Genomic DNA, 53721 nt, shown 5'->3' on the forward strand with positions numbered 1-53721 from the left:
CGCCGCCTCGATCGGCAGGCCTTCCGGCGTGCAGCCGTTGTAGAGGCCGCCGAGGCCGCGATAGGTGGGCAGGCCGGAGTCGGCGGAAAGCCCGGCCCCGCTGATGACCAGGATGCGCTCGGCGCGCCGCAGCGCGCCAGCGATCCGTTCGATACCGTCTTCCATTCAGTCTCCTTCGGACGGAAGCATTCCCTGACCGCCCTCGCCAACCAATCGATGCCCGGCTCAGTGAAGCCCAGGAAGCGCCGGAGGGAAAAGACCTTCGGTCGCCTTCCCTGGCGACCGCCCCCCTCAGTGGTTCACGGTGTGGGCGAGCATCACCGACAGCTGGCACAGCGGCCGGCCGCTTTCCGCCTGCCAGCGGTTGAAGGCGGCCTGTACCGCAGCCAGGTCCTTCTGGCTGGTCGGCGCCTTGTCGACGATGCCCTGGGCCTTGAGCGCGGCGACCACGTCCTCGGTGGGGATGAAGGTGTCCTTGCCGGCCATGCGCAGCAGGCGCGGCGCCGACAGCCCGCCGAGCTGGTTGCCGTGCCTGGCCAGGTACTTCCACAGGCCGACGATATCGGCGACCGGCCAGTCGGCGATCAGCGCACCGAAGCTGCCCCGCTCCTGCGCCACCTCCAGCACGAAGCGGGCATTGAGCGGCACGCTCCTGAGCTTGGCCAGGTGGCGGATCAGCCGCTCGTCGTGCATCAGCCGCTCCAGATGCTCGGCGCCCATCAGCACTACCTTGTGCGGATCGAAGCCGAAGAAGGCCGCCTCGAAGGCCGGCCACTTGGCGTCCACCAGGCTGTGCTTGAGGCCGGCGCGAAACACCCGCAGGGCGATCAGCGACAGGTAGCGATCATCGGGCAGCGCGCGCAGCTCGTCGGCGCTCTTCGGTTGCGGCAACTGCGCCTCCAGCGCCGCCGGCGAGCCGAAGCGGTTGAGACAGTATCCGTGCAGCCATTGGTAGTCGCGCATCCTGTGGGTCCGGTCCGTGAAAAGCGGCCACACAGGTTGCCCGCAGGCGGTGCCGCTCCGCAAGTGCGCAGTGACGCGGAGCGGCGGCGGTTCAGCCGCGCAGGCGCCGGGCGGCGTCCAGCAGCAGCCGTTCGGTGGCGCTCCAGCCGAGGCAGCCGTCGGTGATCGAGACGCCGTAGCGCAGCGCGCCGGACAACGGCTGGCAGCCGTCGAACAGATGGCTCTCCAGCATCACCCCGCGCAGGCTCGCATCGCCGGCCAGGCGTTGCTCGAGCACGCTGTCCAGCACGGCTGGCTGGCGCAGCGGGTCCTTGCCGCTGTTGGCGTGGCTGCAGTCGACCATGATCCGCGCCGTGATGCCCTGGCGCTCCAGCGCCTGGCGGGCGCCGGCGACGCTGGCCGCATCGTGGTTCGGCCCGTTATGGCCGCCGCGCAGCACCAGATGGGTGTCCGGGTTGCCGCGGGTCTGCAGCAGGGCCGGATGGCCCAGCTCGTCGATGCCGAAATGCCGGTGGGCATGGGCGGCCGAGCGCATGGCGTCGCAGGCAATGCCCAGGCTGCCGTCGGTGCCGTTCTTGAAGCCCACCGGCAGGTCCAGGCCGCTGACCATTTCGCGGTGGATCTGCGACTCGCTGGTGCGCGCGCCGATGGCCGCCCAGCCGAGCAGGTCGTCGAAGTAGCTGGCCGCCAGCGGCTGCAGCAGCTCGTTGGCCAGCGGCAGACCCAGCTCGAGAATGTCCAGCATCAGCCGGCGCGACAGGCGCAGGCCTTCGGCCATGTCGCCGCTGCCGTCCAGGTGCGGATCGTAGACCAGGCCTTTCCAGCCGACGGTGGTGCGCGGCTTCTCGACGTAGGCGCGCATCACCAGCAGCAACTGGTCGCCGACCTGCGGCGCCAGCTCGGCCAGGCGCGCGGCGTAGTCCCGTGCGGATTCGGGGTCATGCAGCGAACAGGGGCCTACCACCACCAAAAGGCGCGGGTCGTGACCGTCGAGCACGGCGCGGATGGCGGCGCGGTCGGCCTGGACGCGTGCGGCGAGCGCAGGACTCAGCGGCAGGCGCTGGCGCAGCACGGCGGGACTGGGCAACGGCTGGGCGCTGCGGCGGGCGGGAACGGACTCGGCGGTGGCGAGGGGGCTGGTGGCGAGCTGGGCGGAAACGGATGCATTCATGATCTGGCGGTCCTTGGCCGGCGCGGGCGATCCCGCGGCGGCACTAGTCGATTGTTCGTTCGGTCGTTCGTTCGAGAGCGGTCGGGACGGCGGCGAAGCGGCTAAATCGCCAGTCATGGCGGTAATGACGGCAAGTGCTGCGATAGCTGGTCATCGGCGATTCCTCGTTGTGCGGGCCTTTGGCGGCCGGAAAAACAAAACCCCCGGTCGGGTTGCCGACCGGGGGTTTGCGAAAACTTCTGGTGGCGACCCTGCTTGCCGGGGCGCCTGCGGGGTATCAGGCGCGCCTGTGGCTAAACCAATACCCGAAGTAATAACCGGCAGCCGCGACTTGCCGCGCACGACCCGGCGCAGTGCGCGCGGCACCGGCGTGGACGAGGGACGGAAGATCGAGGCTGAGCGGCATGCTGTTCTCCAAGAGATGTCCGAACCTTACTCCAGCGGCCCGGTGGTTTTCAACCGGGCCGTCCGGATGAGGCTCATAGACTCATCACGTCGACGAAGCGCGGCGTGGCCTCGTCGTCGATGCGCAGGCCGGCGAAGTCGAACAGCTTGCGGTCGGCCAGCTGCGAGGGGTGCACGTTCTGCAGGGCACGGAACATGATCTCGGTGCGCCCCGGCGACTGGCGCTCCCAGTCGCGCAGCATCTCCTTGACCACCTGGCGCTGCAGGTTCTCCTGGGAGCCGCAGAGGTTGCAGGGGATGATCGGGAATTCCTTCAGCCTGGCGTAGGCCTCGATGTCCGTCTCGCTGCAGTAGGCCAGCGGGCGGATCACCACGTTGCGGCCGTCGTCGGAGAGCAGCTTGGGCGGCATGGCCTTCAGGGTGCCGCCGTAGAACAGGTTGAGGAAGAAGGTCTCGACGATGTCGTCGCGATGATGGCCGAGCGCCATTTTGGTCGCACCGATCTGGTCGGCGAAGGTGTAGAGGGTGCCGCGGCGCAGGCGCGAGCACAGCGAGCAGGTGGTCTTGCCCTCGGGGATCTTCTCCTTGACCACCGAGTAGGTGTCCTTCTCGATGATGTGGTACTCGACGCCGATGGACTTCAGGTAGGCCGGCAGCACGTCCTCGGGAAAGCCCGGCTGCTTCTGGTCCATGTTCACCGCGACGATCTCGAACCTGATCGGCGCCACCTTCTGCAGGTAGAGCAGCACGTCGAGCATGGTGTAGCTGTCCTTGCCGCCGGACAGGCAGACCATCACCTTGTCGCCCTCCTCGATCATGTTGAAGTCGGTGACCGCCTCGCCGGCCAGGCGGCGCAGGCGCTTCTGCAGCTTGTTCTGATTGACCGAAAGGGTGCCCATGGTGCTGTGAATCCGGAAGGTACGAAAGGCCGGGCATTTTACGCGCAAATGATGCACAACGGGCTGCCAGCCCCCGACTTGGCGCGAGCTGCCGTCGCCGGGCTGTAATAATGTAGCGTTATCACCCTTTCCCCAAAGAGAGCAAATCACTCTAAAGCCACGATCTGCGCGGTTTCCAGACGGCTTCTATACTCCGGTTGCAAGGTCGCGAGGCCGCATCGGAGCCTGTCGCAGACGCGGGGGCACTCTGGAGCGGCCGTTAAAAATAAAGAGGAGAACTGGCATGATCAACCATGTCTGGGGGCTGTTCACCCACCCCGATCAGGAGTGGCAGGAAATCCGTGGCGAAGAGGAAAGCATCAGGCACATGTATCTCACCCATGTCCTGTTCCTGGCGGCGATTCCCGCCGTCTCGGCCTTCATCGGCACGACCGAGGTCGGCTGGAGCGTGGCCGGCGGCGAGCCGGTCAGACTGACGGTAGCGAGCGCTCTGCAGATGAGCGTCATGACCTACCTGGCGATGCTCGCCGGGGTGGCGGTGATGGGCGGTTTCATCCACTGGATGGCGCGCACCTACGATGCCAATCCGAGCCTGACGCAATGCATCGTGTTCGCCGCCTACAACGCGACGCCGATGTTCGTCGGCGGGCTCGCGGCGCTCTACCCCAACCTCTGGCTGGCCATGGTCGTCGGCACTGTGGCGGTCTGCTACACGACCTACCTGCTCTACGTCGGCCTGCCGACCTTCATGAACATCCCCCGCGAGGAAGGCTTCCTGTTCTCCAGCTCGGTGCTCGCCGTCGGCCTGGTGGTGCTGGTGGCGATGATCGGCATCTCGGTGATCCTCTGGGGCTTCGGCATGGGGCCGACCTATACCAGCTGAACGCAGCCGCCTTCATCCGCAACCGCGAGGCCGCCCCTAGGGGCGGCCTCGGTGTCTCTGCGCCGGAAAAGGCCGCGCCGAGGCGCCCCGCCGCGAGCGTCCGCTGGGAGGGTTCCGGGGAACGGGACCGACGGACAGGCGCGAGACAGCCCTGACCGCCGTGCGGCTTTCGGCATAATGGCGCGAACAGGAGGTATCGCCCCATGCCCGAATTGATTCTTGCCCGTGTCGACGCCTGCTTCTGCCAGGCCGAGGTCTTCTTCGAACGCCGCCTCGCGCGCCCGCAGGTCAGCCTGCAGCTGCGCGGCCAGAAGGCGGGCGTGGCCTATCCGCGGGAAAACCTGCTGCGCTTCAATGCCCGGCTGTACGAGGAGAACCGCGAGGACTTCCTGCGCCAGACGGTGGCCCACGAAGTGGCGCACCTGGTGGCCTTTCAGCTGTTCGGAATGGGGATCAGGCCCCATGGGGAGGAGTGGCAGCGGATCATGCAGGAGGTCTACGGCCTGCCGGCCAAGCGCTGCCACGACTATGCCGTGCAGCGCCGCCGGGCGACCCACTACCTGTACCGCTGCCAGTGCCCGGACGGCGAGTTTCCCTTCACCGCGCAGCGCCATTCACTGGTGCTGCGCGGTCGCCGGTATCTCTGCCGCCGCTGCCGGGCGGTGCTGGAGTTCAGCGGCGAGCGGCGTCTTCAGTGACCAGGACCGGCTCGGCGGCGGCCTCGACGGCAGCCTCCTTGCCCTGGCTGGCCAGCTCGCGCTGCATCTGCTCGCTGTCCAGCTGGCCGACCCACTTGGCCACCACCACGCTGGCCACGCCGTTGCCGATCAGGTTGGTCAGCGCGCGGGCCTCGGACATGAAGCGGTCGATGCCGAGGATCAGTGCCAGACCGGCCACCGGCACATGGCCGACCGCCGACAGGGTGGCCGCCAGCACGATGAAGCCGCTGCCGGTGACGCCCGCTGCGCCCTTGGAGGCGACCAGCAGCACTGCCAGCAGGGTCAGCTGCTGGGTCATGTCCATCGGCGTATCGGTGGCCTGGGCGATGAACACCGCGGCCATGGTCAGGTAGATCGAGGTGCCGTCGAGGTTGAAGGAATAGCCGGTCGGAATCACCAGGCCAACCACCGACTTGTGGCAGCCGAGCTTCTCCATCTTCTTCAGCATGCGCGGCAGCACCGACTCGGAGGACGAGGTGCCGAGCACGATCAGCAGCTCCTCGCGGATGTAGCGGATGAAGCGCAGGATGTTGAAGCCGTTGGCGCGGGCGATGCCACCGAGCACCACCAGGATGAAGAACACGCAGGTGATGTAGAAGCACAGCATCAGCTGGCCCAGCTGCACCAGCGAACCGACGCCGTACTTGCCGATGGTGAAGGCCATGGCGCCGAAGGCACCGATGGGCGCGACCTTCATGATCATGTTGATAATGCCGAACATCACGTGGGCGATGCGATCGATGAACTCCAGCACCGGACGGCCGAAGTCGCCCATGCGCTGCAGGGCGAAGGCGAAGATCACCGAGAAGAACAGCACCTGCAGGATGTCGCCGTTGGCGAAGGCGCCGACCACGGTGCTGGGGATCACGTTGAGCAGGAAGCCGATGGTGCTCTGCTCGCCGCCGGCCTTGGCATAGGCCGCGATGCTGCTGGCGTCCAGGCTCGAGACATCGACATGCATGCCGACGCCCGGCTGCACGATGTTGATCACCACCAGGCCGATGACCAGGGCCACGGTGGAAACGATCTCGAAGTACAGCAGCGCGATGCCGCCGGTCTTGCCGACCGCCTTCATGTCCTGCATGCCGGCGATGCCGCTGACCACGGTGCAGAAGATGATGGGAGCGATGGCCATCTTGATCAGCTTGACGAAGCCGTCACCCAGCGGCTTCATCGCCTCCCCGGTTTCCGGATAGAAATGCCCCAGCGCGATGCCGACGGCGATGGCCACCAGCACCTGAACGTACAGACTCTTGTAGAAAGGTTGTTGTTGATTGGACATTGCAAGGTCCTCACAAGCGACGCCTGAACTCCTTCCTGGATACGGACGCCACCAGACTGGGTACCTCCCTCCTCCGGGGAGATTCTTGTATCCCCGCAGGCGGGGCTGTCCAATCTGTAAGGCAAGGCATATGCCATTCCGCCAAAATAAAAAAATTCCTTTTAAATCAAAAAACTACAGAACAAAAACCCGGCCACGCAGCCCTGATCGGGCGGATAACCGCCGGCCAGGAGGCGAGATTCCGCCAGCGGCCAGCTAGGATTAGCAGCCATCGCCAGGACCAACGAAAGGGAGACATTCGCATGCATCACTACCTGCCCGGCCTGCTTCTGCTGGCCTTCAGCACCGCCAGTCTGGCGGAGATCCAGACCCGCGAGCTGACCTACCGAAGCGCCGACGGCACCCCGCTGGTGGGCTATTACGCCTACGACGACGCCCTCGAAGGCCCGCGCCCCGGCGTCATGGTCGTGCACGAATGGTGGGGGCTGAACGACTACGCCAAGCGCCGCGCCCGCGACCTCGCCGGCCTCGGCTACAGCGCCCTGGCCATCGACATGTACGGCCAGGGCAAGAACACCACCCACCCCGCCGACGCCCAGTCCTTCATGCAGGCCGCCACGGCCAACGCCGAGAACGCCAAGGGGCGCTTCCTCGCCGGCCTGGAACTGCTCAAGGCCCAGCCACAGACCGACGGCCGGAAGATCGCCGCGATCGGCTACTGCTTCGGCGGCCGGGTGGTGCTGGACATGGCCCGCCAGGGCGTGCCGCTGGCCGGAGTGGTCAGCTTCCACGGCAGCCTCGCCACCACCACGCCGGCCACCCCCGGCAGCGTCAAGGCCCGCGTGCTGGTCGCCCACGGCGAGGCCGACAGCTTCGTCAGCGACCAGGACATCGCCAACTTCAAGCACGAGATGGAGCAGGCCGGCGCCGACTACCAGTTCAACCGCTACCCCGGCGCCAGGCACAGCTTCACCAACCCCGACGCCGCTGCCCACGCAAGCCACGGCCTCGACGTCGCCTACCAGAAGGAAGCCGACGAGCGCTCCTGGGCCGACATGCAGGCCTTCCTCAAACAAGTGTTCCAATGACATGGGAAGAACGATGGCGCCCACGCTCCCGCGTGGGCGCCCGAAAAGCGCCGCCTTCCCCCTATCCGCCCGAGGCCGCCCACGGCAGAATGCCGCGATGACCTTCTCCAGCCCCCTGCCCCCCTGCCTGAGCGAGCCGAGCGAGCGCTGGCCGCTGCCCCTGGCGCTGCCCAATGCCACGCTCAACAGCGCCCGCTTCGACCCGGCCCTGCTGCAAGCGACCGACTTCGCGGCCTGCGGTATCGCGCCGGTTCGCGGCGTGGCCAAGCGCCAGGCCGAATACCTGGCCGGACGCCTCTGCGCACGCCAGGCCCTGCTGCGGCTGACCGGCTTCCCCGGCGTGCCGGTGGTCGGCGAGGACCGCGCGCCGCAGTGGCCCGCCGGGGTGGTCGGCTCGATCACCCACGGTGACGGCTGGGCGGCCGCCCTGGTCGGGCAGGCGGACACCTGGCGCGGCCTGGGGCTGGACACCGAACTGCTGATCCCGGCCGAGCGCGCCGGGCGTCTGGCCGAACAGATCCTCACCCCCGCCGAGCTGCGCCGCCTGCCCGGCACGCCCGAGGAGCAGGCCTGGCTGACCAGCCTGACCTTCTCCCTCAAGGAAAGCCTGTTCAAGGCCCTCTACCCCCTGGTCCGCCAGCGCTTCTACTTCGAGCATGCCGAACTGCTCGACTGGACCCCCGGCGGAGCGGCCCGCCTGCGCCTGCTCGAAGGCCTCGGCCCGGACTGGCCGGCCGGCAGCCTGCTCGAAGGCCAGTTCGTCTGCGAGGGCGAGCGGCTGCTGACCCTGGTCGCCATTCCCGCCTGAAGTCCCGGCCCATACGAAGCATCGCCAGCAAGCTGGCGCCTACCAGGGCGCGGCGACCATCGCTCCGCTCCCTCCAGCCCATGACAGAAAAATTGAAAAACACAAGATATTGTGTTTCTCCTCACAAGCCGGAAATCCTCCTCCGGGCCGCCGACTTTCTCCATATGGACAACAAGCGGCGCAGGCCAGACAGGGCGCGGCCTGCACCGAAATACCCTCCTGTCGCCCACCAACGACCCACACTTTATCCACAGGTTACCCCCATCGCTTAGCCTTGCATTGCCTTCCGAAACGCACCATCTTGTATTACCATCCGCCGCCGCATCTATATGTAGAGGTATGGAGCGGGAAATGGCCCGCTCGTAAGACCTCTGGAAACTCCAGTCGACAGACGTTTCCACCCGGTTTCCCCATGCCACCGGAGTCAAGCTCAGCCAGCCGCCGATGCGGCTGGAATTGTTTTCAGCGGCAGGAATCACACCGACCAGACGAACATGCCGCTAGCGACACCACTACTAGATATTGTGGTTTCGGCTCTTTGGACTAGAGTCAAGTCGCGGCACTGCATTCGAAACACCAGGAGGACGCCCGCCGCAGCGATCCATCCGCCGCCCCGTTGCGGGCCTGCGGCGAAGATATCGCTGTCCTTGGCGTCCGAGCAGACACCTCTCACAATGGAGATCTTCATGCATACCGACGCCACTCGCGAGACCCAGTCGCCCGGCGCACCGCGGACCGCCGAGTCGACCCCGGACTTGGCCACCACCGCGCCCGGCCAGCTGCGGGTGATCAAGCGCAACGGCACCGTCGTTGCCTACACCGACGACAAGATCACCGTGGCCATCACCAAGGCGTTCCTCGCAGTGGAAGGCGGCACCGCCGCCGCCTCGTCGCGCATCCATGAAACCGTCGCCCGCCTGACCGAGCAGGTCAGCACCACCTTCAAGCGGCGCATGCCCTCCGGCGGCACCATCCACATCGAGGAGATCCAGGATCAGGTGGAACTGGCGCTGATGCGCGCCGGCGAGCACAAGGTCGCCCGCGACTACGTGATCTACCGCGAAGCCCGCACCCAGGAGCGCAAGCGCGCCGCCGCCGTCCAGGAAGTCGCCCAGCCGCACCCGAGCATCCGCGTCGCCCGCGCCGACGGCGTCCTCGTCCCGCTGGACATGGGCCGCCTGGATACCATCATCGGCGAGGCCTGCGAGGACCTGGCCGAGGTCGATGGCGGGCTGATCCAGAAGGAAACCCTGAAGAACCTCTACGACGGCGTGGCCGAGAAGGACGTCAACACCGCCCTGGTGATGACCGCGCGGACCCTGGTCGAGCGCGAGCCGAACTACTCCTACGTCACCGCGCGCCTGTTGATGGACACCCTGCGCGCCGAAGCCCTGGGCTTCCTCGGCGTCGCCGAGTCCGCCACCCACCACGAGATGGCCGACCTCTACGCCAGGGCCCTGGCGGTGTACGTCGAGAAAGGCATCGAGTTCGAACTGCTCGACCCGAAACTGCAGGGCTACGACCTGGCCCGACTGGGCGCCGCGATCGATCACGAGCGCGACCAGCAGTTCACCTACCTCGGCCTGCAGACCCTCTACGACCGCTATTTCCTGCACAAGGGCGGCATCCGCTTCGAGCTGCCGCAGGTGTTCTTCATGCGCGTCGCCATGGGCCTGGCCATCGAGGAGCCGCAGAAGGAAGAACGCGCCATCGAGTTCTACAACCTGCTGTCGTCCTTCGACTACATGGCCTCCACGCCGACCCTGTTCAACGCCGGCACCCTGCGCCCGCAGCTGTCCTCCTGCTACCTGACCACCGTGCCGGACGACCTCTCCGGCATCTACAGCGCCATCCACGACAACGCCATGCTGTCCAAATTCGCCGGCGGCCTGGGCAACGACTGGACCCCGGTGCGCGCGCTCGGCTCCTACATCAAGGGCACCAACGGCAAGAGCCAGGGCGTCGTGCCCTTCCTCAAGGTGGTCAACGACACGGCCGTAGCGGTCAATCAAGGGGGGAAACGCAAGGGCGCGGTCTGCTCCTACCTGGAGACCTGGCACCTGGACATCGAGGAGTTCCTCGAACTGCGCAAGAACACCGGTGACGACCGCCGCCGCACCCACGACATGAACACCGCCAACTGGATTCCCGACCTGTTCATGAAGCGGGTGTTCGAGGACGGCCAGTGGACCCTGTTCTCCCCGTCCGACGTGCCGGACCTGCACGACCTGACCGGCAAGGCCTTCGAGGAACGCTACGAGTACTACGAGGCGCTGACCCAGTACGGCAAGCTCAAGCTGTTCAAGACCATCGCCGCCAAGGACCTGTGGCGCAAGATGCTCTCCATGCTGTTCGAGACCGGCCACCCCTGGCTGACCTTCAAGGACCCGTGCAACCTGCGCAGCCCGCAGCAGCACGTCGGTGTCGTGCACAGCTCCAACCTGTGCACCGAGATCACCCTCAACACCAACAAGGACGAGATCGCCGTCTGCAATCTGGGCTCGATCAACCTGGTCAACCACATCAATGACGGCAAGCTGGACAGCGCCAAGCTCGCGCGCACCGTGAAGACCGCCGTGCGCATGCTCGACAACGTCATCGACATCAACTACTACTCGGTGCCGCAGGCGCAGAACGCCAACTTCAAGCACCGCCCGGTCGGCCTCGGCATCATGGGTTTCCAGGATGCGCTGTACCTGCAGCACCTCCCCTACGGCTCGGAGGCGGCCATCGCCTTCGCCGACCAGTCGATGGAAGCCATCAGCTACTACGCCATCCAGGCCTCCTGCGACCTGGCCGAGGAGCGCGGCGCCTACTCCACCTTCGACGGCTCGCTGTGGTCCCAGGGCATCCTGCCGCTGGACTCGCTGGACATCCTCGCCGAACAGCGCGGCCAGAAGTACATCGAGGTGGACCGCTCCAGCACCCTGGACTGGGCGCCGCTGCGCGAGCGCGTGAAGAAGGGCATGCGCAACTCCAACATCATGGCCATCGCGCCGACCGCGACCATCTCCAACATCGTCGGCGTGTCGCAGTCGATCGAGCCGACCTACCAGAACCTCTACGTGAAGTCGAACCTCTCCGGCGAGTTCACCGTGATCAACCCCTACCTGGTCCACGACCTCAAGGCGCGCGACCTGTGGGACGGGGTGATGGTCAACGACCTCAAGTACTACGACGGTTCGGTGCAGCAGATCGAGCGCATCCCGCAGGACCTCAAGGACCTCTACGCCAGTGCCTTCGAGGTGGAGACCAAGTGGATCGTCGAGGCCGCCAGCCGCCGCCAGAAGTGGATCGACCAGTCGCAGTCGCTGAACCTGTACATCGCCGGCGCCTCGGGCAAGAAGCTCGACGTGACCTATCGCATGGCCTGGTTCCGCGGCCTGAAGACCACCTACTACCTCCGCGCCCTGGCCGCCACCAGCGCCGAGAAATCGACCATCACCACCGGCAAGCTCAACGCCGTGTCCTCGGTGATCGACGAGAGCCTGTCCGCCGCCGAACCCAAGCCGGCGCCGGTGCCGCAGGCGTGCAGTATCGACAACCCCGACTGCGAAGCTTGTCAGTGAGTGGCTAATCCGCGGTCCCCAGAGCGGACCCCGCGTCGTTGCGCGGCGGTCCGGCCCCCATCACGTACTTCAGTACGCTCAGGGGCTCCGAACCGCCGCGCGCCTCGCGCTGCCTCGCTCTGGAAACCGCTCGCCCCGAGCTGCCTATCTGCGCGCCGGGGCACAGCAATTCGTAGGGTGGATGCCGCTTTCTGCATCCACCAAGGTCCCGCTCGGCGTGACCTGCGGTTTGACGCCCAATCAAAGATTCGCGCTTTTGCGTGCACCACCCAAAAGCCCCAAACATCCCGACCGGCCATGAGCCGGTCCCCCGATCAGGAGAACCCGCCATGCTCAGCTGGGACGAATTCGATCAACCCGAAGAAGGTGCCGCCGCCAAGCCCACTGCCGCCGCCGCGCAACCGCAGGCCGCCGCCATGAGCCTGGAGCGTCTGGACAGCGTCGGCGACGCCGCCGCCCACGAGGCCCGCGCCGTCACCGCCGACGACTCCGACGCGGTGGCCCGCGCCAAGGCCGCGCTCAACGAACTGGACATCCGCGAAGGCCTCGAAGACCTCGAAGGCGCCGCCGCCCGCGTGCGCGTCGACGAGAAGCGCATGATCAACTGCCGCGCCGACCTCAACCAGCTCGTCCCCTTCAAGTACGACTGGGCCTGGCAGAAATACCTCGACGGCTGCGCCAACCACTGGATGCCGCAGGAAGTCAACATGAACGCCGACATCGCCCTGTGGAAGAGCCAGGACGGCCTGACCGAGGACGAGCGGCGCATCGTCATGCGCAACCTCGGCTTCTTCTCCACCGCCGACTCGCTGGTCGCCAACAACCTGGCGCTGGCCGTATACCGCCTGATCACCAACCCCGAGTGCCGCCAGTACATCCTGCGCCAGGCCTTCGAGGAAGCGATCCACACCCACGCCTACCAGTACTGCATCGAGTCGCTGGGCATGGACGAGGGCGAGATCTTCAACATGTACCACGAGATCCCGAGCGTCGCGAAAAAGGCCTCCTGGGGCCTCAAGTACACCCGCTCGATCTCCGACCCGACCTTCGACACCGGCACCCCGGAAACCGACCGCCAGCTGCTGCGTAACCTGATCGCCTACTACTGCGTGCTGGAAGGCATCTTCTTCTACTGCGGCTTCACCCAGATCCTCTCCATGGGCCGCCGCAACAAGATGACCGGCACCGCCGAGCAGTTCCAGTACATCCTGCGCGACGAGTCCATGCACCTGAACTTCGGCATCGACATGATCAACCAGATCAAGATCGAGAACCCGCACCTGTGGGACGCCGACATGAAGGACGAAGCGACCCAGATGATCCTCCAGGGCACCCAGCTGGAAATCGAATACGCCCGCGACACCATGCCCCGCGGCGTGCTCGGCATGAACGCCGCGATGATGGAGGACTACCTCAAGTTCATCGCCAACCGCCGCCTGAGCCAGCTCGGCCTGCCGGAACAGTACCCGGGCACCAACAACCCCTTCCCGTGGATGAGCGAGATCATGGATCTGAAGAAGGAGAAGAATTTCTTCGAGACTCGCGTCACCGAGTACCAGACGGGTGGTGCGCTGGCCTGGGATTGAAGTAGGGCTAACGAGCTTTGGCTTGCCGCCCATGGTGCATAACGCCCTGAAAGGCACCGGCTTCATGCTGAAGGCCGCAGCCTACAAGGGGTTCGCCGGGATCGGCGAGGGAATGTTATGCACCAGATGGTGTGTTTGCTCACACCATCTGATGTCGAATAGTAGTTAGGCTATTGGAGGTTCTTTGATGTCAAGAAACTTCACCGCAGAAAGCGCTGCGCAGATTATTACCTTGGCGTTCACCCCACTACGTTGCGTCGCAGAGCCTTGGGATTATGGCCACCGCGTCCGCTTTCGCATATTTGATGGTTCAGATAAGCCTGTTTTAACTATTGATGAGTTGGTAAAGCACCAGTTTGCTGATGCGATGAGCCTTGAATCAGCCATAAATGCAGCTCGTAGCATTTTGCGGGAGCGTGGCTTTTCCCTTGCCCCTTGGGTATTTCCAAAATAAGTCAGCACGAAGCCTAACGCTTGAATTAAGTCGACCCCTTCGCGGCTCGACTTAATTCAAGCGTTAGCACTGATCGAGTCAGTGCCGACACAACAAGCTTGGAGGTACAGGTACACATTGAAGTGAACGTCGCAGTCTCGCTTGGGTTGGAAGTCTTCGCTTCTATCTTTGGCTTTATTGCAATCGCTCCGGAGGTGTTTATGAAAAACTCAATCGCTTTCTTTACTTCGGTAATGGCATGTGTTTGGTGCGGAATTGCGTTCCTGCGGAGTCTCTGGCGAGAGAAAATTCCAACCCAAATGAGAGATTAACGTTCATGAATTTGTGCCACTTGCCAAGAGAGAACGTAGGGGGTTCGATTCCCCCTCTCCGCACCAACTCTATGGCGTGTAGGCATAAAGCGCTAGCACGTCATTCCAGCGGACCGTCAAAAGCTGCGCTTTTGCCGCCCGCTGAATTCCAACGTTAGGCCGCCCCCGTACTGCCATGTCCGATACGAAGATTCAACCCGCAGCGATAACAAAGCCAATGCAGCTTCTAGCCGCGTGGCTCGTAGGCTTGCTTGCAATTGATAGCTGCTTCTTGCTGGCAGCGACGAAATTCCCGCCGTCGAGCATCGAGTCAGCTGCGCTCACTTGGGCTTCGATAGTTAACGTGCCGCTGTTCTTGGGCGCACTGTTCTTGCTTCAAACAAGGTTCCGCCCTGAGCTGCAAGAAGACCTCTACTATTCCACCTACATCAACCAGAAGACAAACGAAGCTGTTTCGGTGTCACGAGATGAGCAAAGGCTCGCAACGGTACTTGGCCGAATCGAACGGATTGAGAATCTACTGAAGGCAGCTTCGACGGAACTGCTTACCCGTGACCACAAGAATCCTCTCTTCGGCGTTACCTTCGGAATCAACGAACACTTCCCAGACAAACAAGATCTCTCATCGAAACTCCTGAGTATGGGGATCGATCGTCATACTTGGTTCGGTGGAGACGAACCGCCGAAGGGGCGTGTGATCTCAGTGTCCGAGCACCTTCCTAAGGAAACTCAAGAAGCCGTACTTGCACTAGCAGAGACGCTTGGTTTTACTCGCTACAATTTCTTCGACAATCAGATGGAAGAGGCTGAAGAGGATGTGCTGATTGGATCTTATGGCACGGGAGACAGAAGAATTCCACACACTGCGGCCTAACAATTCCTATATGGACTCTCCCCACAAGTGGTGAGTAATGCTGTTTCAACCCTGTCGTCAGTGCGGTTGCATTCGTATATCCGGCCTTCCATGGGCGTTGCCGCCCGGGCCATTCTGTAGTTCGCGCAGCGGGGGCCAAGCGCTCAATCGATCACCAGGATCAGCATTGTTATCGGCCTTGCTCCGCTGCAGGACTCGCCTGTTCCGACAGCGAGTAGCCCGGACATCCTTGGTGGAAAATCGCTTCGCGAGTTTTCCACCCTACGCGGAGTTGCGGCCACGTAGGGTGGACAACGGCGCAGCCTTGTCCACCAATCAAGCAGGCAGCGGCCCACAAGATCAGTTCCGTAAGGTGGACAACGCTCCGCTTGTCCACCGAGCATGGCCATGGCAGGCACGAGGCTCAGGGAGGCAGCCCATGTCCAACTACCGCCGCGCCCGCGTGCCGGGGGCAACCTACTTTTTCACGGTGAACCTGCGCGATCGGCGCAACGACCTGCTGGTGCGGGAGGTGGACCTGCTGCGCGCCACGATACGGGCGACCAAGGCGCGTCATCCCTTCCACATCGATGCCTGGGTGGTGTTGCCGGAACACATGCACTGCATGTGGACGCTACCGCCGGGCGACAGCGACTTCGCCCTGCGCTGGAAGGTCATCAAGTTCGCCTTCTCCAGACGCCTGCCGGATGACGAGACGCGCACGGTCGCACAGGCCGCCCGTGGCGAACGCGGCATCTGGCAACGGCGCTACTGGGAACACCTGATTCGCGACGACCTCGACTACCAGCGCCACTTCGACTACCTGCACTACAACCCGGTGAAACACGGGCATGTCGCACGGGTGGCGGACTGGCCGTGGTCGAGCTTCCACCGTGCGGTGCGCGAGGGGATCTATGCGCCGGATTGGGCGGGCGATGGAGGCGATGGTCGGGCGGGAAGTTGGGGCGAGTGAAGCGGGAGTCGGCGCGGTCGTGGTGGAAAATCGCTGCGCGAGTTTTCCACCCTACACAAGACGATGCTCCGGGCGACGGCGAGAAGTGCCCCCTGGCCTGGAACGACTCAGAGCTTCACACAGGCAAAAAGAGCATTCCCCGAGGTTCCGTTCCAAGGAATGAGCTTTTCGTAATCATGCTCGAACACATGGAGCTCGAAGTACGGTTGCAGAAGCGCCTGCAACTCATCGAAGCCCACCGCGACCATGGGGTGTTCGTCGTGCCACACCTGGGTTTCGCCCGCCACGCTCCGTTCGATACGCAGTTTGAGCGACTGCCGCTCGCCCTGGCCGGCGTAGTTCCAAGCGGAACTGAAGCGGAACAGGCCGTCATCGTGCCGTGCGGTGTGCGTCACGAATGAAGCGTTGTTGATTTGGTGCTTGTCGACCGCGTTGAAGCAGAAGAGCCCGTTGGCGGCCAGTGCGCGGTGCGCGCTGGCGATGCATGCCTTCAGCCTGTCGATTCCGCCGCTGTAATGGATGGAATACAGAAAGCAGGTGATCAGGTCCTGCGGCTCGTCCACCCTGAAGGCGCACATATCCTGGCGGGAGAATTGCGCCTCCGGACAACGCATGACGGCGCGGTCCAGCATCGGCTGGTTGATGTCGAGGCCACTGCCCGAATAGCCGGCATCGATGAAATGGCGGACATGCGGCCCGGTTCCACAGGCCAGATCGAGATGCCGGCGCCCGCCATTGCCGAACAGTTGCTGCAGCCGGTGAACGCAGTGGCTTTGCGCCTGGTAGTCGATATCGGCGCACATCAGGTCGTAATAACCGGACAAGTCGTTATAAAGGGCATTGCCGGACATGATGGCCTGATGTTCCAAGCGGAGCGTGGGGGCGCGCATCATAGCCCAACCCAGGCATGGGAGGCATTTTGATCACTCCCACCTCGCCCCATGACGCAAAGCGTTACCCACCCGGCTCCCACGCAGGAGCGTGGGAGCCATCGGGGATCGAGAGTCGGGGATCGGCTTCTGCACGGTGAACCGATCGAATGATCGTTCCCACGCTCCCGCGTGGGAACGCCCGCCCGGACGCTCCGGCGTCCAAGCATGGGGTACAAGGAGGCACCCATGGGCCGCAGCCGCTATGTGATTACCGAACCGGACCTTCCGCACTTTCTCACCTGCACGGTGGTGGACTGGCTGCCGCTATTCAGCCGCCCCGCCCTGGTCGACATCCTGCTGACCTGCTGGCGCTACCAGCAGCAACACCAGGGCCTGCGGCTCTACGGCTACGCGGTGATGGAGAACCACCTGCACTACCTGGCGCAGGCCGGAGACCTGCCCCGCTGCGTGGCCAGCTTCAAGTCCTTCACCGCCCGCCGGATCGTCGAGCACCTGCACAGCATCGGCGCAGCGCAAGCGCTGGATCGGCTGCGGGCGGGCAAGAAGACGCACAAGCACGACCGAGATTTCCAGTTCTGGCAGGAGGGCAGCCATGCGGAGCTGGTGTGCAGCGAGGCGGTGATGCGCCAGAAGCTGGACTACATCCACCACAACCCGGTACGGCGCGGCTATGTGGAACGGCCGAAACACTGGCGCTATTCCAGTGCGAGGAACTATGCGGGAGCGCCGGGGCTGCTGGAGATTGCGGACTGGAGCTGAGGGGAAATGCGCGTTCCCACGCGGGAGCGTGGGAACGATCACCGAGCGAGGCAGCAGCTCAGCGGCAGTTGCCGGCGCAGTTTCCCCGGGCGCAGGCCGGGGGTTCCGGGTTCTTCAGTGCCCGGCTGTTGACCACGCCGGCTGCGCTCATCAGCTTGGTTACCGGCGCGTCGTTCGGGATCGACGGGTCTTCCGCCAGCGTGCTGGCGGCGCGCAGTTCGCCCCAGGTTTTCGGGCTCAGGGCCATCGGGTGCTGGACTTCATACACCTGACCGTTGGCTTCGCAACGGTAATCGTAGGTCGGCATGGGTATTTCTCTCGCGGTAGATGCGTGCATCGGCAATCTGCGACAGCCGGCTTGAATGGCAGGAGCCGGCTGCCATGCCCCTTCCCGTGCTGGAGAGGGGGAGACAGGGCAGGATTGTACGCCGCACAGGGCGCCGTGGCCCAGTGACACCGCGGCAGACAACCGCGCAGCAAGTCGCCCGGACATCCCTGGTGGAAAACCGCTGCGCGGGTTTTCCACCCTACGGAGGAGTGTTCGATCCGCCAACGGCAAAATCCGTCACACCGACTTCAGCTCCAGCAACACGAACCCGCACACGATGCCGGCCAGGGCAATCAGATAACCGATCCGATAGGCACGATTCTTCTGTGCCTGGCGAACGGGGTCCAAGGGTTTCTTCTTTCTCACAAATCCACCTGCATCTCGATAAAACCAAAACGAATGCGCGGCGACCGGCGGCTCTCGCGAGCCGGTGGCAGCGACTCCACGGCAGGCGGACCCGCCCTGCGCGACGCGGTCCTTTGTAGGGCGACCAAGCCGGCTTGTCCAGCCGGACGAGCCCCGTCCCCGCCCAGCCTGTATCGCGAGCAGCCCGGGCATCCCCGCCGGAAAACCGCTGCGCGGGTTTTCCAGCCGTCCCCGTTTCCCGCATCCACAAACGAAAAGCCCCGGCACCTGGCCGGGGCTCCCCCAAACGCTCGCGCCTTCTACGCGACGCCGATCCTCTTCGCGAACGCCTCGATATCCACATGGTGATCGAGCACCTCGCCGGAAGCCATCTCGATCAGGTACAGGCTTCCCAACTCCCCGTACCTGTCGCTGTCGGGCTGACAGCGCTTGATCTGCTGCTCCCCTTTCGCTGCCAGAAAATGATTGACCCTGGCCAACAATGCCAGGTTTACCCCTGCCGTGCTCATGCCTGTCCCCAGTACCGGATCATCGTGGGGCGACAGGATGGGCGAAAGCGCTATATCGTTCAAGATATAAAAAATATCCAGCGGAGCCCGATCTCCCCTGCGCCGCATGCCCCATGGCGTTTCGATCATTCCGCCCGCACGCCCATGAGCGGCGGGCCGCTACATCAGCGCGTCGATCAGCATCGCATTGGTGTAGATCAGGCTGCCGTCGCTGGCGCGATGGCCCACCAGGTGGAACTGCCCGCGCCGGTCATCCTCCCTCAGGTAGACCCGCAAGTGGCAATCGGACAGTGGCCCGCATTCGGGCGGGGTGACCAGTTCCAGGGTACCCAGGTCGACATCGACCAGTGTCTCGGCTTCGCCAGTGTTCTGCAGGCGCTCCTCGGCCCGTTCCAGATGCACGCGGTCGTTGCCGCCGATGTAGAAATGGATCAGCCCCATGGGAACCGATTTTTCGGTGGGTTTGGTCTTGCACCAGCTCTCAATCTCGAAGCTGCTCATCGTGAGTTCTCCCGAGCCGAGTGAAAAGATGGGGCCTATGCCCGCCATTCAGAATAGTCACACCGGGCGACGCTGCACCATTGCCTGCCCGCCGAGCACTCAGGGCGCCCCGAACAGCGCCGTCCAGTAGATCCCCGCATCGCTCTTCGGATCGGCCGCGTAGGCCGCGCCCAGCTCGCGGAACTGCGGGTTCATCAGGTTGGCGCAGTGACCGGGGCTGGCCAGCCAGCCGTCGACCACCTTGCTGGCGCTGTCCTGCGCGGCGGCGATGTTCTCGCCGACCAGCCCGCCGGCGTAGCCGGCCAGTTCCGCCCGGTCGCTCGGGGTGCGGCCGTCGCGGTCCTTGTGATCGAAGAAGTTGCCGTTGGCCATGGCCCGGCTGTGGGTTTCGGCCGCCGCTCCCAGCACGGCGCTCCAGGCCAGCGGCTCTGCCGCGGCGAACTGCTGGCCGCCGCACTGGCGCGCCTGCGCGCGGGCGGCGTTGATCTGCTCGAGCAGCTTCTGTCCTTCCGCCTGCCAGTCGCCCATGCGCCCGGCCAGGAGCGGCCGCGCCAGCACGATGCGCCAGTCGCGCTCCGCGCGGCTGATGCCGATATCGACGAACTGCGGGTCCAGCAATACCTGGCAGTAGCTCTGTTGCAACGTCTTCATGGCAGCCTGCGCGTCGCGCGGCCCGGACAGGCTGATCGACTGTGCGTTGACCAGCGGGTAGGCCGCGAGGCTCAGGGCCTCGCGCAAATCCCCGACGACCCCGGCCGGCAGGAGCAGCCGCGAATCCTCCGCCAGCGGCGGAAGTTCCCCGGACGCCTGACCGGCACAGCTCTGCACCTGCGCCCGGTAGACGTTGATCGACTCCACCAACCGCGCCTCCTCGTCGGCCCCGGCAGCGGCGGCGAACAGCAATCCCAGCGACAGAGCGGCAAGCCGCACCACGAATGAAGCAATGCGCATGAAAACCTCCTTGATCCGTCTGCATCCATGATGCGCGATTGCGGGCCTTCTGATCACGCGCGGGGTTTTGATCGCTCCCAAGCGGCACCGTGACGCAGAGCGTCACCTACTCCGCTGCCCACGCAGGAGCGTGGGAGTGATCGGGCGCGGAAGTCTGGAAACCAGCCAATAAAAAACCGCCGGCAGGCCCAGCCTGCCGGCGGTTTATTCTGCTGCGGACTCAGGCGATGCGCAGCTGCTCCTCGGCGAGGAAGTCCTCCTCCAGCAAGCGGTCACGACTGGCCACGCTGCCGGCGACTTCAGCACCGCCGGTGATGCGCTTGTTGCGCTGCTTGCCGAGCCGGTGGGCCAGGGCATGGCCGAGCTTTTCCATCGCGCCGTCCAGGGCGAATTCCAGGGACTCGGCCTTGTGGGTCACCGACAGCGGCTGGCGCCCCTTGGCACGTGCCTCGATCTGGCAGCGCTTGTCATTGGCCCCGGCCTTGTTGCCGTTCTCGTCGTTCAGGTGGATGACCACGCGGGTCAATTCCTCGTCGTAACGCTCGAATTTGCTGGCGACAGTTGCACGGACCCAGCCGGCCAGGCGGGCACTGCCTTCGATATGGTTATCGCTGTGAACCTGGAGTTGCATACGCCATTCCTTATTCAACCGATCAGCAATGGTGCCGCGTAGTACTAATGCGACGCCTCCAGACTACGCCAAACCGAGGCGCTTGGAAGGCCCTGCTGCAGAAAAAAATACTCGTTGCTGACCTGCATCAGAAGTCCGCAACAACGACTGCGGCGGGTATGGACGCGGAATCCGACGCCGGCCTAGGATCGATTTTTTCAATCGCCTCCAGGCTTCACTGTGATGCAGAGCGTCATGCCCTGCTCCCACGCAGGCGCGTGGAAACGATCAAAAGCCGCACAACGCAGCTACAATGGCACGCTTGTTTCGTACCGAATCTTGAAGCCATGTCATTACCCAAGCACCATCTGGAACTGCTGAGCCCGGCACGGGATGTGTCCATCGCCAGGGAGGCCATTCTGCATGGCGCCGATGCCGTGTATATCGGCGGTCCCAGCTTCGGTGCGCGGCACAATGCCGGCAACAGCGTGGCGGAGATTGCCGGTCTGGTGGAATTCGCCCATCTGTTCCGCGCCCGGGTGTTCGTCACCCTCAACACCATCCTGCACGACGACGAGCTGGAGCCGGCCCGCCAACTGATCGGGCAGCTGTACGATGCGGGTATCGATGCGCTGATCGTGCAGGACATGGGCATCCTGGAGATGGACATTCCGCCCATCGAGCTACATGCCAGCACTCAGACCGACATCCGCACCCTGGAAAAGGCGAAGTTCCTCTCGGATGCCGGCTTTTCCCAGCTGGTGCTGGCCCGCGAACTCAGCCTGCAGGAGGTCCGCGCTATCGGCGCGCAGGTGGACTCGACCCTCGAGTACTTCATCCATGGCGCGCTGTGCGTGGCGTTTTCCGGGCAGTGCTACATCTCCCATGCGCAGACCGGGCGCAGCGCCAACCGGGGTGATTGCTCGCAGGCCTGTCGCCTGCCCTACACCCTGAAGGACGACCAGGGGCGCGTGGTGGCCTACGACAAGCACCTGCTGTCGATGAAGGACAACAACCAGAGCGACAACCTGCGCGCCCTGATCGATGCCGGCGTACGCTCCTTCAAGATCGAAGGGCGCTACAAGGACATGAGCTACGTGAAGAACATCACGGCCTATTACCGGCAGCGGCTGGATGCAGTCCTTGCCGAGCGTCCCGAGCTGGCCCGCGCCTCCAGCGGCATTACCGAGCACTTCTTCGTGCCGGACCCGGACAAGACCTTCCACCGTGGCAGCACGGATTACTTTGCCACCGAGCGCAAGGTCGATATCGGCGCCTTCGATTCACCGACCTTCACCGGCCTGCCGGTGGGCGAGATCCTCAAGGTCCGCAAGAGGGATTTCATCGCCAGCACCACGGAGCCGCTCGGCAACGGCGACGGCCTGAACGTGCTGGTCAAGCGCGAGGTGGTGGGGTTCCGCGCCAGCGTCGTCGAGCCGCTCGAGCACTTCGAGCAGGACGGCAAGCCCCACTGGCAGTACCGCATCGAGCCCAACGAGATGCCGGCGGAACTGAAGCAGCTGCGTCCGCAGCATGCGCTGAACCGCAACCTGGATCACAACTGGCAGCAGGCGCTGCTGAAGACCTCCGCCGAGCGCCGCGTGGCGGTCCGCTGGCACGTCCAGCTGAGCGAAGAACGACTCGTCCTGACGGTAACCAGCGAGGAAGGCATCGGCGCCTCGGTGGGCCTCGCCGGGCCGTTCGGTCTGGCGAAGAAGCCGGAGCAGGCGCTCGCCCAGCTCGGCGACCTGCTCAGTCAATTGGGCACCACCCTCTACCATGCCGAGGGCGTGGAGATCGACGCGCCGCAGGCCTTCTTCGTCCCCAATTCGCAGCTCAAGTCCCTGCGCCGCGAAGCCATCGACGCGCTGACTGCCGCGCGCCTGGCGGCCCACCCGCGTGGCGGCCGCAAGCCGGTCAGCGTGCCGCCGCCGGTGTATCCGGAATCGCACCTGACCTTCCTGGCCAACGTGTACAACGAGAAGGCCCGCGCCTTCTATCACCGCTACGGCGTGCAGCTGATCGATGCGGCCTACGAGGCTCACGAGGAAACCGGCGAGGTGCCGGTGATGATCACCAAGCACTGCCTGCGCTTCTCCTTCAACCTGTGCCCGAAGCAGGCCAAGGGCGTGCAGGGCGTACGCACCAAGGTCGCGCCGATGCAACTGGTGCATCAGGACGAGGTGCTGACCCTGACCTTCGACTGCAAGGCCTGCGAAATGCACGTCGTCGGCAAGATGAAAGGCCACATCCTCAACCTGCCACAGCCCGGCAGCACGGCCAGCATCGTCGGCCACATCAGCCCCGAGGATCTGCTCAAGACCATCAGGAACAGGCCGCAGCGGTGATCCTGGCTGCGCCTCTGCCTTTGCTCGTTCCCACGCTCCCGCGTGGGAGCGCCACTCCGGGCGTTTCGCTGTCCATGCGCGTGCCGGAAAACCGCCGCGCGGCTTTTCCACCCGCAGCGCTACACGCTGCCTACCGACCGGGTGACCCTTTCCGGTAAACGCTGGCGTGCCAGTAGCCCCGCATCAGCAGATGCAACGGCCCCGCCCAGCCGCGTTTGCGCAATTGCCGCGCGATGAGGACGTTCATGATGCCGTGCCCCATCAGCAACACGCTGCCATGCGCCTCGGCCAGCTGGATAAGCCGCTCCGCCGCCGCGCCGGCCCGCTTGTTCGACTCGCCGATGGGCTCGGTGTGCCGGGCGAAGCCGCAGAACCAGGCGCTGCGAAACAGCAAGCGCCACAGGGAAGGCGGCAGCCGCGGGAACGGCCAGTCCAGATAGGGCAGATGGGCTTCGGCGAACAGCGGGTCGGGCTGCAGGCAGCAATCCACGTCCAGAAAAGCCCTGGACTGCACGCAGCGCGCAACGGAACTGCACACCACCGCCCCTGCCGCGCGGGCGAGCGAGACGAGCCTGTCGGGCACCTCATGGCCGGCCACGTCCGCCTTGTTGTAGCGCTCGAGCCAGCCCTTCATCTGCGCCGGGGTGCACCAGCTCGCCGCGGAATGCTCGGGCCGGCCGTGGCGCACCAGGATGATCTGCATGGATAGCCCTCCCTTTGTAGTGTATTAAAAAAAACACTACAAAACCATTGACACAACCATGCCTGTCCTTGGATGATGAAATCGCTTCCCTAACAGGGAGCCCTGGTAAGGGTGTTCGCAGCTTGCTCGGCCCACTCGCCGAGCCCTCGCGACTGTACTGCCCACAAGGCAGACTGATGAAGTTGACTGGCAGTAATCGTCATTTGGCGGCGAGAAGTGCTGGCGAGACATTCTGATGATGCTTGTGGCTGGCCGTACAACCCCTCACGGTCCGCTACCCCGCATCATCCGATACTCGCCCCCCTCCTCCCCTCGTGATTCTGTCAGAGCTTCCCCAGGCTCTGCCTCGTGTAGTTAGCTAAGATCAGCGCTACATAAGGCTCATGTTGTGATCTGAACCCAGCTGGCACGGCATGCAGGCCAGCGTCCCGATCCTCCCGGCGACGGACGACTGGCCTGAAACCGAACGACAGCACACGTACTTCGCAAAACGTTCGATCAATAGAGGACCTTGCACATGAACCTGAACACCGCACTCTCCCCCGAGGACCTGGCTCAACTGTTCGCCCAGCACAAGGATAAGGAAAGCCACATCCTGTGGGTCAGCGAGTCTGGCGAAGTCCGTCTCGATCGTCTTCCGGCCGGCATGGAGGAAGAGGAATTCGAGAAATGCGTCCCCACCATGCGCGTCAGGCTCAGAACCTACCGCCAGGGAAAAGGCTACGTCGGCAAAAAGGCCGCGGCCGACAGGGACTTCATCGGGCGCGTTCACCAGACCCTGACGGAACACTGGCGCGTCGCGCGGAGCAATCCCGGCGTTCACTACCTGGACAGGTACTGCTGATCTGACAGCCGCGGTACGCACACCGCCCGACCGAGGCCCGTGTCCGCCGGGCTTCGCGCCCCGGGCAGGCTTCCCTCTTGATAGCTCCCACGCTCCCGCGTGGGAGCGCCTCTCCGGCGCTCTCCAGCTGGCTCGCACAAGCACTCTCCGCTAGCCGGCCAACGCCGCCCCGCTCCCGTACTAGACTGGAATCAATTCCACAACCAAGGACCACGCCAGGGAGGTGACGATGCACGACCCGCGCAGTCCCCACTGATCCACTCCCCCTTTCCCTGGAGAGCGACGCCATGAGCAAAAGCCACGAATCGCACAAGGACACCAAGAAGAAACCGCTGAAGAGCGCCCAGGAAAAACGCCAGGCCAAGCGCATCAAGAAGTCCGAGCACACCCTGCTGGGCAGCCACGCCGCCACCTCCTGAACAGCGGCATGACCCGGCGCCGCGCGCCGGGTCGCAGGGCCTGACATCCTGCGCCCCGAGAACTTGCATGGCCGCCACATTAGGGTAGGCTGAGCGCCCTCATCGAACAGGAGTATCCCCATGGCCCGCGCCACCGCCCGTCACATTCTGGTTCCCACCGAGGCCAAGTGCCTCGAGCTGAAAGCCGCCATCGAAGCCGGCGCCGACTTCGCCCAGGTCGCCCGCGACAACTCCACCTGCCCATCCGGCCGCAGCGGCGGCGACCTCGGCTCGTTCGGCCCGGGTCAGATGGTGAAGGAATTCGACACCGTGGTGTTCAGCGCCCCGCTGAATGTCGTGCAGGGTCCGGTCAAGACCCAGTTCGGCTACCACCTGCTCGAAGTCACCAGCCGCCAGGATTGAGCCGGCAGGCGTCGCGCCGGGACTTCGTGGCCCGGCGCTGGCACCTCCATGACCGCCGGCCTGACACTCCGCCGCCCCCGCCATGCCCCCATATTCAGCACTACGGACTGCCTGCACCGAGCGCCCTGCCGCCGTTCATCAAGGCGAAGCAGCGCGGCTGCCTTTCGCGCCAATAGCAGGCCAGCGGAAAGAGCGATCGCCAGGGTGACGAGGACGCTGGCCAGATAGTGCGCCAGCATCCAGCCGTCCGTCGGAGCCGGGATCAGGCGCCAGAGTTGGATCTTCACCGCTGCGATGAAGGGAAAGTGCATGGCGTAGAGGAAGAAGGCCAGGCCGCCGTAGCGTGCAAGGGCGGCGCCCGCCGGGGTCACCGCCAGTTGCAGGACGATCCCCCAGCATGCCAGCACGCCGATCAGGCGCATGGCCCGAGTCGCCGCGTTCAGCCACTCGGGATGCGGACCTTCCCCGCCCAACAGCAGGGGAGCCGCGGCCCGCAGCGCAACGAGAACGAGGTAGGCCAGCAGCGAAACCAGCGTCGAGCGCAGTCCCACTTCCAGCGCCATGCCGCGCATCCGCAGCCAGCCCCCCAGATAGAAGAAGAACACCACGTCGGCGCGAAAGAAGATCCGCAGGTCGCTGTCGGCCATCCACGCCAGCCCCAGCATCGCCAGGCCCAGGCTGGGCACATGGCGCAGCGACAACCACAGGAGCGGGCTGACCAGGACGGTCACGCACAGGTCGCGCACAAACCAGAACTGGAATCCCACCGGGTGCCGGGTGAGGCCGAATACGGCGTTGAGGTAGTCGAACCAGCCGGCACGCTCGAAGCGGATATTGAGCGCATCGAGCAGCGGGGCATCGGGGCGCCAACTGAACAGGAGCAGCAGCATCGCCAGGAATATGGCGTTCCAGAACACCAGCGGAAGATACAGGGACGTCAGGCGGCGCCGGATACGCCGCGCCAGCTCGAGGTGGGCGGCGTGACGCTCCTCCGCGAAGGAAAAGAACAGCCAGCCAGAGATCAGGCTGAGCAGGGGAACCGCGCTGAAAAAGAAGAACAGGATGAAGCTGTTGACGAAGGTCGCCAGCGGATGGTGCACGACGTCCATGCCGTAGAACGGGGAAACGGGCGAGTTCGGATACTCCAGGTAATGCAGGAACACCAGGCCGACGATCAGCGTGATGCGCGCCAGTCCGATGGACTGCGAGAGTTCCCGTGCGCCCAGCGGGCGTGCATCGCGACGCAGCCACCGCGCAAAGCCATCGCCGAACTTCACTGCCTGGAGTTTCACTGACGTGTCCTCCATGGTTGATGATCAGGGGCGAGTCATTGGTTGGGGGACGGACACTCCGCTGGCCGGCCTCATCCCTCAGGTACAGGCTCCCGTGGCTGTCCACACTCCCGGGAGTCCGGGTTTCCAGTTAGCTCCAAGACCGGCCGAGGCCGGCCTCAGGGTGTCGTCGCGAATGGTGCGCATCACGGCCTTGAGGGATTCGGTCGGCGCAATATCGATGGCCTGCTCCATCAGGGCCGCGCCGCGAGACTTGTCGCCCCGGCGGTAATAGGCCTGCCCCAGCCCCATGGTGAACTCGACTTCCATGATCCTGCGCACTTCGCCGGGCCAACCGGGGTAGCTGGCATTCAGCGTCAGGGCCTCGCCGAACAGGCTGATCGACTCATCGTAAGCCCCCTGCATCAGCCTCACTCGGGCCAACTGAGCATAGACTGCCGGCCCGGCAATCGGGTCGGTTTCCAGAAGCAGCCTGGTGTAGCGCTCGGCCTTGGCCAGCACAGCCTTGTCGGGCGCCTTGCCGCTGGCGGACGCCTGCTTCAGGTAGGCGGCAGCCAGCTTGCGGTAGAGATTCGGCCGGTCATGGTAAGAAACCCCGCCTTCAAGGGCCTCCTCGAAGGAGGCCGCTGCCTCGGCGTTCTGCCCCAGCCGGAACTGGCTGGTGCCCAGGAAATCCAGCAGTTGCGGGCTGCGCCCGCCCCTGGCCATCTTCTCCTCGAGAAAGGCGACGGCCTCGGCGTCGTGGCGGGCCTCCGCCAGGCAGGCGGCCTTGAGGGATACATGGTCGCGCCACTCTTTACCGGCGGTGTCCGCCGGCTCTTGCAGATCGTCGATCTGCAGGCAGGCCTTGAACCAGCCCTCGTCCTTGAGGGTGTCGATCGGCTCCTTCTGAAAAGGGGCGGCGAGAGCGACATTGCCGATCGACAAACTGGCGGCGATCAAACCACGTGCGAACTTAGACTTCACGCACAGTCTCCTTTGGCTGGCGAATCAGGGAGGAACGAACAAGGAGGCTGGAAATTAGCCGAGCACCAGGACGCTGTAGCCCTGGTCGCGATAGCCGTCGATGTGGACCTTTGGACAAGGCACTGCTTGTCCACCGGCGGCCATGGCAGGCGCCGGGCTCAGCGAATGCCGTGAGGTGAGGCCGGCGAGCGCCAGCCTACAGTTGCAACTGGCGGCTGATCTGCTCGATGCAGGCGGCGAGGCGCTGCTCGGCCTCGCGCAGCTGCTGGCCCTGCTGAATCAGCGGGACACAGAGGTTGAGGGCCGTCAGCACCAGCAGCTCGTCCTTGCTGGCGCCGGGAAAGCGCTGCCGGCTCTCCGCCAGACGCTCCTGGAGCAGGTCGGCGGCCTCCTGCAGGGCGCGCTCCTCGCTGGCGGAAGCCCTGACCGGGTAATCGCGCCCGAGAATCTTCAGGACACGGACGCCACTCTCCTTCATGCGACGCTACTGGCGCCGGCACGCTCTACCAGAGCCCGCAAACGGGCGAGCGTGGCGGCCTGCTTTTCTTCCTGTTCGAGGGCGGCGAGCTGAAGGTTGTCGTTCTCCTCCCTGGCCTGACGCAGATCCTGCTCAAGCTGGCTGCAGTTTTCGGCCAGCGTCCGGTTTTGTTGCAGCAGGTCGGCTACAACGCGTTCGAGTTGCGCGAGGGTCGTTTCAAACATGGTGTTTATCTGGATCCGTGGAGAAACGGGAAGGTTATCTAAGAACACCGGCAAGCGGAAAAGTTTTTGCTTCGAGCATTGCGGCGCCGTGACGCAGCGCATCGCCTGCCCTCGCGTGCCGGAAGGTGAAGCGCTTCGAGCGCCGGCATCAAACATGCCCGAACCAGTGCAGCCAGGCCAGGCGCGCGGCCAGGGCCAGCACCACGCAGATGAACACCGGGCGGATGAACCGGGCCCCGCCGCCAATGGCGGTGCGGGCGCCCAGCCATGCGCCGGCCATCAGGGCGCTGCCCATGGACAAGCCGAGCACCCAGGCCACATGGCCGGTGCCGATGAAAACGCCCAGGGCCATGGCGTTGCTGACGAAGTTCATGGTGCGCGCCACGCCGCTGGCGCGCACCAGATCGAGCGGGTACAGCAGCAGGGTGCTGATCGTCCAGAAGGCGCCGGTACCGGGACCGATGGCGCCGTCGTAGGCACCCAGGGCCAGACCTTGCGGCCACTGGCGCCTTTTCGCGATCGGGGCATCGGGGGCGTGGGCGCTATCCAGCGTGCGGCTGAACAGCAGGTACAGCCCGCAGGCAAAGACGACGACCGGCAGCATCTGGTTGAGCCACCTGGCCGGCAGGTAATGGGCGATGGCGGCGCCCAGCAGCGCGCCGAGGGCGGTGGCGACCAGTGCACCATACCAGTGGCCGGGCTGGAACAGGCCGCGGCGAATGAAGGTCAGGCTGGCGATGGCCGCACCGAAGGTGGAGCTGAGCTTGTTGGTGCCCAGCACCAGATGCGGCGGCAGACCGGCGGTCAAGAGCGCGGGAACCGTGATCAGCCCGCCTCCGCCGGCAATCGCGTCGATGAAGCCGGCGATGAAGGCCACACCCGCCAGGACGGCAAGGGTGGCGGGGTCCATGGCGATCTCGAAGGCAAAGGGCATGGGCTGGCGCGACCTATGGGGAAAGAGCGGCGCGGATGGTAGCGCGCCGCGCCGACTGCCGCGAATGCAAGCGGCAGATACCGGCTTTCCTGGCGGTTGTCGCCCTCATGGCCTGGCCGTGCGCCACAGCTCCGGCCAGTCGTCGGGGGTGCTGCCGGCGCAGCGCTGCATCATCTGCGCGGACTGCAGCTGGAAACGCTCGCCGTCGAACAGCCAGCTGCCCGCGTCACCGCAATCGCCGAGGCCCCTGCCCTTCATGAAGTAGCCGAGCTCCCCGGTGCCCTCGTCGTATTCGACCCAGCCGCCGAGGCCTTCGCCGCCAAGCGGCAGGAGCTCGATGCGCAGCGGCTGCTGTGGATAGGGCGCCTCGCGGGCGACCCGGTAGAGGGCGAAGTTGCAGTTGTAGGCCGCACAGGAGGTCTGGATCAGTACCAGCGCCTCCCGTGTGTTGAGCGCATGGGCCTGTGCCTCGGGCTCCCGGCCGTCCGTGTCGGCCTCCTGCCATTCGCTGCGGGTGGCGGCCAGCACCGCCTGGGCGATGCGCTGGCGCTCGTCATCGGCCAGCGGCACGACACCGGGGAACGGACGCAGCAGCGGCAGCGGCGGCGCCTCCGGCACCTCGCGGTCGTCACGCTCGCCAGGGCGGTACAGCGCGCCGCGGGTGTCGAGCCGGCCCTGCACCGAGTCCATCAACAGCAGCGCCGCAGAAAGGCCCGCGAGGGAAACCTCGGCCTCCTCGCCTGTCGTCACGTCCAGGCGCAAAGTCTCGCCGTTGCGCCACTCGGCCAGCAGCGCGCACGCCGTATCGCCCTCGCCGCTGAGCGTCACTGTGTCCTCGCCCGCCTCGCGCTGCAGGGCATCCATAAGCGCATCCGGCAACGGGCGGTCGTCGGTCGACAGCGGGAAGTGCCCGGCCTGCCCGGCGTAGGTCAGGCGAACCCGCGGCTGGGCCTTGGGGCCGGCATCGCGGCTGACCACCAGGCGGAGCGGGCTGAAGCCGAAGGCCGCGGCGCTGATGGCCTGGCAGCTGCGCAGGTTGTCGCAGGCCACCACCCAGTCCTTGATCTCGCGGTACAGGGGCACCGGCTCCGGCGCCGCCTGGGCGGCGCTTCCGAGCAGGATCAGGATCAGGGGCGACAGACGCGGCATGGGAACTCCATTCTTCATGGGGCGGTTTTGCCGCGCATCTTGCGCGCCGGGCCACGACGCCACAAGCGCGCCCCTTGGATGCTTCCGGCTGCAGACGAATGCCGGACCGCCCTCACCCTGCGCTCGATAGCGGCATTTTTGCAGCGAAACGCCAGCACTTCCCTGCTGGTACCGTCAGGATAAACAGCGACATCCTGATCTATGCTCCCCTCGCCATAACCAAAAACCGGAGGGAACTCCCATGGGTCTGTTCAGCAAGATTCTCCATTCGCTCGGTTTCGGCGCGAAAGCCCAGTCGGCAGAGACGGCACCGTCCACCCGCTCGGCGCCCGCCGCCCCGGCGGGCAGCGGTACGGTGGATGTGGTGGGCAAGCTGGAAGGGCTGGCGGCCGGCCATCCGGAAAAGCTCAACTGGCGAACCTCCATCGTCGACCTGCTCAAGCTGCTCGATCTGGACAGCAGCCTGCAGGCGCGCAAGGAGCTGGCCAGCGAGCTGGGCTGCCCGCCGGAGAAGATGGGCGACTCGGCGCAGATGAACATGTGGCTGCACAAGACCGTGCTGCAGAAGCTGGCGGAGAACGGCGGCAACGTCCCGCCCGAGCTGCTCGACTGAAGACCGAGCCCGGCCGGCAGGTGCCGGCCTGCCCGCGAGGCGCTAGAATCGCCCCCTTTCGTTCCCGGGCCGGCCGGGACTCACCCCTCGCAGCGAGAGAATCGATATGGGCGCCCAGTGGAAAGCCAGACCCAAGGAAATTGCCGCCAACGCCAAGGGCAAGATCTTTGGCAAGCTGGTCAAGGAAATCATGATTGCCGCACGCAACGGCGCGGACCCGGACATGAACCCCAAGCTGCGCCTGGCGGTGCATCAGGCCAAGAAGGCCTCGATGCCCAAGGACACCCTGGAGCGCGCGATCAAGAAGGGCGCGGGCCTCTCCGGCGAGGTGGTCAACTACGAGCGCACCATCTATGAAGGCTTCGCCCCGCACCGCGTGCCGGTGATCGTCGAGTGCCTGACCGACAATGTGAACCGCACCGTGGCGGAAATCCGCGTGCTGTTCCGCAAGGGTCAGCTGGGCACCTCGGGCTCGGTGAGCTGGGACTTCGACTACCTGGGAATGATCGAGGCGACCCCGGAGGGAGGCGCCGATCCGGAACTGGCCGCCATCGAGGCGGGCGCCCAGGACTTCGAGCCCGCCGAGGAAGGCGCCACCCTGTTCTACACCGAGCCGACCGACCTGGACGCGGTGTGCAAGGCGCTGCCGGAGTTCGGCTTCACCGTGCAGTCGGCCAACCTCGGCTACAAGGCGAAGAACCCGGTGAGCCTGTCCGGCGCCGAACTCGAGGAGGTCGAGGCCTTCCTCGAAGCCCTGGACAACCACGACGACGTGCAGAACGTCTATGTCGGCCTGAGCGCCTGAGTCCTCACGCGATCGCTCCCGCGCCGCCGCCCGGGAACGATCCCGAACGTATCCAGGCTTGTACTCGCCGGAGCTGAAGCTCCGGCAGCAAGTTCAGGGTGCCTGGCGCCTCAAACTGCATTGGGCTCCCAGATCAGCTCGCCGTCGTCGCGGACCTCGATCACCTTGGTCAGCGCGGCCTCGGCCACCGCGTCGGCTTCGGAGGCCAGATCATATTGATGGCCATTGGCCACCTGATGCACACGGGCGTTTTCGTCGACGCCACGGCGCTTGACGGCAATGACGGCCTGGAAGGCCTTGCCTGCGGGAATGGCCGAGGAAATGGCGTCGAACCTGGTGAAATGCTTGCGGGCCATACGACTCTCCGTTGCTGGGCGCTATGCAGTAATGGACAACGCGAGCCGGGGAAAGCTTCGACGGTCCAGCGGCGGCTGGCTGGATTTCGCGGGTGCTCCTGCAACAGCCGGCCCCAAGCATGACATCGCGGCGACATGCAGCCGTTTACTTGCAAATCCGTGCCACGTATAAACGGAAAAAACTTTCACTCACCCCTTGATGCCACAGGATCCGAACATGGCCGAAAACCCGGTAAACATGGAAATCTTCGACATGGCCGATGAGTTCATCGCCGTTGCCAACCGTCTGCTCGAGGAGGAACAGAAGGATCTGGGGCAGATCAGCGCCGCCATCCGCTACGCCGCGGCCCGCTTCAGCGCCCACGAGGCTGCCTGCCGCTCCGGCGATCTGTCGGTCGACAAGGAAAAGGCTCTCGGCTGGTACAGCGAGCAGTTCAACAAGATGCTGGACGAAAACCTTGACCAGCATATCGAGATGGCTAAACAGCGCTGACAGAGCGCCGGACAGGCGGGATTTCCGAACCCGCCTGCCGACTCCCGCAACACGTCCCGTTACGCCGGCCGCCGGAATACGACCAGCTTGGCCAGCAACCTCTGCACCACCTCGCCACGCTGATTCAGCGTCAGGCTTTCCAGGGCGACGATGCCGCGATCCGGCCTGGAGCGCGACGGCGTGATCGCCTGGATGCAGCTCTCCACATGCAGGATATCCCCCGCCCGGGTCGGCCTGGGCCAGTCGATCTCGCCGCCGGCACCGATCAGCCCGTCGGCCAGTGGCATGCCGCTGGTGACCAAGAGGCGCATGGTGATGGCTGCAGTATGCCAGCCGCTGGCCGCCAGCCCGCCGAACAGGGTCTGCCGGGCCGCATCGTCGTCCAGGTGAAAGGGCTGGGGGTCGAACTGCGCGGCGAAGGCCTTGAGGCCGGCCTCGTCCAGCACGAATTCGCCGCTGCGAAAGCGCGCGCCCACGGCCAGATCGTCCAGATAAAGGGTTGCTTCCCGCCGCATCTCGTTCATGGTGCACTCCTCCTGTTCCATTGCAGGCATCCTCCCGTGCAGGCTACAGCAAGGGCATGGTGTAGGTGACGATCAGGCGGTTCTCGTCGAGGTCGTTGCCTCGGCCGTCGTTGCGCAGCGTGGCGTTGCGCCATTGCAGGCTGAGGTTCTTGAGGACACCGCTCTGGAACACGTAGTCGATGTAGGTATCGCGCTCCCACTCCTCCCCCTTGCTGCCGTCGGCCCGGCGGATGTCGCGGCCGCTGATGTAGCGGGTCATGAAATTCAGACCGGGAATGCCCAGGGCAGCGAAGTCGTAGGTGTAGCGCACCTGCCAGGACTTCTCGCCCGGGTTGGCGAAGTCGTTCACCTGGGCGAAGTTGACCAGGTAGGGGTCGGTTCCGGTGATGTAGGCGAAGCCGGTGTCGCCGATCATCTTCTGATAGCCAAGGCCGAAGCTGTGGGCTGTCAGCTTGTAGACGAACATGGCGTTGATCGCCTTGTTGTCCACGTTGCTGTCGCCGTCGTCGGAGGAGCGCGCAAAGCGCAGGTCCGTCGCCAGAGACTGCCCGGCAGCGATGGGCAGCGAATGGTTCAGTGTGAAGAAGTGCTGGTGGTAGTTGTTGTCCAGGTTGGCATAGTCATAGGCGGTGGTCAGGTTGTCGCTCCACTTGTACTTGACCCCGGCGAAGTCGAACTGGTCGGTGGCATCCAGTCCCTTCATGCCCTTGTTGATCATGGTGATGTCTTCGCTGGCACTGGAATTGCGTTCGATCAGGTGGGTCAGGCGACCGACATTCAGGGTCAGGCCGTCGATCTCCTGGGAAACCAGGCTCCCACCAAGGAAATAAGTGGGAAACAGGCGCGTCTCGTTGGGCATGACCGTCGGCATCTTGGGAAACAGGCTGCCGTAGCGCAGCAGGCTCTTGGAGTAACGCAGCTTGAGCGTGGCGCCCACCTTGCCGTAGTCGTTGGGCACGTCGCCGTCATTGTGCACCGGCAGCAGGCCGGTGCCCGCCCGGCCGGGACTGGAGTCGAGGCGGATGCCCCACATGCCGACGGCATCGATGCCGAAACCCAGTGCGCCCTCGGTAAAACCGGACTCGTAGTTCAGCATGAAGCCCTGGGCCCATTCATCGGCGTGGGACTGTCCCGTGCTGCTGCCGCCTTCCTGGCGGAAATCGCGGTTGTAGTAGTAGTTGCGTATCAACAGGCTGGCCTTGCTGTCGGCGAAGAAATCGGCCAGCGCCAGCGAGGGCGTGCCGCCGCCCAGCGCCAGGCCGGAAAGGGAAAACACCATGCTCCGGAGATGGAAAGTCTTGAACATCGCGTCGTGGTCCTTCTATTTTGTTGTTCTTGTCACGGGCACGGTGGGCATCACCACCGCTCAGCCATGACGGGCCGCCACGCCGGGAATCGCGCAGGCAAAGGCTGCCCGTCACGCCCCATTCGGCTGAATCGGGCGAGTTCCGGTCTTGATCGGAATGTCCGGGAGACGGTCGGCGGTGCGCCTGCCTAGCGACGTGCCGGTCGCGAGCCTGGCCGTACGAGCTCAGGCCCGCCCGCCCCGAGGGACAGCCGCTTCAAGCGTGCTCGATGGGAATTCGGCAGGGGCGCCGGCCAGGGCCGGAAGAAGCGAGAGCGAAAGGCTTGACTGTTACGGCCAGTACCAGTGCGGTCGGACCGGATGGATGGCAACCGTTCAGGTCACCGCCATGACCTTCGATCGCGGGAAGCATCCCCGTGGGGATGACGGCTTTCCGTGCTTGCATGAGTCTTTTTTCCGAATGATTGTTGTGAACTCATTGCCAGAATCACTGCCCGCCGTGCGGCTGGCCAGATCGCCAGCCTGGCGGGATGGCATTAGAGTGGCGGGCGGACAGTGGCACGGCAATAACGCTTGCAGCCTAATTCTGGACATTTGCGGACAGCCAACGGCCAGCGTGATTCCAGGGAAGGTGCATGCGCGCCTGCCTGCGGGAGAAGCATGACGGTCAGGGGTGAAAAAGGCCTGGCGGCTTTTCCAGCCGGTCGTGAAGCGGGATGCCGGCTCGTCAGGCGGCCTGGGGGAAGAGCGGCTTGCCGTGGTCGAGGCACTGGTCGACCAGCCACTTGCCGTGGGCGATGGAGGCGTGCTGGGCCTGTTCCAGCTCGGCCATGAAGGCGTATCCGAGCGGCAGGGGCAGCCGGCGGGTGGTGCGGCCTTCGGGCGTGGTGATCTGGCAACCGCCGGCCCAGGGCATCGGACTGCCCTCATGCTCCAGAACGTCGGCGGTGATGATGTGGTCGCGGTAGGTGCATTGCATCAGGGTCATGGTATGAACCTCGCTGTCTGCCGCCCGCCCGCCGGCCAGGGCATCCGCTGCGCTGGCCGGCCGCAGATGCGGCCCGGATGACGCCGCCGGACTTCGACGGCTCAAGCGCCGGCAGGAATCGCTGTCCCTGCGCCTTCCTCCTGCCCTGAGAGGGGTATAGCACAGGCGATTGCCGGCGAGCCGCCGCCAGTCGGCAGCCAGCCTATAGTTGCTGGTGAGCCAGGCGACGAGGCGGGCTCTTCGTGCCCAAGCTCCGCAGCCAACCCGCCTGGCGCTCGGGCACCGCCACAACAAAACGCACTCAAGCGCGGGAGAACACGCATGTCTGATATGGATCACCGACCGGGAGTCCGCGAAGCTTACCTGGTGAAACGTCATCTCAAACTCGAAGCTCTGGATGCGGCCAGGGCCGAGGCCATCGCGCAGGAGATCAATCGGCTGGTGGGTATGGACAAGGTCGCGCTCGACAAGAGCAGCGGCCGTCTGGATGTTGCCTACGACGCCGCGCACCTGCACATCGAGCAGTTGGAGGAGATCGTGCGCAAGTACGGCAGCGATCTCGATCATGGCTGGTGGACGCACTTCAAGGAGGGCTGGTACCGCTTCACCGACCAGAATGTCAGGGACAACGCCCAGCACGAGCCCTGGTCCCACCACAGGATAATGCCGAGAAGGTAGGCGGGCTTGCGCGGGACGAACCGGCACCGGCACACCGCCAGGCCTCCTGCCACCGGCCTGGCGGGCCGGCACAGCCGCTGTCATGCCTCGCAAAAAGTCTTACAATCCCCGCCCTTTTCACTCCTGTAGCCAAGGACACCTCATGAGCACCCTGCCACCCTGCCCCAAATGCGCTTCCGAATATACCTACGAGGACGGCACGCAGCTGGTCTGTCCGGAATGCGCCCATGAGTGGTCCGCTGACGGGACGGCCGAGGCGCCAGTCGAGGGCGACAAGGTGATCAAGGACTCGGTCGGCAACGTCCTGCAGGACGGCGATACCGTCACCGTGATCAAGGACCTAAAGGTCAAGGGATCGTCCCTGGTGGTGAAAGTCGGCACCAAGGTGAAGAACATCCGCCTGTGCGACGGCGACCACGACATCGACTGCAAGATCGACGGGATCGGCGCGATGAAGCTGAAGTCGGAGTTCGTGAAGAAGGTCTGACGCCTGGAAAGCAGGCACCTCGCGCTCGAGGCGCCGCGACTCCGCGGACGGGGCAGCGCGCCCCATCCACGACCGCAGGTGCCGCCTTCGGCGGCATCGCGGTCAAGCGCGCTCCCCCGGGAAGCGGGAGCAGCCGGAAGGCCGGTCAGACGAAGTCTTCGTCGTCTCCGCCGAAGAAATCGCCACCCTCGCCCTCGCCGCTGTCGGCAAAGTAGTCCTCTTGCGGCTCATAGCTCTCTTCCGCGACCTGCGGTGCCGGCTCCGCGGCCGGCTCGGGAGCGGCTTCGGCCACCGCCGGCGCTTCCTCATCCTGGAACATGTCCATCAGCAGGTTGCCCAGCACCATGCCACCGGCCACGCCGGCTGCAGTCTGCAGCGCACCGGAGAGGAAACCACCACCGCCGCCCGGCTGGGGCGCATAGGCGCCGCGCTGGAAGCCCGGCTGCTGGCCGAAGCCACCCTGGCTGCCGTGGCCGGGCTCGCTCCAGCCCGAGGCCGCCGGACGGGCCACCGGTTGCGGACGGGCGACGGGCTGCTGGGGCTGCGGCTCGCTGCGGCCACCGCCGAACAGACCGGCCAGGAAGCCGCCGCTGCCCTGCTGGCGGCTGGCGTTCTGGGCCTGCAGCTTCAGCTGTTCGATCTCAGCCTCCAGCTCCTTGACACGACCGTCGAGCTGCTGGATGGCGCTTTCCTGCACGATGATCGCCTGAGCCATGTAGTAGGGAGCAGCCGGCTGACGGGCAACGTGCTCCCTGATCACGCTCTCAGCCTGCGGATCGCGAGGCGCGGATTGGCCTTCGGCATTGCGGAGGCGGGAAAACAGGCCATCGATCAGATTCTTCTCTTCAGACTGCATGGTTTTCTCTTGACTGGGTTGCCGATAGAAGATCGCATGCCGAAACGCATGCGTGACTTACATATAAGGTCGAATACGGGAAAATCAAACGCACTTTGTATCGAAACTTTGAAAAACTCGAAAGAGAGCACTTAAATCGACAAAAAGCACGAAAATGAAGCTAAAAACAAAGAATCCGGCGACAATTACCAAGCCGGAAAACGTAGCGCAATACTGCAACTGCGCTTGGGAAATGTCAAAGTCCAGCTATTACAAAAATTGTCCTCCCGTTGGCGACATGCACTTCGATTGAATGCCCGGCCAGCCGCAATAAGAGCCGCCTTAATCTGCAGGCAGCAATAAATCGGTACTATTTCGGACTTGCGCACCCTATATAGTTTCATGCAGCGCACGCTCCATGGCGCAGTCGGCTGCCGGGCAAGACCGCCAACCAGCAGCAGGGCTTGCACCTTCGGCACTCCAATCCGGGACAGGAGAACCCCCATGCTCGAAGCGGCCCAGCTACTCGCCACCCTCTGCTGCACCCTCTTCAGCGGCGCAGCGATCTACATCAACCTCGTCGAGCATCCGGCGCGCATGGGCTGCGCCACCGAGATCGCCGCGACGGTATGGGCGCCGAGCTATCGGCGAGCGACCCTCATGCAGGCTTCGCTGGGCATCGCCAGCCTGTTTTGCGGCGTGCTGGCCTGGCTGCTCGGCGGAGGCATCGCCTGGCTTGGCGGGGCGCTGCTGATCGGTCTGGTGGTGCCCTTCACCTTCGTCGCGATCATGCCGACCAACCACCGCCTGCTCGAACCCGGACGCGATCTGTCGTCGCCGGAAACGCGCCAGCTGCTCGACAGGTGGGGCCGGCTGCACGGAGTGCGCAGCGGCCTGGGCCTGGCCGCCTCCCTGGTCTATCTGCTGCAGTTGCTCGGTGCCTGAGAACCGCCGCCCAACGCTCGAGCCACGCGCCCGGAGCAGGGACTGAAGCCGCCGGCCACCAGCAGCTCGGCGCCGCTGACAAAGGAGGTCTGGGGACTGGCGGGCCAGGCGCTGACGATATCCTCGCCGCGGCCGTAGCGCTGCCCGGCGATGTTCAGCCGCACGAAATCGGCCAGCGGGCCGTCCGCCGGGTTCAGTTGGCGGCGAAGCGTCCGGACGGGGTGCTGGGTTTTCAGGACGAAGTTTGGGGCGCCGCTTCGCGCGCCCGCCCCTGAATGCCTGGAGCGAGGGGCCGGCCCTGCGCCTGCAGCGGCTGTCGGCGGATCCGCAGGATGCCGGACCCAAGGCGCCGCGTTGCTATGGTCTGCTGCGCGCCGACACGGGGCAGAGGCTGCTGCGTTTCGTCAGGGGCCGCCCGCTCAGCCGGGTGACCGAGGACTTCCTCGACTGGGTCGGCGAGCGCCTGGCAATGGAGCGGGTCTGTACCCATTACGGTTGCACTAGGGAGCCAGACGCTCGCGAATCCAGCCGCCCTTTTCCAGGCGATAGTTGAGCCGGTCGTGCAGACGACTGGCACGTCCCTGCCAGAACTCGACGCGCTCGGGCAGCAGGCGGTAGCCGCCCCAATGCCCGGGGCAGTGCGGCGCCTGGTCGAGGAAGCGTTTCTCGGTCAGTGCCAGCAGATTCTCCAGCTCGACACGGTCGCGGATCACCTGGCTCTGCGGCGAAGCCCAGGCCCCCAGGCGACTGCCCAAGGGACGCACCTGGAAATAGGCGTCGGACTCCTGTGACGTCACCCGCTCCACCTGCCCTTCGATACGCACCTGACGCTCCAGGGTTGGCCAGAAGAAGGTCATGGCGGCGAACGGCCGTGCCTTCAGCTGCTGGCCCTTGGCGCTGTCGTAGTTGCTGAAGAAGGTGAAGCCACGCTCATCCAGGCCCTTGAGCAGCAGAACCCGGCAATGCGGCCGTCCGCTGGCATCTACGGTGGCCAGACTCATGGCATTGGGCTCGACCGGCAGTTGCTCGGTCTTCATCGCCTCGGCGAACCACAGATGGAACAGGGAAAAGGGTTCGAGCGGGGCATCGGCCTCGCAAAGGCCGGCGCGGGTGTAGTCGCGGCGCATGTCGGCCAGAGTCTGGGGCATGGCGGGGTCCTTCGGATGGATTAAGTTCGCGCAAATCTTAACCAGACCGCCGTCACTTCGCTTGATCTGAGGCAACCATCCGCCCCCCTGGGGCACCATACTGGGCCAGAACGGTAGGCAGGCTGCCGCGGGTGGCCAGGAACATCTCCACGCGGCGATTGAGGGAGCGCCCATCCTTGCTGTCATTGCTGGCACGCGGCGCGTGGTCGCCCATTCCCTTGTACATCAGGCGGTCATGGTGCAGGCCACTCATGCGGAAGATCGAGGCCATGGACTGCGCCCGCTCCTGGCTCAACTTGAGCGTCAGCGCAGGCGACCCGCTGCTGTCGCCATGCCCCAACAGCAGCACGGCCACCTCGCGGTCCTGCGCCACCAGCTTGGCCACCCGGCTGAGCGGTCCCAGGGTCGCCACCAGCAGCATGCTCGGCCGATCCGGATTGAACGAGCCGTCCACCGGGGCCGTCACGACCAGCAGATCGCCGCGGCGCTCCACTTCGAACTGGCTGCCCTTGACGGCCTCGCGCACACGCGCCTCGTGCTCCGCCGTCCAGACCCGACTTGCCCGGGACTCCAACTTGGCCGCCGGCGAAACGGGCTTGGCAGTCCGGGTGACGTAACGCTCCGGCTTGCCGGAGGAACTGCAGGCGGCCATGGCCATGCAGAGAATCAGGGTGCTGCTTTTAATGAGGAGTTTCATCGACAGATCCCGTCGTGGATGAGGTGGTAGGGACGATGAGGCGTCACGGGTCGTATGACGCTGGCAAGCCTCAGGTTAGAAATTGAGTCTGGCCGCAAGCTCGCCGCAGGCAAGGCATTGCCTTGACAGGCAGACGAGCGGTGTCAACCCAGGCATTCTCCCGCCAGGCGCGCCAGCTTCTGTGCCCGCGGGTCCATCAGTATGTAGGGCCCCAGGCTGTTGGTGACGAAGCCGAAGGCCAGTTCGCGCTCGGGGTCGGCGAAACCGCAGGAGCCGCCAGCGCCCGGATGACCGAAGGCCTTGGGGCCGAGGCCGAAGGTGGCATTGGCCAGCGCGGGCTGGTCGAGCATGCAGCCGAGGCCGAAGCGGGTCGGGGTGAGCAGGGTGCGGTCCTCGCCGCAGCTGTGCTCGCGGGTCATTTCATTGAGCAGCTCGGCCGGCAGCAGGCGACCGTCGAGCAGCCCGGTATAGAAGCCCGCCAGGGAGCGCGCATTGCCATGGCCGTTCGCCGCCGGCTGATGCATGCGCCGCCACTCGGGCTTGTTGCTGCTGTTCAGGATCGACGGCGGGTTGGTAAAGGCGCGGGTGGACAGGGCTTCCGGCTCGCTCATCGTGACCTTGAGCAGGCGCTGGGCGGCGGCGTCGCCAAGATTGCCCTTGCCCCGCCCGATATGGGCGACCCGGTGGAATTCGGCGTCGTCCAGCCCGACATGGAAATCCAGACCGAGCGGCCGGGCGATGCGCGCCGCGATCGAGTCGCCAGGCTCGCGGCCATCGGCACGCCGCAGCAGCTCGCCGACCAGCCAGCCGAAGGTGATCGGCGCATAGCCGTGTCCCTTGTCGTGCGGCTCCCACCAGGGGACCTCGGCAACCAGCGCCGCGGTCATCGCCTGCCAGTCGTAGAGCGCCTCCGGCGCCAGCGGGGCACGGATCGCCGGCAGTCCCGCCTGGTGGCAGAGCAACTGCCGCAGGGTGATGCGTGCCTTGCCCGCGGCGGCGAACTCGGGCCACAGCCGTGCCACCGGGGCATCGAGATCCAGCTTGCCCTCCTCCACCAGTTGCAGGGCGGTGACCGCGGCGAAGGGTTTGGTGCAGGAAAACAGGTTGGCGATGGTATCGCTCTGCCAGGCCTCGCTGCCCTCCCGGTCGGCGACCCCGGCCCAGAGATCCACCACGGTTTCCCCGCCGATCTGGACGCAGAGCGCCGCGCCACGGGTCTGGCCGTCCTCGAACAATGCGGCGAACGCTTCCTTCAGCGCCTCGAACTTGAGGTCGAAATAGCCTTGAACCTGCACCTTGTCTCTCCTGGCAGCCCAACCGTTCGTCATTCTCCCAGCCGCCACAGGGTTTTGTGAACTCCTGCACGGAATCTTTGTGGCGCGGTCACGGCGCCTTGGCCGGCGTCTCGGACCGAGCGCCGCCTTCGGCCGCCGGTTTGCCGGCAGCCGGTGCCGCGGCCGACTCGAGGATGCTCCCCACCTTCAGGTTGGCCTTGCGCACGGACTCGACGAAGCCGGAAAACGGCCGGTCGGTGACGCCGACCAGGCCGATATGGCCGTTCTCGCCGTCCAGCAGACGCCCGGTCACCGGCTGGTCGAGGTACTGGAACCAGTGCACGCCGACGATCGACGGCTCGGCCAGGGCGCGCTCGAGGAAGTGGGCATAGGCCGGGCCGCGCTCCTCCTCCTTGTACACCTCGGCCACACCGCCCCAGAACGGACCACGATCCCGCGAGCCGAAATGGAACTCGCTGACCAGCACTGGCTTGTCCAGCGCGCGCAGGGCTTCGAAGTCATACCCATGCTGAGGTTCGCGGGTATAGAAGTTGAAGCTCAGCACGTCGCAGTACCTGGCACAGGCGGCGACCGCCTCGGGGGTGGAAATGGCGAAACGGCCGCCGAGCAGCAGATGATCGGGAGCATGCCATTTCAGCGACTCGGCGATGGTCTTGAAATAGGTATCGGCGAAGAGCTGCTGGAAGCGCTGCAGATCCTCCTCGATGGCAGGATGCTCGGGGCTCGGCAGCGGCGCCTCGAATCCCGGGTCCTCCATCAGCTCCCAGGCCGGCAGCTCGATGCCCCAGGCGGCGGAGAGGCCCTGCTGGTTGCGGTAGCGGTCGCGCAGCAGCTTGAGGAAGGCGCGCTTGGCCGGCACGTCGGTGGTCTGCCGCAAGGTGCCATAGGCCAGGGCATAGCGGGACTTCGGATCGGTGCCCGGCGCGGCCCAGCTGAGCTCGTTGTCGGCGAAATAGCCGACGACCCAGGGGTTGTTCCGGTGATCGCGCGTGGCGATGGCAATGGCGCGCTCGGCGGCCATGGCGAAACGTGGATCGAAGGGGTCGGGCATGCCGCCCCACCAGTCGTGGCCGGTGGAGATGGTGGCGTAGTCGCCGCGGATCAGCAGCGGAATCGTGTAGGGCACCCGGCGCATCGTCCCCAGGGCAAGATCGCTCCAGTTGCCCAGGGTGTTGAAGCCCCAGGCCTGCAGGCGCTCCAGGGTGTGCCCGCGCCAGCGCTGGGCGTCGAAGAACTGGGTGACGCACGGCGGTGCAGCGGCGGGCTGCCCGGCGACCGGCGCGACAGTTGCCGGGCTGGCAGGTGCCTCCCCGGCGGGAGCCTCCGGCGGCGCGCGCTCCGGCTCGACAATCTCCGCCTCGGTGGCAACCTGCGCCCCGGCCGGCGTGCAGCTCTGACCGTAGGTTCGATAGAGATTCGCCCGGTAGAAGTCGTACCAGCGTCCGTGGGCGAACTGGCGCCCGCCGTTGGCGCCGGTGGCCTGGCGGCTGTCGCCGGCCCCGTAGAAGGCGCCCAGCGGGGCGTCCTTGCCGGGCAGGTCGAGGAACATCCCCTCGCGTCCCTCGATGTAGGTGCGGCTGTTGCCGGAGGAAACGGTGTTCACGCCGAGGGAGAAGAACGGATGGCCCTCCGGCGTCACCAGATACCAGCGGCCCTCGTGCCTGGCCACCCGGAAGAAGCCCGTGGCCTCCAGCTGCGGGCCCTTCAGCCAGCCGCCGAAGCGGTCCAGCTGGGACCGCTCGGCCAGCCAGCGGCCGAGCTGCGCCTGCTCCTGCTCGGCCGCCGCCTTCAGCTGCTTGTCGCTGGTGACCTTTTCCGGCCACTCGACCCGGCTGTACTGCCCGTAGGCATCGACGATGCCACGGTAGACTTGCGGCTCGAGATCCTCGCGCACGCCGAAGCGGCCGAGCAGGATGCTCTGCTGCACGTCCGGCTTCTCCAGGGAGAGGGTCACCGCCTTCACCTGGCGGAGATCGATCTCGCCTTCCAGGCTGGTCGCCACGAGCAGGCGCTGGTTGTCATGGGTCCAGGGCATCGGCGGCGCGGCGCGCATGCCCTGCGCCCTGGGCGAGCTGGCGTGCAGCGGCAGCACCAGGGTCTGTGCCGGACCGGCCGGCAACGCGACGAGCGTCTTGAGGAACTTGCCGTCGGCGCTCTCGATGCTCACCTGCAGGGTCAGCGCCCAGTCCATGGCATTCTGGATGCGCAGGCTGACCGCCCCGGCGCTGGACCAGTCCCAGCTGCCCTGCTGCGGGGTCAGGCGCAGGCTCGGCCCCTCCTGCGGATTGAAGGTGACCCGCCGGAGCAGTTCCCCCCCGGCCACGCTCTCCGCGGTCAGCTCGGGCAGGAAGGCGCCCTCGCCCTTGACCTGCACCACGTCGGTGGGTCGCACGAAGTTGAACAGCACCTGCTCATCGGCCGCCTGTGCAGAAAGGGGTACCAGACAACAGGCGAACAGCAGGGAAACCAGCGGACGGATCATCGAGTTCGCTCTCCAGCGGGACGGGAGGTGGACAATAAAGGTTGGCATGATGCCAGTCGCCCCTGCCGCGGTGAAGCCAAAGCGCTGACTGAACGACCTATTTCAACACGCTTCATGCAAGGGCATGACCGGATGCGACAGGGATCCGCCCATGCAGTTCGGCCGGGACCGGACATCGACAAGCAGACGCCCTGGCGTAACAAAGGGTGATGTGCTGGCGGACTCTCTATGCTGGAAAAAGCGGCATGGAATACCGGGCGGCAGCCCTTCATCGCACACCCTGGCGCGAATGTCTTTTGCTCCAGCGCAGTCCCGCCGCTTGCGTCAGGCCAGTGCCCGCCTCGTGCCGCAGGCCGCGGAGCAGGAGAAAACCGTGTTCTGTCTGCTGTTCGTCATCGCGCTGACAGCCTTGGCCGCTCCCTGGCTGACCGGGAAGCTGCAGCAGCGTGCCGGCTGGCTGTTGGCCCTGGCACCGCTGGCGGCGTTCTGCTGGTTCGTCTCCCGGATCCCCGCCGTGGCCGCCGGCAAGACACTGCATGAAAGCCTCTCCTGGGTACCGGCCCTGGGCGTTCGGCTCAGCCTGTACCTGGACGGCCTGTCGCTGCTGTTCGCCCTGCTGATCAGCGGCATAGGCACACTAATCGTGCTCTATGCCGGCGCCTACCTGTCCCGCCACCGGCATCTCGGCCGCTTCCATGCCTACCTGCTGACCTTCATGCTGGCGATGCTCGGCCTGGTGCTGGCCGATGACATGGTGGTGATGTTCGTGTTCTGGGAGCTGACCAGCATCGCCTCCTTCCTGCTGATCGGCTTCCTGCACGAGAAGGCGGAGTCGCGCCGTGCCGCCCTGCAGGCGCTGCTGATCACCGGCGCCGGCGGCCTGGCCCTGCTCGCCGGGTTGGTCCTGCTCGGCATCGCCGCCGAAGCCTCGCAGTTTTCCAGCCTAAGGGCGGCGCAGCTGGAAGGGCATCCCCTATTGCCGGCGATCATGCTGTTGATATTGCTCGGCTGCTTTACCAAGTCGGCGCAGATCCCCTTCCATATCTGGCTACCCAACGCCATGAATGCACCGACGCCGGTATCGGCCTATCTGCATTCCGCGACCATGGTCAAGGCCGGCATCTATCTGCTGGCACGCCTGAATCCGGTGCTCGGCGGCCCCCTTGGCTGGGGAACGATACTGATTGCCGTGGGTACGACCACGGCCGTGCTCGGCACCCTGCTGGCATTCCGCCAGACCGACCTCAAGCGACTGCTGGCCTACACCACGGTCACCGTGCTCGGTCAGCTGACCATGCTGATCGGCACCGATACCGCCCATGGCCTGCAGGCCTTCGTGCTCTATCTGGTGGCCCACTCGCTGTACAAGGGCGCCCTGTTCATGGTGGTGGGCGCCATCGACCAGGGCACCGGCACCCGTGAGCTGACGCGCCTCGGCGGACTGATCCGCTACATGCCGCTGACCGGCGCGGCAATGGCCCTGGCCGCCTTCTCCAATGCCGGACTGCCGCCATTCTTTGGCTTCATCGCCAAGGAGTTCAAGTACGCCGGGCTGATGGAAATGGGCCTGGTCGGCTGGGCCGTGGCCCTGGCGATGATCCTCACCAACGCCCTGCTGTTCGCCATCGCCGGCCTGATGTTCATCCGCAGTTTCCTCGGCCCCCCGGGCGACTACCCCAGGACGCCCCATGAAGTTTCGCTGTCGATGTGGCTGGGGCCGATGCTGCTGGCGCTCGGCGGCTTCCTCCTCGGCGCCTGGAACACCTGGCCGGAAACCTGGCTGGTGAACACCGCGGTGCAGGCGGTGGCCCGCAGCCCGGTAGACGTCAAACTGTACCTCTGGGGCGGCATCACCCCGGCAGTGCTGGCCAGTCTGCTGACCCTGTTGCTGGGGGTGCTGCTCTATCGTTCCCGCGAGCGCGTGCGGGTGCTGCTGGAGCGTGCCGACATGGCCTTGAGCATCAGTGGTGACCTGCTCTGGGATCGCCTGCTCAGGCACCTGTTCCTGTTCGCCGCAATCCTCGCCGCGCGCTTCCAGCACGGCTCGCTGCGCCAGCACCTGCTGCTGCTCGCCATGACGGCGCTCGGCACCCTGCTGGCATTCGGCCTGCCGTCTGTCGGTGGAGTGCTGGCCGAGGCGGATTTCTCGCCGGTCTCGCCGCTGGGCCTGGCTGGCTGCCTGCTGGCTCTGGTTGGCGCCGCCGCCACGGCACTGCTGCCCGGCCGGCTGACCCTGGTGGCGACACTGGCCACCTGCGGTCTGGGCCTGGTGCTGTTCTTCGCCGCCGTCAATGCGCCGGATGTGGCCATGACCCAGCTGATGGTCGAAGCCCTTGGCGTGATCTTCCTCACCCTGGTCTTCCGCAAGATGCCATCCATGCCGCCAAGCGGCGCACATTCGCCCTGGAAACGCCGCCTGCACGCCGCCGTGGCGATACTCTTCGGCCTGGGCGTGACCACTGCCCTGCTCCTGGTGACGAGCCTGCCGCTGCCCGGAGACGTGGCCGCCTGGTATCTGGCCAAGAGCCAGCCATATGGCCATGGGAACAACGTGGTGAACGTGATCCTGGTGGACTTCCGTGCCTACGACACGCTCGGGGAGATCCTCGTGGTGGCACTTGCCGCCCTGGCTGCGGCCCCCCTGCTGGCCGGCGGGCCGGGCACTGCAGGGGGGCGCCGGGGTGAGCCGGAGTTCGCCTCGGTACTGCTGCGCCAGGGACTCCCGCCCCTGGCCCTGCTGCTGATGGGCATTGCCCTGCTGCTGCTGTGGCGTGGCCACAACCTGCCGGGTGGCGGGTTCATCGCCGCTCTGGTGGCGGCCTCCAGCCTGATCCTGCTGTCCCTGACCTTCGGCAGCCGCGGGGTCCGCCACCTGCTGCCGGTCAGCCCGGCACGCCTGATCGGCTGCGGTCTGGCCTGTGCCACGGGCGCGGGGCTGCTCGGCCTGCTGGCCGGCGAGGCCTTTCTCGACGGGCTCTGGATGTTTCCCGGCGGCTTGCCGCTGGGCAGTCCCCTGCTGTTCGACCTCGGCGTGTTTCTCACAGTGCTCGGCTCGGCCATGCACATGCAGGAGAAGCTGACGGGAGTCCAGGACTGATGGAGTGGATGGCGGCATTGACTGCCGGCGGCCTGGCCGGCCTTGGCCTGTGGATGCTGCTGGACCGCAATCTGAAGCGTGTGGTGCTGGGCATCGGCGTGCTGGGCAATGGCATCAATCTCGGCGTGCTCACCGCCGGCCGCCTCGCCGGCGACGGCGCAGCCTTCGCGAGCGTCGGCGCGACGGCGGCGAATCCCTTGCCCCAGGCGCTGGTGCTGACTGCCATCGTCATCGGCTTCGGACTGTTCGTGTTCGCCCTGGCGCTGCTCAAGCGCACCCGCGAACTGTACGGGGACCGCTCCACCGATGCGGTCAGTGCCGCCACCGAAGAGCCGGCGCCGGACTGGCAGGCCGGCCAGGAGGAAGAGGAACCCGGCAACGGCGGCCGGCGGGAGCCGCCCTCATGAATATCCTGCTGGTTGCTCCCGTGCTGGTACCGCTCGCCACGCTGCTGCTGGGCATCCTGTTGCGGGCACGGGTCCGGCTGGTGGCGCGACTCAGCATCGGCGGCTGCAGCCTGCTGCTGCTGGTCGGCCTGACGCTCGTCTGGCTGGCGGCCAGCGATGTGGTGCTGTCCGGGCAACTGGGCAGCTGGCAGGCGCCCTACGGTATCAGCCTGGTGATCGACCGGCTGTCCGCGGCGATGGTCGCCATCAGCGGGACGATCGGCCTGGCCACCGTGGTCTATGGCGTCGGCCGCGACTGCCCACCCCAGGTGATCCGCGACTTCCACCTGTTTGTCCAGGGGCTGCTGTGCGGAATCTGCGGCGCCTTCATCACCGCCGACATCTTCAATCTGTATGTCTGGTTCGAGGTGCTGCTGATCGCCTCGTTCGCCCTCATGGCCCTGGGCGGCGGCAAGCGGCACCTGGCGGGCACCATGACCTACATGGCGCTGAACCTGTTCGCCACCCTGCTGTTCCTGCTTGCCGCCGGACTGGTCTACGCCAGCACCGGAACCCTCAACATGGGCGATCTGGCGCTGATCGTACGCGCCGGAGAGACGGCTCCGGGCACCACCGCCGCGCTGTTCCTGATGCTACTGTCGTTCGCCATCAAGGCCGCACTGTTCCCGGTGTTCGGCTGGCTGCCGGCCACCTATCACGTACCGCTGATGGCTGTCTCGGCGCTGTTCGCCGGCCTCCTGACCAAGGTCGGAGTCTATGCGCTGATCCGCCTGGTGACCCTGCTCTGGCCCGAATACGGCCCGGCCCACGAGGCTCTGCTGTGGATCGCCTGCGCCACCATGCTGGTGGGCGTGCTGGGTGCCGCGGCACAGAGCGAAGTGCGGCGCATCCTGTCCTTCCATATCGTCAGCCAGATCGGCTACATGATCCTCGGCCTCGCCCTGGCCACGCCACTGGCCCTGGCCGGGGCGGTGTTCTATCTGATCCATCACATCGTGGTGAAGGCCAACCTATTCTTCATCGGCGGCCTGGCGGCACGGATCTGCGGTTCGGAACACCTGGCGGGCATGGGAGGACTTTACGCGCGCTATCCCGGACTGGCCCTGCTGTTCGCCATTCCGGCGCTGTCGCTGGCCGGCATTCCCCCGCTCTCCGGGTTCTGGGCCAAGCTCCTGCTGGTCAGGGCCAGCCTGGAGAGCAGTGCCTGGTGGGCTGCAGCCATTGCGCTGATCACCGGGATCTTCACCCTGCTGTCGATGAACAAGCTCTGGAACGAGGCGTTCCTCAAGGCCCACCCACACGGCGAGGCAGCGCTGCAGACAGCGGGAGCGCAGCGCTGCAACTGGTGGCCCATCGCTGCGCTGACCCTGCTGACCGTGGCAATCGGCCTGGGAGCCGGGCCGGTGGCCGAGTATGCCAGCGCCGCCGCCGCCCAACTGGGCGACCCCCAGGCCTATTTCCACCCCTTGCGCACTACGGAAGCACGCTAGATGTTCCTGGGCCACCTTCTGCTGAGCGGCACCCTTGCCGCACTCTTCGGCGCCTTCCATTTCCACGGCCTGCTGGCGGCCTTCGTCCTGCTATATCTGCTGTGCAGGCTGGCCGTTTCTGTGCAGCCTTTGCGCCGCCATGCACGGAGGGTGGAGCTGGGAAGCGCCTTCATCGTCTGGTTCATCGGCCAGGTGCTCCTTGCCAGCCTGCATGTGGCCAGCCTGGTGCTGGCACGGCAGGTCAGGGTGGGGCCGGCGGTGGTAGCCGTATCCCTGCGCCGCCCCGAAGCGCGTCTGGCCACCCTGCTCGGCTGCCTGCTGAGCCTGACCCCTGGCACCATGGCCCTGGAGTACCAGGAAACCGAGGGCATCCTCTTCATCCATGCCCTGGATGCCCGCAGCCCGGCGACCGTGGAACACCTGCTGCGCGAACTGGAGCGCCGCCTGCTCCACTGGCTGGATGCTGGAGGCTCGGGATGATTGTCGAACTGGCCGGCGCTGCCTGGGTATTGCCCGTGGCCGCCCTGTTGCTGGTCGCGAGCGCCCTGCTGATCCTCTACCGTCTGCTGCGCGGACCGAGCCATCCGGACCGGGTGGTGGCCCTCGATGCCCTGATGCTGGTGGCAGTCGCCAGCATGGCGCTGGCCGCCCTGTTCCGGGTCCAGGCGGTGCTGCTCGATGTCGCGGTGCTGCTGGCCCTGATGTCCTTCATCGGCACCACCGCCTTCGTCTTCCTGTTCCGCAAGGAGTCGGCAGAACACGAAGCGCGCAACGAGAAGGAGAAGGAACCGTGAACATCCTGCCCTGGCTGGCCTCGCTGCTGGTCCTCGGCGGCGCCCTGATCTCGCTGCTCGGCGCCGTCGGCGTGCTGCGCCTGCCCGACAGCTACAGCCGCATGCATGCGGCGAGCAAGGCCGGGGTGCTGGGCACGGTGCTGATCCTGACCGGCACCGCTGCCGCCAGCCGCGGCCAGATGGCCGGCGAGGCCCTGCTCGGCCTGCTGGTGCTGCTGGCCAGCGCGCCCCTGGCCAGCCATGCCATCTTCCGCGCCGCGCACCGCGCCGGGATCAGGCCGCGGGTAGGCCCGCTCGGCGATGCCCTGGAGCGGGAGCGGCGGAAAAACGACTGAGCCTCGCCCAGCCCCGGAGTGGCACACCGCTCTCGAGATGCAGCTTTGGAGACGACTGCCACGGCGATCCTGATCCCGGCCGCGTCAGCCGATCTCCCGGCGAAACGGCGGCAGCGCATCGAGGATCGCCTTGCCGTAGCGCTGGGTCACCACCCGCCGATCGAGCAGGGTGATGGTGCCGCGGTCCTGCTCGGTGCGCAGCAACCGGCCGCAGGCCTGAACCAGGCGCAGCGAGGCGTCGGGCACGGCGATCTCCATGAACGGATTGCCGCCGCGCGCCTCGATCCACTCGGCCAGCGCCGCCTCCACCGGATCGTCGGGCACGGCGAAGGGGATCTTGGCGATCACCACGTGTTCGCAGTAGGCCCCGGGCAGATCGACGCCCTCGGCGAAGCTGGCCAGGCCGAACAAGACGCTGGGCTCGCCCCCGTCGACCCGCGCCTTGTGCCGGTTCAGGGTTTCCTGCTTGGACAGGTTGCCCTGGATCAGCACGCGCCTGCGCCAGTCGCGCTCGAGGCCGTCGAAGACATCCTGCATCTGCCGGCGCGAGGAGAACAGCACCAGGCTCCCGCGCGCGCCCGCCACCAGCTGCGGCAGTTCGCGGACGATGGCGGCGGTGTGCGCGGCGACGTCGCGCGGGTCGGCCTTGAGGTCCGGCACCCGCAGCAGGCCCGCCTCGGCATGGGCGAAGGGGCTGGGCACCACCGCGCTGACGGCGCTCTTCGGCAGGCCGGCGCGCATGCGGAAGCGGTCGAAGCTGTTCAGCGCGGTCAGGGTGGCGGAGGTCACCAGCGCGCCATGGGCGATGCTCCACAGGTGGCGGCGCAGGGTCTCGGCGGCGAGGATCGGGCTGGCGTCGACCTCGATGTCGTGCAGCGCGCCGCCCTCGGCCAAGGTCAGCCAGCGTGCCATCGGCGGGCTGTCCTCCGGGTCCTCCGCGGTGAAGGCGGTCCACAGCTGCCAGTTGCCCTCGGCCCGCGCCAGCAGGCTGCCGAACAGCGGATACCACTCCTCCGCCTGGTGGCTGGCCAGGCCCGTGCCGGGCTCGCCGTCCATGGCCTCCTTGAGCAGTTCGGTGAGACGGGTGAAAGCCTCCATCAAGCGGGAAAAGCCCTTCTTCAGTTCGAGGCCCAGTTCGCGCAGGTGCTCCGGCACCACCCCGCCGACAAAACGATGGCGCGGCCGCTCGCGACCGTCCATGTCCTCGCCGGCACGAAAGTCGGCGAGCTGTTCGCAGGCGGCGAACATGAACTGCTGCTGGGTGCGCAGCTCGCGAGCCAGCTCCGGCACGCCCTCGATCAGCCGCCCCAGCTCGCCGGGCAGCGGATGCTGGGCGAGCAGCCGGGTCAGGTTCTTCTCCACCTGCCCCAGCCAGTCGGCGGTGGAGCGCAGGCGGGTGAAATGGGCGAAGTGGCCGATGGCCTTGTCCGGCAGGTGGTGGCCTTCGTCGAACACATAGAGGGTTTCGCGCGGATCGGGCAGCACGGCGCCACCGCCCAGCGCGAGGTCGGCGAGCACCATGTCGTGGTTGGTGACGATCACGTCTACCTTGGTCATGCCCTCGCGCGCCCGGTAGAAGGCGCACTGCTGGAAGTTCGGGCAGTGCCGGCCGGTGCACTGGCTGTGGTCGGTGGTCAGCCGCGACCAGGTGTCGTCCTCGATGGCCTGCGGCCAGGCATCGCGGTCGCCGTCCCAGCGGTTGCCGGCGAGCTTCTCGATCATCTGGGTGAACAGCTTCTGGCTGGCCTCGTCGACGTCGATGCGAAAGCCTTCCTCCTCGAACAGCTGGGCGGTGGCGCTCTGCGCCTGCCCCTCCTGCAGCAGCAGGTCGAGCCGGGACAGGCACAGGTAGCGGCCGCGCCCCTTGGCCAAGGCGAAGCTGAAGCTCAGGCCGCTGTTGCGCATCAGGTCGGGCAGGTCCTTGTTGACGATCTGCTCCTGCAGGGCGACAGTCGCGGTGGCGATCACCAGGCGCTTGCCGGCCGCCTTGGCCGCGGGAATCGCCGCCAGGCTGTAGGCCACGGTCTTGCCGGTGCCGGTGCCGGCCTCCACCGCGACCACCGCCGGCTCGCCCTGGCGCCGGCCTTCGTCGTCGGTGACGATGGCGCCCAGGACTCTGGCCACCTCGGCGATCATCAAGCGCTGCCCGTAGCGCGGCTTGAGGCCCTTGGCTTCGAGAAAGCGGGAGTAGGCACCCTGGATCTGTGACTTGAGTTCGGCGCTGAGCATTCCGCTTCCCGAATCGAAACTGGACAAATTTTCAGTATGCAAATCGGCGGCTATGATAGCGCGCGTTGCGTGGACCACCACCGGAGATTGCCGAATGACGCCCTATTCCCTCGCCTACACCCTGCATGTGCTGCCCGCCCTGATCTGGGTCGGCGGCATGTTTTTCGCCTGGATGATCCTGCGTCCCGCCGCGGTCAGCGAGCTGGATGCGCCGGCTCGGCTGAAGCTCTGGCCGGAAGTATTTCGCCGCTTCTTCCAGTGGGTCTGGGTGGCGGTGGTAGTACTGCCACTCAGCGGCATCGGCCTGCTGCACCTGCGCTTCCCCAGCCTTGGGACGGCACCCGCCTACGTGCACATCATGATGGGCCTGTATCTGGTGATGCTCGCTCTGTTCCTGCGCGTGCAGCTGCTGCAACTGCCGCAGTTGCGCAGGGCCGTGGAGCTTCGCGACTGGCCGGCCGGCGGCGCGGCGCTGGGGCGGATCCGCCGGCTGGTGGGATTCAACCTGCTGATCGGTCTGTCGCTGGTCGCCATCGCCGCCGCCCGGCCGACGTTCTGAAACGCCCGGCCGCCGAAGTCATGGCCGAGGCCGACTGTCCTGCGGCGGTGCATACACATGGAGGATGCCGAACAGCAGTATCTGCACACGGCTTCTCCAGCTCGGCGGGACGGCCTCGGCGCCACGCCGCGACAGCATCATTGCGAGCACCCGGGCGAGCAGCAGCACCCCTCCGCAGAGTGGCAGCAGCAGGTCGAAGGGCTTGTTCAGCGGCACCAGGAAAGCGCCGGCAAGCGCCAGCCACAGCGTCAGGTTCAGGGCCTTTCCCATAGTCAACAACAGTTTCATCGCGCTCCCGTAATGCGATCCTTGTCTGATCCGTCAGGCGTCGCCGCCAGCACGGAACGCCGATTGCCTTACTCTTGTACCCCAGCTGCACTCCCGATCGAGGATCTTCGATGACCGACAGCTTTTCTTCCCGCACGCCGCAGCAGGCCCTCGCCGCCCTGCTCGAGCGCTACGCCCCGGACCGGCTGCTGCTGGTCGGCGCCAGCGACCTGCCCGCCCTCGAGGCCTTC

At 65.7% G+C, this 53721-nt stretch carries 57 protein-coding genes (2 of these 57 only partly in view); 28 read left to right on the forward strand and 29 right to left on the reverse strand.

The genetic code is table 11. The features are described 5' to 3' along the window. The 4 genes from ACG10_RS13000 to ttcA all read right to left on the reverse strand — a co-directional run. Positions 1-165: the 5' end (the start) of an NAD-dependent deacylase gene (locus tag ACG10_RS13000; protein ID WP_089168545.1), read on the reverse strand. The gene continues 603 nt to the left of window position 1, outside the view; only the first 165 of its 768 coding nucleotides appear in the window; it begins with the start codon at positions 163-165; the stop codon falls past the left edge of the window. 126 nt (positions 166-291) lie between these two features. Beyond that, positions 292-963: a DNA-3-methyladenine glycosylase I gene (locus tag ACG10_RS13005; protein ID WP_039803406.1), complete on the reverse strand. Its 672-nt coding sequence runs from the start codon at positions 961-963 to the stop codon at positions 292-294. 91 nt (positions 964-1054) lie between these two features. Next, positions 1055-2134 carry a 3-deoxy-7-phosphoheptulonate synthase gene (locus ACG10_RS13010; protein WP_089168546.1) on the reverse strand — a complete coding sequence of 360 codons (1080 nt, stop codon included), beginning with the start codon at positions 2132-2134 and terminating at the stop codon, positions 1055-1057. A 479-nt stretch (positions 2135-2613) separates the two neighbouring features. Beyond that, positions 2614-3438 (reverse strand): tRNA 2-thiocytidine(32) synthetase TtcA, encoded by an 825-nt coding sequence (gene ttcA, locus ACG10_RS13015; RefSeq protein ID WP_089168547.1) that lies wholly within the window; start codon positions 3436-3438, stop codon positions 2614-2616. Between the two features lie 283 nt (positions 3439-3721). Between ttcA and ACG10_RS13020 the strand changes: the two genes are divergently transcribed. After that, positions 3722-4321 (forward strand): Yip1 family protein, encoded by a 600-nt coding sequence (locus tag ACG10_RS13020; RefSeq protein ID WP_089168548.1) that lies wholly within the window; start codon positions 3722-3724, stop codon positions 4319-4321. Positions 4322-4524: 203 nt separating this feature from the next. After that, positions 4525-5019, forward strand: a complete 495-nt coding sequence (locus ACG10_RS13025; protein WP_039803397.1) for a SprT family zinc-dependent metalloprotease — start codon at positions 4525-4527, stop codon at positions 5017-5019. Here the strand turns inward: ACG10_RS13025 and ACG10_RS13030 are convergent. Then, entirely contained in the window at positions 4994-6322 is a 1329-nt protein-coding gene (locus ACG10_RS13030; protein WP_089168549.1) for a dicarboxylate/amino acid:cation symporter, read from the reverse strand. The two genes, ACG10_RS13025 and ACG10_RS13030, sit on opposite strands and share 26 nt — an antisense overlap. A gap of 302 nt (positions 6323-6624) precedes the next feature. On the opposite strand from ACG10_RS13030, the gene ACG10_RS13035 reads away from it, so the two are divergent. The 7 genes from ACG10_RS13035 (at position 6625) to ACG10_RS13065 (ending at position 15964) form a co-directional block, all read left to right on the forward strand. Beyond that, a complete protein-coding gene (locus ACG10_RS13035; RefSeq protein WP_089168550.1) occupies positions 6625-7410 on the forward strand; it encodes a dienelactone hydrolase family protein in 786 nt (261 codons plus the stop codon). 97 nt (positions 7411-7507) lie between these two features. Then, positions 7508-8218: a 4'-phosphopantetheinyl transferase family protein gene (locus ACG10_RS13040; RefSeq protein ID WP_089168551.1), complete on the forward strand. Its 711-nt coding sequence runs from the start codon at positions 7508-7510 to the stop codon at positions 8216-8218. Positions 8219-8904: 686 nt separating this feature from the next. Next, complete coding sequence (locus ACG10_RS13050) at positions 8905-11787, forward strand: ribonucleoside-diphosphate reductase subunit alpha (RefSeq protein ID WP_089168553.1); 2883 nt, start codon at positions 8905-8907, stop codon at positions 11785-11787. A gap of 329 nt (positions 11788-12116) precedes the next feature. Beyond that, positions 12117-13373, forward strand: coding sequence for a ribonucleotide-diphosphate reductase subunit beta (locus ACG10_RS13055; RefSeq protein WP_089168554.1), 1257 nt, complete (start codon positions 12117-12119; stop codon positions 13371-13373). 187 nt (positions 13374-13560) lie between these two features. Then, the gene (locus ACG10_RS23765; protein ID WP_157731454.1) at positions 13561-13827 is read left to right on the forward strand and encodes a hypothetical protein; all 267 of its coding nucleotides are present in this window, start codon (positions 13561-13563) and stop codon (positions 13825-13827) included. A 486-nt stretch (positions 13828-14313) separates the two neighbouring features. Further along, positions 14314-15012 (forward strand): hypothetical protein, encoded by a 699-nt coding sequence (locus ACG10_RS13060; RefSeq protein WP_157731455.1) that lies wholly within the window; start codon positions 14314-14316, stop codon positions 15010-15012. A gap of 418 nt (positions 15013-15430) precedes the next feature. Next, positions 15431-15964 (forward strand): REP-associated tyrosine transposase, encoded by a 534-nt coding sequence (locus ACG10_RS13065; RefSeq protein ID WP_089168556.1) that lies wholly within the window; start codon positions 15431-15433, stop codon positions 15962-15964. A gap of 107 nt (positions 15965-16071) precedes the next feature. Here ACG10_RS13065 and ACG10_RS13070 read toward each other — a convergent pair whose 3' ends face one another. Continuing rightward, positions 16072-16815, reverse strand: a complete 744-nt coding sequence (locus ACG10_RS13070) for a class I SAM-dependent DNA methyltransferase (RefSeq protein WP_198318943.1) — start codon at positions 16813-16815, stop codon at positions 16072-16074. Positions 16816-17082: 267 nt separating this feature from the next. Between ACG10_RS13070 and ACG10_RS13075 the strand changes: the two genes are divergently transcribed. Continuing rightward, on the forward strand, positions 17083-17616 hold the full coding sequence (locus ACG10_RS13075; protein WP_089168558.1) for an REP-associated tyrosine transposase: 534 nt from the start codon (positions 17083-17085) through the stop codon (positions 17614-17616). 58 nt (positions 17617-17674) lie between these two features. Here the strand turns inward: ACG10_RS13075 and ACG10_RS13080 are convergent, their stop codons facing one another. The 5 genes from ACG10_RS13080 to ACG10_RS13100 form a co-directional block, all read right to left on the reverse strand. Next, entirely contained in the window at positions 17675-17923 is a 249-nt protein-coding gene (locus tag ACG10_RS13080) for an FmdB family zinc ribbon protein (RefSeq protein WP_089168559.1), read from the reverse strand. A 686-nt stretch (positions 17924-18609) separates the two neighbouring features. Then, entirely contained in the window at positions 18610-18948 is a 339-nt protein-coding gene (locus ACG10_RS24455; protein ID WP_232487106.1) for a hypothetical protein, read from the reverse strand. Positions 18949-18978: 30 nt separating this feature from the next. Beyond that, a complete protein-coding gene (locus ACG10_RS13090) occupies positions 18979-19320 on the reverse strand; it encodes a hypothetical protein (RefSeq protein WP_039803373.1) in 342 nt (113 codons plus the stop codon). A gap of 99 nt (positions 19321-19419) precedes the next feature. Beyond that, positions 19420-20271: a CAP domain-containing protein gene (locus ACG10_RS13095; protein WP_089168560.1), complete on the reverse strand. Its 852-nt coding sequence runs from the start codon at positions 20269-20271 to the stop codon at positions 19420-19422. A 220-nt stretch (positions 20272-20491) separates the two neighbouring features. Beyond that, complete coding sequence (locus tag ACG10_RS13100) at positions 20492-20902, reverse strand: HPF/RaiA family ribosome-associated protein (protein WP_089168561.1); 411 nt, start codon at positions 20900-20902, stop codon at positions 20492-20494. 326 nt (positions 20903-21228) lie between these two features. On the opposite strand from ACG10_RS13100, the gene ACG10_RS13105 reads away from it, so the two are divergent. Further along, complete coding sequence (locus tag ACG10_RS13105) at positions 21229-23229, forward strand: peptidase U32 family protein (protein ID WP_089168562.1); 2001 nt, start codon at positions 21229-21231, stop codon at positions 23227-23229. A 130-nt stretch (positions 23230-23359) separates the two neighbouring features. On the opposite strand, the gene ACG10_RS13110 is transcribed toward ACG10_RS13105, so the two are convergent. Beyond that, positions 23360-23932: a histidine phosphatase family protein gene (locus ACG10_RS13110; protein ID WP_089168563.1), complete on the reverse strand. Its 573-nt coding sequence runs from the start codon at positions 23930-23932 to the stop codon at positions 23360-23362. Between the two features lie 517 nt (positions 23933-24449). Between ACG10_RS13110 and ACG10_RS13115 the strand changes: the two genes are divergently transcribed. The 3 genes from ACG10_RS13115 (at position 24450) to ACG10_RS13120 (ending at position 25597) form a co-directional block, all read left to right on the forward strand. Further along, on the forward strand, positions 24450-24776 hold the full coding sequence (locus ACG10_RS13115) for a hypothetical protein (RefSeq protein ID WP_089168564.1): 327 nt from the start codon (positions 24450-24452) through the stop codon (positions 24774-24776). A gap of 287 nt (positions 24777-25063) precedes the next feature. Beyond that, positions 25064-25195, forward strand: coding sequence for a hypothetical protein (locus ACG10_RS24745; protein WP_264371140.1), 132 nt, complete (start codon positions 25064-25066; stop codon positions 25193-25195). Between the two features lie 120 nt (positions 25196-25315). After that, the gene (locus ACG10_RS13120) at positions 25316-25597 is read left to right on the forward strand and encodes a peptidylprolyl isomerase (RefSeq protein ID WP_089168565.1); all 282 of its coding nucleotides are present in this window, start codon (positions 25316-25318) and stop codon (positions 25595-25597) included. On the opposite strand, the gene ACG10_RS13125 is transcribed toward ACG10_RS13120, so the two are convergent. The 6 genes from ACG10_RS13125 to ACG10_RS13150 form a co-directional block, all read right to left on the reverse strand. Further along, the gene (locus ACG10_RS13125; RefSeq protein WP_232487107.1) at positions 25561-26889 is read right to left on the reverse strand and encodes an acyltransferase family protein; all 1329 of its coding nucleotides are present in this window, start codon (positions 26887-26889) and stop codon (positions 25561-25563) included. The genes ACG10_RS13120 and ACG10_RS13125 overlap by 37 nt on opposite strands. Before the next feature lie 78 nt (positions 26890-26967). Beyond that, positions 26968-27855: a tetratricopeptide repeat protein gene (locus ACG10_RS13130; RefSeq protein WP_232487108.1), complete on the reverse strand. Its 888-nt coding sequence runs from the start codon at positions 27853-27855 to the stop codon at positions 26968-26970. A 196-nt stretch (positions 27856-28051) separates the two neighbouring features. Further along, positions 28052-28333, reverse strand: a complete 282-nt coding sequence (locus ACG10_RS13135) for a cell division protein ZapA (RefSeq protein WP_039803360.1) — start codon at positions 28331-28333, stop codon at positions 28052-28054. Then, positions 28330-28557, reverse strand: coding sequence for a hypothetical protein (locus ACG10_RS13140; RefSeq protein WP_089169885.1), 228 nt, complete (start codon positions 28555-28557; stop codon positions 28330-28332). Before ACG10_RS13140 ends, ACG10_RS13135 begins: the two co-directional genes overlap by 4 nt. A 148-nt stretch (positions 28558-28705) precedes the next feature. Next, positions 28706-29491, reverse strand: a complete 786-nt coding sequence (locus tag ACG10_RS13145; RefSeq protein WP_089168566.1) for a TSUP family transporter — start codon at positions 29489-29491, stop codon at positions 28706-28708. A 105-nt stretch (positions 29492-29596) separates the two neighbouring features. After that, positions 29597-30640 (reverse strand): DUF1176 domain-containing protein, encoded by a 1044-nt coding sequence (locus ACG10_RS13150; protein WP_232487109.1) that lies wholly within the window; start codon positions 30638-30640, stop codon positions 29597-29599. 241 nt (positions 30641-30881) lie between these two features. Here ACG10_RS13150 and ACG10_RS13155 point away from each other — a divergent pair, with 241 nt between their 5' ends. After that, a complete protein-coding gene (locus ACG10_RS13155) occupies positions 30882-31253 on the forward strand; it encodes a DUF3597 domain-containing protein (protein WP_089168568.1) in 372 nt (123 codons plus the stop codon). Positions 31254-31359: 106 nt separating this feature from the next. Then, entirely contained in the window at positions 31360-32058 is a 699-nt protein-coding gene (locus ACG10_RS13160; protein ID WP_039803344.1) for a YebC/PmpR family DNA-binding transcriptional regulator, read from the forward strand. 110 nt (positions 32059-32168) lie between these two features. On the opposite strand, the gene ACG10_RS13165 is transcribed toward ACG10_RS13160, so the two are convergent. Then, positions 32169-32414: a hypothetical protein gene (locus ACG10_RS13165; protein WP_089168569.1), complete on the reverse strand. Its 246-nt coding sequence runs from the start codon at positions 32412-32414 to the stop codon at positions 32169-32171. A 217-nt stretch (positions 32415-32631) separates the two neighbouring features. Here ACG10_RS13165 and ACG10_RS13170 point away from each other — a divergent pair, with 217 nt between their 5' ends. Next, a complete protein-coding gene (locus ACG10_RS13170) occupies positions 32632-32907 on the forward strand; it encodes a DUF3144 domain-containing protein (RefSeq protein WP_227028847.1) in 276 nt (91 codons plus the stop codon). Between the two features lie 59 nt (positions 32908-32966). Here ACG10_RS13170 and ACG10_RS13175 read toward each other — a convergent pair whose 3' ends face one another. The 3 genes from ACG10_RS13175 to ACG10_RS13190 all read right to left on the reverse strand — a co-directional run bounded on the left by ACG10_RS13175 (position 32967) and on the right by ACG10_RS13190 (position 35725). Next, positions 32967-33452 carry a MaoC family dehydratase gene (locus tag ACG10_RS13175; protein ID WP_089168570.1) on the reverse strand — a complete coding sequence of 162 codons (486 nt, stop codon included), beginning with the start codon at positions 33450-33452 and terminating at the stop codon, positions 32967-32969. A 22-nt stretch (positions 33453-33474) separates the two neighbouring features. Then, positions 33475-34710 carry an OprD family porin gene (locus tag ACG10_RS13180; RefSeq protein WP_089168571.1) on the reverse strand — a complete coding sequence of 412 codons (1236 nt, stop codon included), beginning with the start codon at positions 34708-34710 and terminating at the stop codon, positions 33475-33477. A 754-nt stretch (positions 34711-35464) separates the two neighbouring features. Then, positions 35465-35725, reverse strand: a complete 261-nt coding sequence (locus ACG10_RS13190; RefSeq protein WP_039803340.1) for a hypothetical protein — start codon at positions 35723-35725, stop codon at positions 35465-35467. Between the two features lie 321 nt (positions 35726-36046). On the opposite strand from ACG10_RS13190, the gene ACG10_RS13195 reads away from it, so the two are divergent. Next, positions 36047-36403: a hypothetical protein gene (locus ACG10_RS13195; protein WP_089168573.1), complete on the forward strand. Its 357-nt coding sequence runs from the start codon at positions 36047-36049 to the stop codon at positions 36401-36403. 142 nt (positions 36404-36545) lie between these two features. Then, the gene (locus tag ACG10_RS13200; protein ID WP_039803336.1) at positions 36546-36890 is read left to right on the forward strand and encodes a zinc ribbon domain-containing protein YjdM; all 345 of its coding nucleotides are present in this window, start codon (positions 36546-36548) and stop codon (positions 36888-36890) included. A 145-nt stretch (positions 36891-37035) separates the two neighbouring features. Here the strand turns inward: ACG10_RS13200 and ACG10_RS13205 are convergent, their stop codons facing one another. Beyond that, entirely contained in the window at positions 37036-37746 is a 711-nt protein-coding gene (locus ACG10_RS13205; RefSeq protein ID WP_039803334.1) for a DUF2076 domain-containing protein, read from the reverse strand. Between the two features lie 483 nt (positions 37747-38229). Between ACG10_RS13205 and ACG10_RS13210 the strand changes: the two genes are divergently transcribed. Beyond that, positions 38230-38670, forward strand: coding sequence for a DUF1772 domain-containing protein (locus tag ACG10_RS13210; protein ID WP_089168574.1), 441 nt, complete (start codon positions 38230-38232; stop codon positions 38668-38670). 500 nt (positions 38671-39170) lie between these two features. Here ACG10_RS13210 and pdxH read toward each other — a convergent pair whose 3' ends face one another. From pdxH to ACG10_RS13240, 4 genes are all read right to left on the reverse strand, one after another. After that, positions 39171-39818 carry a pyridoxamine 5'-phosphate oxidase gene (gene pdxH, locus ACG10_RS13225; RefSeq protein WP_039803330.1) on the reverse strand — a complete coding sequence of 216 codons (648 nt, stop codon included), beginning with the start codon at positions 39816-39818 and terminating at the stop codon, positions 39171-39173. A 52-nt stretch (positions 39819-39870) separates the two neighbouring features. Further along, complete coding sequence (locus ACG10_RS13230) at positions 39871-40515, reverse strand: OmpA family protein (protein WP_039803328.1); 645 nt, start codon at positions 40513-40515, stop codon at positions 39871-39873. Positions 40516-40658: 143 nt separating this feature from the next. Continuing rightward, entirely contained in the window at positions 40659-41810 is a 1152-nt protein-coding gene (locus tag ACG10_RS13235; RefSeq protein ID WP_089168576.1) for a serine hydrolase domain-containing protein, read from the reverse strand. An 88-nt stretch (positions 41811-41898) separates the two neighbouring features. Continuing rightward, entirely contained in the window at positions 41899-44292 is a 2394-nt protein-coding gene (locus tag ACG10_RS13240) for a beta-agarase (protein WP_089168577.1), read from the reverse strand. A gap of 373 nt (positions 44293-44665) precedes the next feature. Between ACG10_RS13240 and mbhE the strand changes: the two genes are divergently transcribed. The 6 genes from mbhE to mnhG are packed head-to-tail and all read left to right on the forward strand — an operon-like array spanning position 44666 to position 50415. Next, positions 44666-47389 (forward strand): hydrogen gas-evolving membrane-bound hydrogenase subunit E, encoded by a 2724-nt coding sequence (gene mbhE / locus ACG10_RS13245; RefSeq protein ID WP_089169886.1) that lies wholly within the window; start codon positions 44666-44668, stop codon positions 47387-47389. An 8-nt stretch (positions 47390-47397) separates the two neighbouring features. Continuing rightward, positions 47398-47796: a sodium:proton antiporter gene (locus tag ACG10_RS13250; protein WP_232487110.1), complete on the forward strand. Its 399-nt coding sequence runs from the start codon at positions 47398-47400 to the stop codon at positions 47794-47796. Next, a complete protein-coding gene (locus ACG10_RS13255) occupies positions 47793-49286 on the forward strand; it encodes a proton-conducting transporter transmembrane domain-containing protein (protein ID WP_089168579.1) in 1494 nt (497 codons plus the stop codon). Before ACG10_RS13250 ends, ACG10_RS13255 begins: the two co-directional genes overlap by 4 nt. Further along, positions 49287-49766: a Na+/H+ antiporter subunit E gene (locus ACG10_RS13260; protein ID WP_089168580.1), complete on the forward strand. Its 480-nt coding sequence runs from the start codon at positions 49287-49289 to the stop codon at positions 49764-49766. Further along, the gene (locus ACG10_RS13265) at positions 49763-50080 is read left to right on the forward strand and encodes a monovalent cation/H+ antiporter complex subunit F (RefSeq protein ID WP_089168581.1); all 318 of its coding nucleotides are present in this window, start codon (positions 49763-49765) and stop codon (positions 50078-50080) included. Before ACG10_RS13260 ends, ACG10_RS13265 begins: the two co-directional genes overlap by 4 nt. Beyond that, on the forward strand, positions 50077-50415 hold the full coding sequence (mnhG, locus tag ACG10_RS13270; protein WP_052263883.1) for a monovalent cation/H(+) antiporter subunit G: 339 nt from the start codon (positions 50077-50079) through the stop codon (positions 50413-50415). Before ACG10_RS13265 ends, mnhG begins: the two co-directional genes overlap by 4 nt. Positions 50416-50499: 84 nt before the next feature. Here the strand turns inward: mnhG and dinG are convergent, their stop codons facing one another. Continuing rightward, complete coding sequence (gene dinG / locus ACG10_RS13275; protein ID WP_039803313.1) at positions 50500-52644, reverse strand: ATP-dependent DNA helicase DinG; 2145 nt, start codon at positions 52642-52644, stop codon at positions 50500-50502. Positions 52645-52738: 94 nt separating this feature from the next. Between dinG and ACG10_RS13280 the strand changes: the two genes are divergently transcribed. After that, positions 52739-53203, forward strand: coding sequence for a CopD family protein (locus ACG10_RS13280; protein WP_039803310.1), 465 nt, complete (start codon positions 52739-52741; stop codon positions 53201-53203). A gap of 18 nt (positions 53204-53221) precedes the next feature. On the opposite strand, the gene ACG10_RS13285 is transcribed toward ACG10_RS13280, so the two are convergent. Beyond that, on the reverse strand, positions 53222-53473 hold the full coding sequence (locus ACG10_RS13285) for a DUF1145 domain-containing protein (protein ID WP_232487274.1): 252 nt from the start codon (positions 53471-53473) through the stop codon (positions 53222-53224). 128 nt (positions 53474-53601) lie between these two features. Between ACG10_RS13285 and ACG10_RS13290 the strand changes: the two genes are divergently transcribed. Continuing rightward, positions 53602-53721: the beginning of a DUF6231 family protein gene (locus tag ACG10_RS13290; RefSeq protein WP_089168583.1), read on the forward strand. 378 nt of this gene lie beyond the right edge of the window; the window shows 120 of its 498 coding nt (coding positions 1-120); it begins with the start codon at positions 53602-53604; its stop codon lies off the right edge, out of view.

Source organism: Azotobacter chroococcum, from assembly GCF_002220155.1.
GTDB classification, from domain to species: Bacteria; Pseudomonadota; Gammaproteobacteria; order Pseudomonadales; family Pseudomonadaceae; genus Azotobacter; species Azotobacter chroococcum.

Bases quoted from the DNA above. Each gene is read 5' to 3' on its own strand.
- ACG10_RS13240 (WP_089168577.1), bottom strand. From the start codon at position 44,292: ATGATCCGTCCGCTGGTTTCCCTGCTGTTCGCCTGTTGTCTGGTACCC.
- ACG10_RS13120 (WP_089168565.1), top strand. From the start codon at position 25,316: ATGGCCCGCGCCACCGCCCGTCACATTCTGGTTCCCACCGAGGCCAAG.
- ACG10_RS24455 (WP_232487106.1), bottom strand. From the start codon at position 18,948: ATGATCGAAACGCCATGGGGCATGCGGCGCAGGGGAGATCGGGCTCCG.
- ACG10_RS13095 (WP_089168560.1), bottom strand. From the start codon at position 20,271: ATGCGCATTGCTTCATTCGTGGTGCGGCTTGCCGCTCTGTCGCTGGGA.
- ACG10_RS13025 (WP_039803397.1), top strand. From the start codon at position 4,525: ATGCCCGAATTGATTCTTGCCCGTGTCGACGCCTGCTTCTGCCAGGCC.
- ACG10_RS13050 (WP_089168553.1), top strand. From the start codon at position 8,905: ATGCATACCGACGCCACTCGCGAGACCCAGTCGCCCGGCGCACCGCGG.
- ACG10_RS13170 (WP_227028847.1), top strand. From the start codon at position 32,632: ATGGCCGAAAACCCGGTAAACATGGAAATCTTCGACATGGCCGATGAG.
- ACG10_RS13090 (WP_039803373.1), bottom strand. From the start codon at position 19,320: ATGAGCAGCTTCGAGATTGAGAGCTGGTGCAAGACCAAACCCACCGAA.
- ACG10_RS13285 (WP_232487274.1), bottom strand. From the start codon at position 53,473: ATGGGAAAGGCCCTGAACCTGACGCTGTGGCTGGCGCTTGCCGGCGCT.
- ACG10_RS13100 (WP_089168561.1), bottom strand. From the start codon at position 20,902: ATGCAACTCCAGGTTCACAGCGATAACCATATCGAAGGCAGTGCCCGC.
- ACG10_RS13080 (WP_089168559.1), bottom strand. From the start codon at position 17,923: ATGCCGACCTACGATTACCGTTGCGAAGCCAACGGTCAGGTGTATGAA.
- ACG10_RS13010 (WP_089168546.1), bottom strand. From the start codon at position 2,134: ATGAATGCATCCGTTTCCGCCCAGCTCGCCACCAGCCCCCTCGCCACC.
- ACG10_RS13175 (WP_089168570.1), bottom strand. From the start codon at position 33,452: ATGGAACAGGAGGAGTGCACCATGAACGAGATGCGGCGGGAAGCAACC.
- ACG10_RS13150 (WP_232487109.1), bottom strand. From the start codon at position 30,640: ATGCCGCGTCTGTCGCCCCTGATCCTGATCCTGCTCGGAAGCGCCGCC.
- ACG10_RS13205 (WP_039803334.1), bottom strand. From the start codon at position 37,746: ATGCAGTCTGAAGAGAAGAATCTGATCGATGGCCTGTTTTCCCGCCTC.
- ACG10_RS13060 (WP_157731455.1), top strand. From the start codon at position 14,314: ATGTCCGATACGAAGATTCAACCCGCAGCGATAACAAAGCCAATGCAG.
- ACG10_RS13250 (WP_232487110.1), top strand. From the start codon at position 47,398: ATGGCGGCATTGACTGCCGGCGGCCTGGCCGGCCTTGGCCTGTGGATG.
- ACG10_RS13020 (WP_089168548.1), top strand. From the start codon at position 3,722: ATGATCAACCATGTCTGGGGGCTGTTCACCCACCCCGATCAGGAGTGG.
- ttcA (WP_089168547.1), bottom strand. From the start codon at position 3,438: ATGGGCACCCTTTCGGTCAATCAGAACAAGCTGCAGAAGCGCCTGCGC.
- ACG10_RS13055 (WP_089168554.1), top strand. From the start codon at position 12,117: ATGCTCAGCTGGGACGAATTCGATCAACCCGAAGAAGGTGCCGCCGCC.
- ACG10_RS13255 (WP_089168579.1), top strand. From the start codon at position 47,793: ATGAATATCCTGCTGGTTGCTCCCGTGCTGGTACCGCTCGCCACGCTG.
- ACG10_RS13200 (WP_039803336.1), top strand. From the start codon at position 36,546: ATGAGCACCCTGCCACCCTGCCCCAAATGCGCTTCCGAATATACCTAC.
- pdxH (WP_039803330.1), bottom strand. From the start codon at position 39,818: ATGCCCCAGACTCTGGCCGACATGCGCCGCGACTACACCCGCGCCGGC.
- ACG10_RS13145 (WP_089168566.1), bottom strand. From the start codon at position 29,491: ATGCCCTTTGCCTTCGAGATCGCCATGGACCCCGCCACCCTTGCCGTC.
- ACG10_RS13110 (WP_089168563.1), bottom strand. From the start codon at position 23,932: ATGCAGATCATCCTGGTGCGCCACGGCCGGCCCGAGCATTCCGCGGCG.
- ACG10_RS13140 (WP_089169885.1), bottom strand. From the start codon at position 28,557: ATGTTTGAAACGACCCTCGCGCAACTCGAACGCGTTGTAGCCGACCTG.
- ACG10_RS13115 (WP_089168564.1), top strand. From the start codon at position 24,450: ATGAACCTGAACACCGCACTCTCCCCCGAGGACCTGGCTCAACTGTTC.
- dinG (WP_039803313.1), bottom strand. From the start codon at position 52,644: ATGCTCAGCGCCGAACTCAAGTCACAGATCCAGGGTGCCTACTCCCGC.
- ACG10_RS13230 (WP_039803328.1), bottom strand. From the start codon at position 40,515: ATGAAACTCCTCATTAAAAGCAGCACCCTGATTCTCTGCATGGCCATG.
- ACG10_RS13280 (WP_039803310.1), top strand. From the start codon at position 52,739: ATGACGCCCTATTCCCTCGCCTACACCCTGCATGTGCTGCCCGCCCTG.
- ACG10_RS13165 (WP_089168569.1), bottom strand. From the start codon at position 32,414: ATGGCCCGCAAGCATTTCACCAGGTTCGACGCCATTTCCTCGGCCATT.
- ACG10_RS13190 (WP_039803340.1), bottom strand. From the start codon at position 35,725: ATGACCCTGATGCAATGCACCTACCGCGACCACATCATCACCGCCGAC.
- ACG10_RS13265 (WP_089168581.1), top strand. From the start codon at position 49,763: ATGATTGTCGAACTGGCCGGCGCTGCCTGGGTATTGCCCGTGGCCGCC.
- ACG10_RS13195 (WP_089168573.1), top strand. From the start codon at position 36,047: ATGTCTGATATGGATCACCGACCGGGAGTCCGCGAAGCTTACCTGGTG.
- ACG10_RS13040 (WP_089168551.1), top strand. From the start codon at position 7,508: ATGACCTTCTCCAGCCCCCTGCCCCCCTGCCTGAGCGAGCCGAGCGAG.
- ACG10_RS13035 (WP_089168550.1), top strand. From the start codon at position 6,625: ATGCATCACTACCTGCCCGGCCTGCTTCTGCTGGCCTTCAGCACCGCC.
- ACG10_RS13260 (WP_089168580.1), top strand. From the start codon at position 49,287: ATGTTCCTGGGCCACCTTCTGCTGAGCGGCACCCTTGCCGCACTCTTC.
- ACG10_RS13075 (WP_089168558.1), top strand. From the start codon at position 17,083: ATGGGCCGCAGCCGCTATGTGATTACCGAACCGGACCTTCCGCACTTT.
- ACG10_RS13070 (WP_198318943.1), bottom strand. From the start codon at position 16,815: ATGTCCGGCAATGCCCTTTATAACGACTTGTCCGGTTATTACGACCTG.
- ACG10_RS13030 (WP_089168549.1), bottom strand. From the start codon at position 6,322: ATGTCCAATCAACAACAACCTTTCTACAAGAGTCTGTACGTTCAGGTG.
- ACG10_RS13105 (WP_089168562.1), top strand. From the start codon at position 21,229: ATGTCATTACCCAAGCACCATCTGGAACTGCTGAGCCCGGCACGGGAT.
- ACG10_RS13155 (WP_089168568.1), top strand. From the start codon at position 30,882: ATGGGTCTGTTCAGCAAGATTCTCCATTCGCTCGGTTTCGGCGCGAAA.
- ACG10_RS13210 (WP_089168574.1), top strand. From the start codon at position 38,230: ATGCTCGAAGCGGCCCAGCTACTCGCCACCCTCTGCTGCACCCTCTTC.
- ACG10_RS13135 (WP_039803360.1), bottom strand. From the start codon at position 28,333: ATGAAGGAGAGTGGCGTCCGTGTCCTGAAGATTCTCGGGCGCGATTAC.
- ACG10_RS13005 (WP_039803406.1), bottom strand. From the start codon at position 963: ATGCGCGACTACCAATGGCTGCACGGATACTGTCTCAACCGCTTCGGC.
- ACG10_RS23765 (WP_157731454.1), top strand. From the start codon at position 13,561: ATGTCAAGAAACTTCACCGCAGAAAGCGCTGCGCAGATTATTACCTTG.
- ACG10_RS13065 (WP_089168556.1), top strand. From the start codon at position 15,431: ATGTCCAACTACCGCCGCGCCCGCGTGCCGGGGGCAACCTACTTTTTC.
- ACG10_RS13160 (WP_039803344.1), top strand. From the start codon at position 31,360: ATGGGCGCCCAGTGGAAAGCCAGACCCAAGGAAATTGCCGCCAACGCC.
- ACG10_RS13180 (WP_089168571.1), bottom strand. From the start codon at position 34,710: ATGGTGTTTTCCCTTTCCGGCCTGGCGCTGGGCGGCGGCACGCCCTCG.
- ACG10_RS24745 (WP_264371140.1), top strand. From the start codon at position 25,064: ATGAGCAAAAGCCACGAATCGCACAAGGACACCAAGAAGAAACCGCTG.